57 protein-coding genes (2 of these 57 only partly in view) are annotated in these 56,025 nt (G+C 72.1%); 8 read left to right on the top strand and 49 right to left on the bottom strand.

Annotated elements, in window-relative coordinates:
• The 18 genes from LZG04_RS35265 to eccCa form a co-directional block, all read right to left on the bottom strand.
• Window positions 1-295, bottom strand: the 5' portion of a protein-coding gene (locus tag LZG04_RS35265; RefSeq protein ID WP_233825415.1) for a hypothetical protein. 152 nt of this gene lie to the left of the window's left edge; only the first 295 of its 447 coding nucleotides appear in the window; it begins with the start codon at window positions 293-295; its stop codon lies beyond the left edge, outside the window.
• Window positions 292-3,108, bottom strand: coding sequence for a WXG100 family type VII secretion target (locus LZG04_RS35270; protein ID WP_233825416.1), 2,817 nt, complete (start codon window positions 3,106-3,108; stop codon window positions 292-294). Before LZG04_RS35270 ends, LZG04_RS35265 begins: the two co-directional genes overlap by 4 nt.
• The gene (locus LZG04_RS35275; RefSeq protein WP_233825417.1) at window positions 3,108-3,410 is read right to left on the bottom strand and encodes a hypothetical protein; all 303 of its coding nucleotides are present in this window, start codon (window positions 3,408-3,410) and stop codon (window positions 3,108-3,110) included. The genes LZG04_RS35270 and LZG04_RS35275 overlap by 1 nt, the downstream gene beginning before the upstream one ends.
• Window positions 3,411-3,573: 163 nt before the next feature.
• The gene (locus LZG04_RS35280; protein ID WP_233825601.1) at window positions 3,574-3,933 is read right to left on the bottom strand and encodes a hypothetical protein; all 360 of its coding nucleotides are present in this window, start codon (window positions 3,931-3,933) and stop codon (window positions 3,574-3,576) included.
• Window positions 3,934-3,959: 26 nt separating this feature from the next.
• Window positions 3,960-5,294 (bottom strand): phosphoglucosamine mutase, encoded by a 1,335-nt coding sequence (glmM, locus tag LZG04_RS35285; protein WP_233825418.1) that lies wholly within the window; start codon window positions 5,292-5,294, stop codon window positions 3,960-3,962.
• Window positions 5,295-5,414: 120 nt separating this feature from the next.
• A complete protein-coding gene (rpsI, locus tag LZG04_RS35290; protein WP_374202960.1) occupies window positions 5,415-5,963 on the bottom strand; it encodes a 30S ribosomal protein S9 in 549 nt (182 codons plus the stop codon).
• A 26-nt stretch (window positions 5,964-5,989) separates the two neighbouring features.
• Entirely contained in the window at window positions 5,990-6,433 is a 444-nt protein-coding gene (gene rplM, locus LZG04_RS35295) for a 50S ribosomal protein L13 (protein ID WP_033436749.1), read from the bottom strand.
• 252 nt (window positions 6,434-6,685) lie between these two features.
• Complete coding sequence (locus tag LZG04_RS35300) at window positions 6,686-6,976, bottom strand: WXG100 family type VII secretion target (RefSeq protein ID WP_233825420.1); 291 nt, start codon at window positions 6,974-6,976, stop codon at window positions 6,686-6,688.
• A gap of 75 nt (window positions 6,977-7,051) precedes the next feature.
• Window positions 7,052-7,363: a WXG100 family type VII secretion target gene (locus tag LZG04_RS35305; RefSeq protein WP_267938703.1), complete on the bottom strand. Its 312-nt coding sequence runs from the start codon at window positions 7,361-7,363 to the stop codon at window positions 7,052-7,054.
• A 147-nt stretch (window positions 7,364-7,510) separates the two neighbouring features.
• Window positions 7,511-7,933, bottom strand: coding sequence for a hypothetical protein (locus tag LZG04_RS35310; RefSeq protein WP_233825422.1), 423 nt, complete (start codon window positions 7,931-7,933; stop codon window positions 7,511-7,513).
• 15 nt (window positions 7,934-7,948) lie between these two features.
• Window positions 7,949-9,748 (bottom strand): type VII secretion-associated protein, encoded by a 1,800-nt coding sequence (locus LZG04_RS35315; protein WP_233825423.1) that lies wholly within the window; start codon window positions 9,746-9,748, stop codon window positions 7,949-7,951.
• A 74-nt stretch (window positions 9,749-9,822) separates the two neighbouring features.
• Window positions 9,823-12,573, bottom strand: a complete 2,751-nt coding sequence (locus LZG04_RS35320; RefSeq protein ID WP_233825424.1) for a BTAD domain-containing putative transcriptional regulator — start codon at window positions 12,571-12,573, stop codon at window positions 9,823-9,825.
• Window positions 12,570-13,070 (bottom strand): hypothetical protein, encoded by a 501-nt coding sequence (locus LZG04_RS35325; RefSeq protein WP_233825425.1) that lies wholly within the window; start codon window positions 13,068-13,070, stop codon window positions 12,570-12,572. Before LZG04_RS35325 ends, LZG04_RS35320 begins: the two co-directional genes overlap by 4 nt.
• A 116-nt stretch (window positions 13,071-13,186) precedes the next feature.
• Window positions 13,187-15,103: an AfsR/SARP family transcriptional regulator gene (locus LZG04_RS35330; RefSeq protein ID WP_233825426.1), complete on the bottom strand. Its 1,917-nt coding sequence runs from the start codon at window positions 15,101-15,103 to the stop codon at window positions 13,187-13,189.
• 51 nt (window positions 15,104-15,154) lie between these two features.
• Window positions 15,155-17,866, bottom strand: a complete 2,712-nt coding sequence (locus tag LZG04_RS35335) for a BTAD domain-containing putative transcriptional regulator (RefSeq protein ID WP_233825427.1) — start codon at window positions 17,864-17,866, stop codon at window positions 15,155-15,157.
• 320 nt (window positions 17,867-18,186) lie between these two features.
• Entirely contained in the window at window positions 18,187-20,910 is a 2,724-nt protein-coding gene (locus tag LZG04_RS35340; RefSeq protein WP_233825428.1) for a BTAD domain-containing putative transcriptional regulator, read from the bottom strand.
• Complete coding sequence (locus tag LZG04_RS35345; protein WP_233825430.1) at window positions 20,907-23,666, bottom strand: AfsR/SARP family transcriptional regulator; 2,760 nt, start codon at window positions 23,664-23,666, stop codon at window positions 20,907-20,909. Before LZG04_RS35345 ends, LZG04_RS35340 begins: the two co-directional genes overlap by 4 nt.
• A gap of 281 nt (window positions 23,667-23,947) precedes the next feature.
• The gene (eccCa, locus tag LZG04_RS35350; RefSeq protein ID WP_233825432.1) at window positions 23,948-27,952 is read right to left on the bottom strand and encodes a type VII secretion protein EccCa; all 4,005 of its coding nucleotides are present in this window, start codon (window positions 27,950-27,952) and stop codon (window positions 23,948-23,950) included.
• Between the two features lie 285 nt (window positions 27,953-28,237).
• Here eccCa and eccD point away from each other — a divergent pair, with 285 nt between their 5' ends.
• Together eccD and mycP are read left to right on the top strand one after the other, a co-directional pair.
• Window positions 28,238-29,632, top strand: coding sequence for a type VII secretion integral membrane protein EccD (eccD, locus tag LZG04_RS35355; protein WP_233825435.1), 1,395 nt, complete (start codon window positions 28,238-28,240; stop codon window positions 29,630-29,632).
• 7 nt (window positions 29,633-29,639) lie between these two features.
• Window positions 29,640-31,064, top strand: coding sequence for a type VII secretion-associated serine protease mycosin (gene mycP, locus LZG04_RS35360; RefSeq protein ID WP_233825437.1), 1,425 nt, complete (start codon window positions 29,640-29,642; stop codon window positions 31,062-31,064).
• Between the two features lie 77 nt (window positions 31,065-31,141).
• Here the strand turns inward: mycP and LZG04_RS35365 are convergent, their stop codons facing one another.
• The 3 genes from LZG04_RS35365 to eccB all read right to left on the bottom strand — a co-directional run bounded on the left by LZG04_RS35365 (window position 31,142) and on the right by eccB (window position 34,285).
• Window positions 31,142-32,215 carry a WXG100 family type VII secretion target gene (locus LZG04_RS35365; RefSeq protein ID WP_233825439.1) on the bottom strand — a complete coding sequence of 358 codons (1,074 nt, stop codon included), beginning with the start codon at window positions 32,213-32,215 and terminating at the stop codon, window positions 31,142-31,144.
• Entirely contained in the window at window positions 32,215-32,571 is a 357-nt protein-coding gene (locus LZG04_RS35370; RefSeq protein WP_233825441.1) for a hypothetical protein, read from the bottom strand. The genes LZG04_RS35365 and LZG04_RS35370 overlap by 1 nt, the downstream gene beginning before the upstream one ends.
• Window positions 32,572-32,644: 73 nt before the next feature.
• Entirely contained in the window at window positions 32,645-34,285 is a 1,641-nt protein-coding gene (gene eccB / locus LZG04_RS35375) for a type VII secretion protein EccB (protein WP_233825443.1), read from the bottom strand.
• Between the two features lie 129 nt (window positions 34,286-34,414).
• On the opposite strand from eccB, the gene eccE reads away from it, so the two are divergent.
• The 4 genes from eccE to LZG04_RS35395 all read left to right on the top strand — a co-directional run bounded on the left by eccE (window position 34,415) and on the right by LZG04_RS35395 (window position 39,009).
• A complete protein-coding gene (gene eccE, locus LZG04_RS35380) occupies window positions 34,415-35,752 on the top strand; it encodes a type VII secretion protein EccE (protein WP_233825445.1) in 1,338 nt (445 codons plus the stop codon).
• Between the two features lie 14 nt (window positions 35,753-35,766).
• Window positions 35,767-36,471: a hypothetical protein gene (locus LZG04_RS35385; RefSeq protein ID WP_233825591.1), complete on the top strand. Its 705-nt coding sequence runs from the start codon at window positions 35,767-35,769 to the stop codon at window positions 36,469-36,471.
• Window positions 36,472-36,719: 248 nt separating this feature from the next.
• Window positions 36,720-38,282 carry a S8 family peptidase gene (locus tag LZG04_RS35390; protein WP_233825447.1) on the top strand — a complete coding sequence of 521 codons (1,563 nt, stop codon included), beginning with the start codon at window positions 36,720-36,722 and terminating at the stop codon, window positions 38,280-38,282.
• 148 nt (window positions 38,283-38,430) lie between these two features.
• Window positions 38,431-39,009: a Uma2 family endonuclease gene (locus LZG04_RS35395; protein ID WP_233825449.1), complete on the top strand. Its 579-nt coding sequence runs from the start codon at window positions 38,431-38,433 to the stop codon at window positions 39,007-39,009.
• Between the two features lie 4 nt (window positions 39,010-39,013).
• Here LZG04_RS35395 and LZG04_RS35400 read toward each other — a convergent pair whose 3' ends face one another.
• A complete protein-coding gene (locus LZG04_RS35400; RefSeq protein WP_233825451.1) occupies window positions 39,014-40,081 on the bottom strand; it encodes a glycosyltransferase family 4 protein in 1,068 nt (355 codons plus the stop codon).
• A 49-nt stretch (window positions 40,082-40,130) separates the two neighbouring features.
• Between LZG04_RS35400 and LZG04_RS35405 the strand changes: the two genes are divergently transcribed.
• Window positions 40,131-40,868: a PIG-L deacetylase family protein gene (locus LZG04_RS35405; protein WP_233825453.1), complete on the top strand. Its 738-nt coding sequence runs from the start codon at window positions 40,131-40,133 to the stop codon at window positions 40,866-40,868.
• Window positions 40,865-41,803 carry a lysylphosphatidylglycerol synthase domain-containing protein gene (locus LZG04_RS35410; protein WP_233825455.1) on the top strand — a complete coding sequence of 313 codons (939 nt, stop codon included), beginning with the start codon at window positions 40,865-40,867 and terminating at the stop codon, window positions 41,801-41,803. The genes LZG04_RS35405 and LZG04_RS35410 overlap by 4 nt, the downstream gene beginning before the upstream one ends.
• On the opposite strand, the gene truA is transcribed toward LZG04_RS35410, so the two are convergent.
• From truA to rplP, 27 genes are all read right to left on the bottom strand, one after another.
• Complete coding sequence (truA, locus tag LZG04_RS35415) at window positions 41,769-42,560, bottom strand: tRNA pseudouridine(38-40) synthase TruA (RefSeq protein WP_233825457.1); 792 nt, start codon at window positions 42,558-42,560, stop codon at window positions 41,769-41,771. The two genes, LZG04_RS35410 and truA, sit on opposite strands and share 35 nt — an antisense overlap.
• A gap of 59 nt (window positions 42,561-42,619) precedes the next feature.
• Entirely contained in the window at window positions 42,620-43,201 is a 582-nt protein-coding gene (gene rplQ, locus LZG04_RS35420; protein ID WP_233825459.1) for a 50S ribosomal protein L17, read from the bottom strand.
• Window positions 43,202-43,259: 58 nt separating this feature from the next.
• Window positions 43,260-44,312, bottom strand: a complete 1,053-nt coding sequence (locus LZG04_RS35425) for a DNA-directed RNA polymerase subunit alpha (RefSeq protein WP_233825461.1) — start codon at window positions 44,310-44,312, stop codon at window positions 43,260-43,262.
• Between the two features lie 145 nt (window positions 44,313-44,457).
• On the bottom strand, window positions 44,458-45,063 hold the full coding sequence (gene rpsD, locus LZG04_RS35430) for a 30S ribosomal protein S4 (RefSeq protein ID WP_233825463.1): 606 nt from the start codon (window positions 45,061-45,063) through the stop codon (window positions 44,458-44,460).
• A 23-nt stretch (window positions 45,064-45,086) separates the two neighbouring features.
• The gene (gene rpsK / locus LZG04_RS35435; protein WP_015105236.1) at window positions 45,087-45,494 is read right to left on the bottom strand and encodes a 30S ribosomal protein S11; all 408 of its coding nucleotides are present in this window, start codon (window positions 45,492-45,494) and stop codon (window positions 45,087-45,089) included.
• A 34-nt stretch (window positions 45,495-45,528) separates the two neighbouring features.
• On the bottom strand, window positions 45,529-45,909 hold the full coding sequence (gene rpsM, locus LZG04_RS35440; RefSeq protein WP_233825465.1) for a 30S ribosomal protein S13: 381 nt from the start codon (window positions 45,907-45,909) through the stop codon (window positions 45,529-45,531).
• A 216-nt stretch (window positions 45,910-46,125) separates the two neighbouring features.
• Window positions 46,126-46,239 carry a 50S ribosomal protein L36 gene (gene rpmJ / locus LZG04_RS35445; RefSeq protein ID WP_010148647.1) on the bottom strand — a complete coding sequence of 38 codons (114 nt, stop codon included), beginning with the start codon at window positions 46,237-46,239 and terminating at the stop codon, window positions 46,126-46,128.
• 53 nt (window positions 46,240-46,292) lie between these two features.
• Window positions 46,293-46,514, bottom strand: coding sequence for a translation initiation factor IF-1 (gene infA / locus LZG04_RS35450; RefSeq protein ID WP_005166804.1), 222 nt, complete (start codon window positions 46,512-46,514; stop codon window positions 46,293-46,295).
• A gap of 398 nt (window positions 46,515-46,912) precedes the next feature.
• Complete coding sequence (locus LZG04_RS35455) at window positions 46,913-47,053, bottom strand: DUF1707 domain-containing protein (RefSeq protein WP_233825467.1); 141 nt, start codon at window positions 47,051-47,053, stop codon at window positions 46,913-46,915.
• Window positions 47,054-47,081: 28 nt separating this feature from the next.
• Entirely contained in the window at window positions 47,082-47,240 is a 159-nt protein-coding gene (locus LZG04_RS35460) for a DUF1707 domain-containing protein (RefSeq protein WP_233825469.1), read from the bottom strand.
• Between the two features lie 115 nt (window positions 47,241-47,355).
• Window positions 47,356-48,132 (bottom strand): type I methionyl aminopeptidase, encoded by a 777-nt coding sequence (gene map, locus LZG04_RS35465; RefSeq protein WP_233825471.1) that lies wholly within the window; start codon window positions 48,130-48,132, stop codon window positions 47,356-47,358.
• A gap of 59 nt (window positions 48,133-48,191) precedes the next feature.
• Complete coding sequence (locus tag LZG04_RS35470) at window positions 48,192-48,743, bottom strand: adenylate kinase (protein WP_123745283.1); 552 nt, start codon at window positions 48,741-48,743, stop codon at window positions 48,192-48,194.
• Complete coding sequence (gene secY, locus LZG04_RS35475; protein WP_233825473.1) at window positions 48,743-50,053, bottom strand: preprotein translocase subunit SecY; 1,311 nt, start codon at window positions 50,051-50,053, stop codon at window positions 48,743-48,745. The genes LZG04_RS35470 and secY overlap by 1 nt, the downstream gene beginning before the upstream one ends.
• A 253-nt stretch (window positions 50,054-50,306) precedes the next feature.
• On the bottom strand, window positions 50,307-50,903 hold the full coding sequence (locus LZG04_RS35480; RefSeq protein WP_233825475.1) for a LysE family translocator: 597 nt from the start codon (window positions 50,901-50,903) through the stop codon (window positions 50,307-50,309).
• 247 nt (window positions 50,904-51,150) lie between these two features.
• The gene (gene rplO, locus LZG04_RS35485) at window positions 51,151-51,594 is read right to left on the bottom strand and encodes a 50S ribosomal protein L15 (protein WP_233825477.1); all 444 of its coding nucleotides are present in this window, start codon (window positions 51,592-51,594) and stop codon (window positions 51,151-51,153) included.
• Window positions 51,591-51,776 (bottom strand): 50S ribosomal protein L30, encoded by a 186-nt coding sequence (gene rpmD / locus LZG04_RS35490; RefSeq protein ID WP_033428588.1) that lies wholly within the window; start codon window positions 51,774-51,776, stop codon window positions 51,591-51,593. The genes rplO and rpmD overlap by 4 nt, the downstream gene beginning before the upstream one ends.
• A gap of 2 nt (window positions 51,777-51,778) precedes the next feature.
• Window positions 51,779-52,384 (bottom strand): 30S ribosomal protein S5, encoded by a 606-nt coding sequence (gene rpsE / locus LZG04_RS35495; protein WP_015105247.1) that lies wholly within the window; start codon window positions 52,382-52,384, stop codon window positions 51,779-51,781.
• 34 nt (window positions 52,385-52,418) lie between these two features.
• Window positions 52,419-52,817 (bottom strand): 50S ribosomal protein L18, encoded by a 399-nt coding sequence (gene rplR / locus LZG04_RS35500; RefSeq protein ID WP_053715224.1) that lies wholly within the window; start codon window positions 52,815-52,817, stop codon window positions 52,419-52,421.
• Window position 52,818: 1 nt separating this feature from the next.
• Window positions 52,819-53,358: a 50S ribosomal protein L6 gene (gene rplF / locus LZG04_RS35505; protein ID WP_233825479.1), complete on the bottom strand. Its 540-nt coding sequence runs from the start codon at window positions 53,356-53,358 to the stop codon at window positions 52,819-52,821.
• A gap of 17 nt (window positions 53,359-53,375) precedes the next feature.
• A complete protein-coding gene (rpsH, locus tag LZG04_RS35510) occupies window positions 53,376-53,774 on the bottom strand; it encodes a 30S ribosomal protein S8 (protein ID WP_233825481.1) in 399 nt (132 codons plus the stop codon).
• A gap of 125 nt (window positions 53,775-53,899) precedes the next feature.
• Entirely contained in the window at window positions 53,900-54,085 is a 186-nt protein-coding gene (locus LZG04_RS35515; RefSeq protein ID WP_033436724.1) for a type Z 30S ribosomal protein S14, read from the bottom strand.
• Window positions 54,086-54,087: 2 nt separating this feature from the next.
• Window positions 54,088-54,651, bottom strand: coding sequence for a 50S ribosomal protein L5 (rplE, locus tag LZG04_RS35520; protein ID WP_233825483.1), 564 nt, complete (start codon window positions 54,649-54,651; stop codon window positions 54,088-54,090).
• The gene (rplX, locus tag LZG04_RS35525; protein ID WP_073885913.1) at window positions 54,651-54,965 is read right to left on the bottom strand and encodes a 50S ribosomal protein L24; all 315 of its coding nucleotides are present in this window, start codon (window positions 54,963-54,965) and stop codon (window positions 54,651-54,653) included. Before rplX ends, rplE begins: the two co-directional genes overlap by 1 nt.
• 2 nt (window positions 54,966-54,967) lie before the next feature.
• The gene (rplN, locus tag LZG04_RS35530) at window positions 54,968-55,336 is read right to left on the bottom strand and encodes a 50S ribosomal protein L14 (protein ID WP_033436721.1); all 369 of its coding nucleotides are present in this window, start codon (window positions 55,334-55,336) and stop codon (window positions 54,968-54,970) included.
• Between the two features lie 78 nt (window positions 55,337-55,414).
• Complete coding sequence (gene rpsQ / locus LZG04_RS35535; RefSeq protein WP_233825485.1) at window positions 55,415-55,696, bottom strand: 30S ribosomal protein S17; 282 nt, start codon at window positions 55,694-55,696, stop codon at window positions 55,415-55,417.
• On the bottom strand, window positions 55,693-55,941 hold the full coding sequence (gene rpmC / locus LZG04_RS35540; protein WP_233825487.1) for a 50S ribosomal protein L29: 249 nt from the start codon (window positions 55,939-55,941) through the stop codon (window positions 55,693-55,695). Before rpmC ends, rpsQ begins: the two co-directional genes overlap by 4 nt.
• On the bottom strand, window positions 55,941-56,025 hold the end of the coding sequence (rplP, locus tag LZG04_RS35545; RefSeq protein ID WP_233825489.1) for a 50S ribosomal protein L16. It continues 335 nt past the right edge of the window; only the last 85 of its 420 coding nucleotides appear in the window; its start codon lies off the right edge, out of view; it ends in the stop codon at window positions 55,941-55,943. The genes rpmC and rplP overlap by 1 nt, the downstream gene beginning before the upstream one ends.

Below are 56,025 nucleotides of genomic sequence, written 5' to 3' on the forward strand. Positions count from 1 at the left end.
GTGGGGTTTCGTAGGTCGGGTCGTCGTCCTCGGCGCCGAACTTGTACTCGCCGCTCTTCTTCTCCGTCGCCGCCTTGGTGTTCCAGCCGCCGGCGGCCTTCTGGGCCTTCTCGGCCTCCTCCAGCCGCTCGACGATCTTCTGCGCCACCTGGCCCTGCTTGGCGAAGCTGTCGCTCGCCTGCTCCTTGGCCTCACGGGTACGACGTTCCCGCAGCTCACGCCGATCGGCGTGTTCCCGCGCGATCTGGTCCAAGCGGCTCATCGCCACGGCCAGCCTGTCCGACGCGACGCTCATCGGCCCTCCTCACCCAGCACGCCCTGGACGCGGCTGAGGCTGGCGTCATCGTCGAACAGCGACCCGGTCGTGCGCCACTGCCCGGGGCTGTTGCGCTCGCTGTCGCCGCCACCGCCCTGCTGACCACCGCCGGGCATGCCGCCGCCCATCATCCCGCCGCCCATCATGCCGCCACCGACCGCCGAACCGCCGGGCTGCCCGGCCGCCTGGGCATCACCCATGGACGGCAGGGTCGCCGAACCGGCCTGGCCCGCCTGCGACGCGTTCGTGTCGGCCGCGAGGCCCTGGTCGGCGGAGTGGGCGGGCGGGCTGCTCCACGTGTTGTCCGAACCCGACGACGGCGAACCGCCCAGCACGGAGTCCGCGCCGTTGAAGCCCGAGCCGCCGCCGAGGATGGAAGCGCCGGACGTCGACGTGGTGCCCTCGGTGTTGTACTGGGTGAAACCGCCGTCGAACGCGGCCGCAGGCGCGGCGAAGCCCTGGAACGGCGGCGCGGCCGGGGGTTGGAAGGCCGAGGGCTCGGTGAAGCCGCCGCTGATCGGGGCCGCGGCGACGCTGCCCGGGAAGCCCGAGTTGTCCGGCGCGGGCATCGTGGCGACCTGCGGTTCGGTGAAACCGCCGGCGGCGAAGCCCTGGTCGGGGGCCACTTGCGGCTCGGTGAAGCCGGCCGCGAAGCCCTGGTCGGGGGCGGCCTGCGGTTCCGTGAAACCGCCGCTGAAGCCCTGGTCGGCGAGCCGCGGCTCGGTGAAGCCACCGACCGCCGCGCCCGCGGGTTCCGGTTGGCCGATCAGGGGTTCGGCCGGGGCGGGCATGGTGGTGACGTCGGCCGGCAGCGGCACGGCGTTGTCCAGGCCCGGGATGCCCGGCGTCGCGCCCGAGCCGGGGTCGTCCTCGCCGAACTCCACCCCGTACTGCTCGGGCGTGCCGTCGCCGTTGTCGACGGTGAGGTTGATCTCACCGGTCAGCGGGTCGACCTCGGCGGTGATGGCCAGGCCGTCCAGCTCGATCAACGCCTTGCCGTCCGCACCCGCCTCGACCGGGATCGCGCCGTTCGCGCCGCCCTCGCCCGGAGCACCGACCGCGACGCCGGGCGAGCCGGGGGTGCCGCCGGTCGCGCCGGGCACCGCGCCCGTGGTCGACGTCGCACCCGCCACCGCACCCGCGAGCGCCGCCGCGCCGTTCTGGCCCATCAGGGCCTTCAGCGCGTCGGGGTTGTTGCTGAAGTCGACGTCGTAGGTCTTCGGCTCGCTCTGCGGCGTGTCGACGGTGATCTGCACGTGGCCGTTCTCGTCCGGCTCGGTGATCTTGATCTCGTTGTCGCCGCTCTTGATGGTGACGGTCTCCGGCGCTTCCTCCTCGCCCTTCAACCCGTCGGGCTTGCCCGCCTGGTCGTCCGGCTTGCCGTCGCCGTCGAGGTCGTCGATCTTGCCGTCGCCGTCGGTGTCGCCGGGCAGCTTGACGTCGTCCGGCTTGCCGTCGCCGTCCTTGTCCAGGGGGTTCTCGGGCTTGGGCATCTCCGGCACGGACGGCGTGCCGCCGCCACCGCCGGAACCGCTGCCGCCGCCCGTGCCACCACCGGTGCCGCCACCGCCCCCGGTGCCACCGCCGGTGTCGCCGCCCTTGCCGTCGCCGCCCTTGTCGTCGCCGCCCTTGTCGTCGCCGCCCTTGTCACTGGCGGGCGCGGGGAACGGGTTCTCGAACTCCGCCATGTAGTTGGCGAGGGTCTCCCACTGGGCGTCGACGGAGGACTTGGTCTCCGTGCAGCAGGTCTTGAACTGCTCGTAGAGCTGCCAGAACTCGCGGTTGAACGAGTCGCGGATCCACTTCTTGCACTGGTTGATCGCGTAGTCGCGGTTCTCGTCGTTCAGGCTGCAGTCGTCGGAGTGGATCCGATCGGCGATGTTGCTGCCGGTCTTCGAGTCGACCCAGCCGGCGATCTCCAGCACGCGGTCCTTGGAGTAGTCGCCCTCGCCGCGCGCGAACGAGACGACCTTCTCCGCCATGAACGTGTCGGCCTGGCCGATCTGCTCCCGGTACATGCCCAGGACCTCGTCGGCCTTGCTCTTGCACAGCTCGTACACGCCCCGGACCGCGGTGCGGGTCAGCTTGGCCGCGCCGTCGAACGCGTCGGACAGCTCGGTGATCTTCGGCGACAGCTCACCGGTGTAGTGCTCGTGGGACTTGGTGGCCGCCTGGCCCTCCCACTCGCCGTAGAGGGCCTTGAGCTGACCGTCGACGTCCGACTTCATCTCGTCGATCTTGGTCTTGGCGGTGCTGAACTCGTCGGCTTCCATCAGCAGCTTGTGGAAGTTGATCCCGCGCTGCTCGTCGTAGGGCTTCTGGATCTGCTCGGCGTAGTTGATCGACGTGGTGTTGCCGATGCAGTCGCCCGGCCGGTTGTTCCAGATGCCCTCGAACTTCTCGAACACCTTCAGCCCGGCCTTGCCCGCGTCGAACAGCTCGTCGGACAGCTTCACGCCCGAGCCGGACGAGGTCGGCGGCTGCTTGGCGTCCAGGTCCTGGCGGCCGTCCTCGACGGCCTTGGTCTGCTCGCGGCTGTTGTAGCTGTTGGACTCGCCCTCGGCCTTGGCCTCGTCGTAGCGGTTCTGCAGGCCGTTGTCGGCGCCGGCGTTGTCACCCCAGTCCCACAGGCTGGAGGTGTCGTAGCGGTCCTTGTAGGTGTTCGCCTCGTCGGGGATGTTCCACGGCGCGGTCGAGGACACGTAGGCGTGCATGAGCTCCGCCTTCTTGTCCTCCGACACGTTCGGGTCGTCGAGAACGGCCTTGACGTCGTTCCAGCTCGGCTCGGCCATCAGTACTGGCTCCCCAAGTCGGCGGCGTTCGTGGATTCCACGTCACCGTAGGTGGTGGCGCCGGAAGCGATCTTCCCGGCGAATGCGCCGAGCACGCTCGTCATGTTCGCGATGCCTTTGCCGAAGTTGTCGATGCCCGCTTTGTAGCTCGTGAAGTGCTGCTGGTGCGCTTCACCGAAATCACGGGCGATCGTCTGGGTCTGACCGACGTCCTTCAACCCGTCGGCCGTCTCCTTCGCCGCATCGGAAATGCCCTTCGAGGCTTTTTGCATCGCCTCGGTGCTGGTGCCGTAACCGGCCACGGCGCTCCACTCCCCTCCGTGGCGCGACGGCCACGACCCAACTCGACGACTCGCCCCTTTTCGACGCGACGCTTCGGTGTGCGGTTCCCATCGTGGCACCCCGGCGGGCCGCCCGGCGGCGATTTCGCGCCGTTCCTTGCAGGTGTGAACGCCGGGGCGCGCGCTACCGCGGTGGCTGCTGCGGACCGGGCGGCGGCTGGGGCGGCTGGTGGCCGTGGGGAGGCTGCGGGCCGCCCTGCGGCGGCTGGCCGGGGTAGGGCCCGCCCGGCTGCGGCTGACCGGGGTAGGGCCCACCCGGCTGCGGCTGACCGGGGAACTGCTGACCTGGGTAGGGCTGGCCGGGGTGCGGCTGGCCCGGGTAAGGCTGGCCCGGGTAGGGCTGACCGGGGTACGCCTGGCCGGGGTGGTGGGGCTGGGCGGCGCGCTTGCCGCCGCTCTTCTTCACCAGCACCACGATGCCCACGACGACGGCGATCACCACCAGCGCGATGATCGCCATCTCGAAGTAGCCGATGTTGCCCATCCCCGAACCCCCGAACGACTCGCGCGTCAGTGCACCGAGGAAACCACACCGGCGAGGCGCTGCGCGGCGGACTCCGCCAGTTCGTGCGTGGGCGCCTCGACCATGACCCGCACCAGCTGCTCGGTCCCGGACGGGCGCAGCAGCACCCGGCCGGTGTCGCCCAGCTCGGCCTCCACGGCGGCGACGGCCTCGCTGACCGCGGCGTCCTTGGCCACCGCCGCCTTGTCACCGACGACGACGTTGATCAGCACCTGCGGCAGCCGGTGCATCACGCTCGCCAGCTCGGCCAGCGGCTTGCCCGTCTCGGCCATCCGCGCCATCAGCCGCAACGCGGTCAGCAGGCCGTCGCCGGTGGTGGCGTGCGCCGGGAGGATCACGTGCCCGGACTGCTCGCCGCCCAGCGCGAACCCGCCCGCGCGCAGCTCCTCCAGCACGTAGCGGTCACCGACCGCGGTGGTCCTGAGGTCGATGCCGTGCTCGCGCATCGCCAGGTGCAGGCCGAGGTTGCTCATCACGGTCGCGACCAGCGTGTTGTCGGTCAGCTCGCCGGCTTCCTTCATGCCCAGCGCGAGCACCGCCATGACCTGGTCGCCGTCGAGGTCGTTGCCGTCGGCGTCGACCGCGACGCAGCGGTCGGCGTCACCGTCGTGCGCGATGCCCAGGTCCGCGCCGTGCTCGACCACCGCGGCACGCAGCTTCGCCACGTGGTTGGAGCCGCAGTCGTCGTTGATGTTGAGCCCGTCGGGGTCGGCGTGGATCTCCACGACCTCGGCGCCCGCGCGGCGGTAGGCGTCCGGCGCGGCCACGGACGCGGCCCCGTTCGCGCAGTCCACCACGACCTTCAGGCCGTCCAGGCGGTGCGGCGTCACCTTCAGCAGGTGCTGCACGTACTGGCCCTCGGCGTCCTCGATGTCGCGGACGCGGCCGATGCCCGCGCCGGTCGGGCGGTGGTCGCGCTCGCCCAGCTTCTGCTCGATCTCGTCCTCGACCGCGTCGGGCAGCTTGTGCCCGCCCGCGGCGAACAGCTTGATGCCGTTGTCGGGCATCGGGTTGTGCGAGGCGGAGATCATCACGCCGACGTCCGCGCCCAGCGCCGACACCAGGTAGGCGACCGCCGGGGTGGGCAGCACGCCCGCGCGCAGCACGTCCGCGCCCGCCGAGGTGAGGCCGGCCACCACGGCGGCCTCCAACATCTCGCCGCTGGCCCGCGGGTCGCGGCCGACCACCGCGACCGGCCGGTGCGAGCGGTCGTGCTCGGCCAGCACCCGTGCCGCCGAGGCGGCGATGGACAGCGCGAGTTCCGGGGTCAGGTCCGCGTTGGCGAGACCGCGTACGCCGTCAGTGCCGAACAGCCGAGCCATGATCGCCGTGTCCTCCATGTACGCAGAACAAAAAGGGGGAGAAAACACTGCGGGAGCAGCAGTTCGACGAAGAACTGGCTGCTCCCGCAGGATGGTGCTCGCTGAAACCCCGGAAGGAGGTCAGCGCTTGCTGTACTGAGGCGCCTTGCGGGCCTTCTTGAGGCCGTACTTCTTCCGCTCCTTGACCCGCGGGTCACGGGTGAGGAAGCCGGCCTTCTTCAGCACCGGGCGGTCCTCGGAGTCGACGGCGATCAGCGCACGCGCGATCGCGAGGCGCAGCGCACCGGCCTGGCCGGTGGTGCCGCCGCCGCGCAGGTTCGCGATGACGTCGAACGTCTCCGGCTTCTCGGTCGTCACCAGGGGCTCGCGGATGAGCTGCTGGTGCACCTTGTTCGGGAAGTAGTCCTCGAGGGACTTCCCGTTCAGGGTGAACTTGCCGGAGCCGGGGAGGAGCCGCACGCGGACGATGGCCTGCTTGCGCCGGCCGACGGTCTGCGCGAGGTGGTGCGCACCCGCGTTCAGGGTGTGCCGCACGACGGGCGCGGCCTCGACCTCGGTGTCCTCGACCTCGGCGTCCAAGGTGTCGGCTTCGGTGGCCTCCGCCTCCGTGGCCTCCGCCTCGACGGCTTCGGTCTCGACGGCGTCGAACTCGGCCTCAGGGGTCGTCACGTCGATGTCCTCGGTCTGCTGCTCGGTCACTGGGCGACCTTCTTGATCTCGAACGGCTGCGGCTGCTGCGCAGCGTGCGGGTGGTTCGGGCCCGTGTAGACCTTGAGCTTGCCCGCGATCGCGCGGCCGAGGCGGTTCTTGGGCAGCATGCCCTTGATCGCCTTCTCGACCAGCCGGTCGGCGCGGGTGTCGAGCACCTCGCCGAACGAGCGCTGGCTCAGGCCGCCCGGAAAACCGGAGTGCCGGTACACGAACTCCTGATCACGCTTCTTGCCGGTCAACGCCACCTTGTCCGCGTTGATGACGATGACGAAGTCACCGGTGTCAACGTGGGGGGCGTAAGTCGGCTTGTGCTTGCCGCGCAGCAGCGTCGCGGCCTGGGTGGCGAGCCGACCGAGCACCACGTCCTGGGCGTCGATCACGTGCCAGGTTCGGGTCACCTCGCCGGGCTTCGGGCTGTACGTGCGCACGGGTCTACCTCGTCGTCACTTGCGTCTGGGGTCATTGCGGCGGTTGCTCAGGCCAGAGACCCCAGGTGGGCAGAGGACCAGAACACGCGGCACGCATACTGCGCACCAGTTACCGCACAACAACGTAGGAAGATACCGGGTGGGGTCGGCGTGGGTCAAAACGGGGCCCCCGAACCGGCTCTGAACACGCACGTGGCCCCGGAACCTCGAGGTTCCCGGGGCCACGCGGGGGTCACGCGGAAGTGACCGGAGTCACCAGCGAGCGGCGTTCTTCGACTCCGCGGCCTGGTAGGCGTCGGTCGCCGACTGCACGGCCGTACCGATCTGGGCCAGCACCTGCTGGAGGCCGGCGGCGGACTCGTCCCACGCGCGCTGGGCGGCCTGGTAGTTCTCCGACGCGCCACCGCCCCACTGGGCGATGACGGGCGCGAGGCGCTGCTTCAGGTTGTCCAGCTCGGACTGGATCTTGCCGGCCTGGTTGGTGATGTCACCGGCGGCGCTGCTCAGCGAGCCGAAGTCGACCTTGATCTGGTTGGTGTCCATGGTCTCCCCTTGGAGGTGAAGTCAGAAAGAGAAGGAAAAGCGAAAGGAACGGAAACGAGGCGCGAATGCGAAGCGTCAGCCACCGAGGCGGTTGGTGATCGCCGACATCTCCTGCGCCTGCTCCTCTTCCTGCTGGACGTAGGTCTGCGCGCTGCCGTCCATCTGGTCGGCGATGTCGAGCAGGGCCTTCTGCAGCTTGTCGGCGTCCTCGCGGAAGCGCTCCATCAGCTTCTGGAACGCGAGGGCGGCGCCACCGCTCCACGCGCTGGACAGGCCGTCGATCGTGTTGCCGAGCTGACCCAGGACGCCCTGCACGTTGTTGTTGGTGCTCACGATGTCCTTGGCGGCATCGAAGAGCTCCTGTGATCCAGTCTCGTAACCGGCCATTTGGGTGCGACCCCCTTGGTAGATGAGATCAGGCGTTCTCGCTTGGTACGCCCCTTACGACGCAGACCTTGCCATGTCCGGTTCCACGCTGTCCCGACTTCTTCGGAAGTCGTTGCGGGTGTAAACGCAGCCGGTGCCCAACCGCGCTCAGTAGAGGATTCGCGCTTGCGAAAAGTCCTCGTCATCGCCCCTTTCGGGGGGAAGTTGACCGCTCGGGCCAGCCACCGCGCGGGAACCGAGCACGGGAGGCGGCGGAACCGAATTTGCATTCGCGTCCGTTTGCTCTCGCGATTTCTCCGGCGCGAGCAGTTCGGCGCTCGGCGGCAACTCCTCCACGGGCAGGCCGCGGTGCTGCCGGAACCCGGTGGCGACCCGCTGCACGTCCGGCGACGTGGGCGCGTGCGCGTCGGGCCGGACCTGCCGGGCCCTGGCCCGCTCGGCGAGCTGCCGGTTGCGCTCGCGCTGGGCCGCGCCCTTCTCGCCCGCGGCGGCCGCCGCGCGCCTGCCCCTGGTCACCGCCGCGTCGAGGTCGGCGCGGAACCGGGCGAAGACCTCCGGGATGCCGGTCATCACAGTCCCCACTGCTCACTTGGTCACGGTCAGCGTGCCGACCACCTGCTCGCACGCGGGACGGACCCGCTCGCGCCCGTCCTGCGGGTACTGGCACCCGACGCTGACCTGGACGTCGTCCTGGAACAGCACGTACCAGTCGATGACGGCCGACCCCGCCTGTTCCCGGTAGTAAACGACATCCTTGGCGGCGAAGTCCGCGGAAGGGTCGAAATCGGACACGTTCTCGCGCTGGTCGTACTGGCCGCGCAGCTCGCCCTCGGCCCGTCCCCGGTCCTGCGTGGCGTTGTAGTTGAGCAGCCGCTCCTCCACCGCGATGACGTCCAGCTCGGAGCCGGGCGACTCCGGTTTGAGCAGCACCTTGCGGGTCTCGACCTGGCCGCCGGTCTGCTGCCAGCCGCTCGGCGCGACGAAGCTGTAGTCGTACTGCGCGATGGTCTTGCCCTCCGCGGCGGACGAGCTCGTGGCGGGCGTGGTCGGCCCGCCGTCGATGTCGTCGTCCCTGCTCAACGCGTACGCCACGGACGCGCCGATGACGGCGACCACCACGACGACGGCCGTCACGAGCAGCGGCACGCGGCTGCGGCGCGGCGGCACGGGCGGGGGCACGGGCGGCGGGTAGTAGGACGGCTGCGGGAAACCGGTGGGCGGCGAGGGTGGCGTGATCCGCCGGGTGATCTTGCGGGTCTGGTTGTCGGTGATCTTCCGGGTGACGTCGCCCTGGCCGGCGGGCAGCGCGCCGGTGCGCAACGGGTCCACGCTGACCGCCCGCAACGCGCCCCGCGCCACCACGGTCTCCGGCTGGTCGATGCTCGTGGGCACCACGCCCGACTGCTCCAGCACCAGGCGCGCCACCAGCGGGATGCGGCTGGACCCGCCGACCAGGAACACGCCGGCGAGGCCCCGCGGGTCCAGGCCCGCGTCGGCCACCGCGCCCGCCACCAGCGCGGCGGCCCGGGTGAGCGGGGTGCTGATCAGCCGTTCCAGGTCGGTCCGGGTGACGTGGGCGTCCGGGAACGGCGGCGGCATGGGCACGTCGGTGTAGGCGTGCCGGGACAGCGTCTCCTTCGCGCCGCGCACGTCCTGGCGCAGCACCCGGCGCTTGCGGCGGTCGGCCAGCTCCCGGCCCTCCACGAGCTGCCGCCACGCCTGCGGTTCGCCGGGCGAGACCAGCGAGCCGATGTGCTCCAGCAGCGCCTGGTCGACGTCCGCGCCGCCGAAGCCCGGGTCGCCCTTGGTGGCCAGCACCCGGAACGTGCCGCCCTGGCGGGCCACCACGCTGGCGTCGACCGTGCCGCCGCCGAGGTCGAGCACGGCCAGCGCCGCGCCGTCCGGGATGGCGTGGGTCGCCGAGTGGAACACCGCCGCCGCGACCGGCTCCGGGACCAGCCGGACCTCCTGGCCCAGGCCCCGTGCGGCCCGCAACAGCACCCTGGTGCGGATCGCACCCCAGTCGGCCGGGTGGGTGAGCACGAGCAGGTCGACCCGAGCGCCGCCGGCCACGCGCCGCGCCTCGTCCACGGCCCTGGTCAGCACGGCGCGCACCACGTCGACGACCGGCAGCACGCTCGTGCCGAGCAGCAGCTCGCCCTCGTCGATGCGGCGCTTGGGGTGCGGCTCGTAGCGGGACGGGTCCACCGCCGCCTGGCGCTCGGCCTCCTGCCCGACGAACAGCGTGCCGTCGGCCGCCGCGAACACCGCGGAGGGCACGATCGGCTGGCCGTCGACCACGACGACCTGCGGTTCCCCGCCGTGCCGCGACAGGGCGACGCAAGTGCTGGACGTGCCGAAGTCCACCGCCACGTGCAAGCTCATCCGTCATCCCCTCGTCGGCCGGGGCGGGCCTGCATATGCATACCCCACCGGACCGACGGTGCGCCGCCGCCCCGTCACGGCAGCTCCACCGCCTTGGCCCGGACGCGGTCGGCGGCGGCGTGGCCGAGGTCGTCCAGCACGGACACCGCCTCCGACCACACCCGCAGCGCCGCGTCGCGGTCGCCCGAGGCGGTGAGGGTGTCGCCCAGCCGGTCCAGCGTCAGGGCCTCCTCGTAGCGGTCGCCGATGGACCGGTACATCGTCAGGGCGATGTCGTAGCTGCGCACCGCGTCGGCGAGGTTGCCGAGGTGGTGGTGGATGTAGCCCAGGCTGTCCCAGATGACCGCCTCGCCCGACACGTCGCCGGTGTCGCGGTGCAGCGCCAACGCCCGCAGGCAGTGGTCCAGCGCGGTGCGGTGGTCGCCCAGCAGGGCGTGCAGCCAGCCGACCGCGTTGAGCGTGCGGCGGTACAGCACGGCGTCACCCAGCTCGTCGGCGATCTCCAACGCCTGCCGCGCGTGGCTGAGCGCCTCGACGTGCTTGCCGTCGTCCTCGTGCAGGACGCCGAGGTCGCCGTGGAGGTTGGCCTGGCCGCGCCGGTCGCCGGTGGCACGCGCCGAGGCCAGCGCCCGCTCGAAGTGCGACTCCGCCTCCTCGAAGTCCCCCAGCACGACGTGGATGCGGCCCAGCCCCCGGTGCGCGGTCATCAGCGCCACCTCGTCGCCGAGCCGGCGCGCCGAGTCGAGGGCCGCCCGGTGGCACCGCAACGCCTCCTGCCAGTACCCGCGCCGACCGCAGAACGACGTCAGCCACGCGGTGAGCCGCCAGGTGTGGCCGTCGAAGCCGTGCCGGGACGCGTGCTCCACCATGCCGAACACCGTGGCCTTCTCCAGCTCCAGCCAGGCCAGCGCGTCGTCGCGGTCGGCGGCCCCGGCGACGACCACGTCCGGCAGGCGTGGGTCGAGCGGTACCTCGGTGTCGCGGTAGGGGGCGCGCACGGACTCGACCTCCCGCACCGAGTGCAGGTAGTGGTCGAGCAGGCGGTGGACGGCGGCGCGGCGGGCGGGTCCGTCGACGCGCTCGACGACGACCTCGCGGGCGTAGGCGTGCACGAGGTCGTGCAGGGAGAAGCGGCTCGGTCGGTGCTCGACCAGCAGGTTCACCGCGCTCAGCTCGCGCAGGCAGGCCCGCGCCTCGCGCACCGCGACGCCCGCCAGGCTCGCCGCGGCCGGCACCGTCACCTCGGGGCCGGGGTGCAGGCCCAGCAGCTCGAACAGCCGGCGGGCGGCCGGGGTGAGCCGCTCGCACGACCACGAGATGACGGCCTTGACGCTGGCCGCCTCGTCACCGGTGTCGAGCGCGTCCAGCCGGGTGCGCTCGTTGGCGAGTTCGGCGGCCAGCGCGCCCAGCGGGAACTCCGGGTGCGCCGCGGCCCGCGCGGCGACCACCGCCAACGCCAGCGGCAGGCCGGCGCAGTGCGCCACCACGTCCCGCGCGGCCCCCGGCTCGGCCGCGACCCGGTCCGCGCCGAGCTGCCGCTCCAGCAGCGCGAACGCGTCGGCGTCGGCCAGCACGCCCAGCGCCAGCGGCCGGGCACCTTCGCGCACGATCAGCCCGTCCAGCCGGCGGCGGCTGGTCACCACCGCGACGCAGCCCGGACCGCTGGGCAGCAGCGGCCGGACCTGCTCGCTGTCGCCCGCGTTGTCCAGCACCACGAGCACCCGCCGGTCCGCGGTCGAGCTGCGGTACAGGCCGATCAGCTCGTCCTGCGTCGACGGCATCCGCTCCCGCGCCACGCCCAGCGCGCCGAGGAAACCCCGCAACGCCTCACCGGGGTCCACCGGCGCGCCGCTCGGGTCGAACCCGCGCAGGTCGACGTAGAGCTGCCCGTCCGGGAACCGGTCGCCGTGCCGGGCCGCCCAGTGCAACGCCAACGCCGTCTTGCCGATGCCGGCCGCGCCGTCGACCGCGGAGATCACCACGGCCCCGCCGCCACCGCTCCCCGACGCCGAGTCGACCAGCTCCGCCAACGCGGCCAGCTCGCGGCCCCGGCCCACGAAGAACCGGGTGCGCACGGGCAGTTGCCGCGGCACGGGCACGGTGGACCCGGCCGACGCGGTCTGCTCGGAGGTCAGGATCCGCTGGTACAGCTCCTGCAACCGCGGCGCCGGGTCGACGCCCAGCTCCTCGACCAGCCTGGTGCGCAACGCGTGGTAGGTCGCCAGCGCCTCGGCCCGCTGGTCGGAGCGGGCCAGCGCCAGCATGAGCTGACCTGAGAACCTCTCCCGCAACGGGTGCCGCGCGGTCAACGCGCGCAGCTCGACGACCAGCTCACCCGCGCGGCCCGCGTCCAGGTCGGCGTCGATCCGCCGTTCCAGCGCGGTCAGCCGCTCCTCCAGCAGCGGCGCCACGTCCTCGGCGTGCAGCACGTCCGACCGCACGTCGGACAACGGGTCGCCGCGCCACAGCGCCAACGCCTCGGCGAAGCGCCCCTCGGCCACCAGCTCGCGGAACCGGTCCACGTCCAGCGCGCCCGGCGCGACCTCGGCCAGGTAGCCGTTCGTGGTCGTGCGCACCACGTTCGCCTCGCCCAACGCCTGCCTCAGCCGCCGCACCACCATGTGCAACGTGGCCCTGGCGCGATCCCGGTTCGGCGCGTCGCCGTCCCACAACCGGTCCACCAGCTCGTCCACCGGCACCGGCCGGTTCGCGCGCAACAACAGCAGCGCCAACAACAACCTGGCCCGACCGGCGGGTACCGGCACGGCCACGTCCCCGTGCCACACCTCCAGCGGACCGAGGACGGCGAACCGCGGCACCGTCACGCCCACCCACCCCTCACGCGCACCAGAGCAGCTCCCGTGCCACGTCGGCCGTCGGCGAGCCGGCCGAGCACCGGCAACGTCCTGGCCTCGTCGGACCGGTAGCCGTGCCGCCGCACCGCCAACGCCGCCTCGGCCGCCGACCGCGCCGCCGCCTCGTCACCGTGCACCCGGCGCACCTCGGCCGACACCGCCAGTGCTCGCGCGCCGACCATCCGCGCGCCCATGGTCGAGACCGGCTCCACGGCGCGGTCGACGGTCCACGGCGCCGCCGCGTCGCCAGGGTCCGCCGCGGCCACGCCGACCAGCGCGTGCACCTCGCCGAGCCGGCAACCGCTCTCGGCGGCGGCACGCAGCGCGAACCAGCTCGTCGGCCGGCACCGGGCGGATGGCGTGCGGCGGCAGGATCGCCGGCGACAGGCGGGCCCGGCCGGCACCGCGATCCGCTCGCCGCCGTGCCACACCTCGAGCGGGCCGGGGACGTCGAGCCTGGTCGTCATGGCCCTCCTTGCCGCGCCAGCTTACCGAGACGAGCGGCTCGCCCCACCGGTCCGCCGACGCGGGGCAGCCCGACCGCCGCACCCCCGGCGGCCGTCCGGACGTCGTCGCCGGGCGGCTATCGCGTCGCGGCGCGGACCAGCCGGGCGAAACCGTCCCACTCGGACTCCAGCCACGCGGACGCCTCCGCGGCCGAGGCGAACTCGTCCGGCCGCACGCAGTCCCGCGCGGGCAGGTCCTCGGCGACCTGGTCGGGCAGCCACCGCACGGCGTTGGCCGCGGTGTGGGCGTACCAGGTGAGGGCCCGCGCGACGGCGTGGTCGGCGTCGTCGTCCTCGGTCGCGGACAGCTCCGCCGCGTAACGCCGCAGCAGCGGGTGGGCCGAGTACCGGCCGGGCGCGTGCTCGGCCAGCAGGTGCGCGTCGACCAGCTCCGCGATCGCGGCCGCCGCGTCGGGCACCGGCAGCCCCGCCACCGCCGCCGCGGCCGACACCGACGCGGTCGGCACCGGGTGGCGACCCAGCAGCCGGAACACCCGCGCCGCCGCCGGACCCAGCAGCCGGTAGGACCACGAGAACACCGTCCACAGGCGAGCGTCCTCCTCGCCCGCACCCAAGTGCCCCAACAGGTCCTGCTCGTCGGCCAGCTCGTCGGCGACGTGCGCCAACGTGAAGTGCGGGTTGACCGCGGCCCGCGCCGCCACCACCGCCAGCGCCAGCGGCAGCCCCGCGCACAGCTCCACCAGCGCCGCGGTCGCGGCCCCCTGCCCCGCCACCCGCTCCGGCCCGAGCCTGCGGTCCAGCAGCTCGCGCGACCGCGCGTCGTCGAGCGGGTCCAGCGTGATCGACCGGGCGGCCAGGCCGGTGAGCCGGTGGCGGCTGGTGACCACCACGAACGCGCCCTCGGGCACCAGGGGCCGCACCTGCTCGGCGTCACGGGCGTTGTCCAGCACGACCAGCAGCTTGCGGCCCGCCACCGTGCGGCGGAACAACGCCACCTGCGCCCGCGACGTCGGCGGCACCCGTGCCGGCGGCACCTCGAACGCGTCCAGGAAACCCCGGACCACCTCGTCCGGCTCCACCGGCTCGGCCGACGCGTCGAACCCGCGCAGGTTCACGTACAGCCGACCGCCGGTGAACGCCTCCGCGGCCAGGTTCGCCCAGTGCACGGCCAGCGCCGTCTTCCCGATGCCCGCCATGCCGTCGACCACCACGACGCCCGGCCCGGCCCGCGCGCACGCCGACAGCTCGGCCAACGCCGCCTCACGGCCCACGAAGTGCGGGCCGCGCGAGGGCAGCAGGTGCGGCACGACCGACCGCGCCGGCGCCAGGCCCGGCGGTGCCACGAGGATCCGCTCGTGCAGCTCCCGCAACTCCCGGCCCGGCTCGACGCCCAGCTCGGCGGCGAGCACCTCCCGTGCCGCGCGGTAGGCGGCCAACGCCTCCGCCTGCCGATCGGACCGGTACAGCGCCAGCATCAACTGCACCAAGAACCGTTCCCGCAACGGGTGCGCGCGGGTCAGCGAGCGCAGCTCCGCGACCAGCTCGTGCGCCGCGCCGGCGGCCAGGTCGGCGTCGACCCGCCGGGCCAGCACCGACAGCCGCTCCTCCTCCAGCGGCACGACCTCCAGCCGGTGCAGCGCGTCCGACCGCACGTCCGACAGCGGCGCACCGCGCCACAGCGCCAGCGCCTCCGCGTAACGGCCCGCGTCGGCGAGGGCGCGGAACCGGCTCAGGTCCAGCGCCTCGGCGCGCACGTCGGCGAGGTAGCCGCCACCGGCGGTGCGGACCGCGTTCGCGGGTCCGAGCGCGCGCCGCAACCTGGTCACGGTCATCTGCAACGTGGCGCGGGCACGGGCCGGGTCGGGCGCGCCGCCGTCCCACAGCCGCTCGACCAGCTCGTCGGCGGTGACGACCTCACCCACCCGCAGCAGCAACGCGGCCAGCAGGACCCGCGCCTTGCCCGCCGGGACGGCGACCGGGCGGCCCGCGTGCCTGACTTCGAGCGGCCCGAGCACGCCGAACTCCGTCGTCACCGGCCCGCCTCGCACGGTGAGCAGTCTACCGAACGATCACGGGCCGTGACCTCACGACGACAGTCGGCTGATCTCGCCACGCAGCGACTCGGCCTCCGGCGGGTCCAGCTCGCTGAAGATCGCCAACGCCTCGTGGGCCGCCGCCACCGCGTCGGCGACCGCGCCGCGGTCCCGTTCGGCCTGCGCCAACCGGCGCAGCGTGTTGGCCTCCTCGTCGCGCGAGCCGGTGTCGCGCCACAGCTCGACCGCCGCCCGGAACCGCTCGACCGCCTCGGCCGGCCGCCCCGAGTGGTGCAGGGCGTGCCCGAGGCTGTCCAGCGCGTTGGCCTGGCCGAACCGGTCGCCCACCGCCCGGAACACCTCCAGCGCCTCGCCGCAGTGCCGCAGCGCGGCGTCGTGGTCGCCCAGCAGGCTGTGGAACCAGCCGACCGCGTTCAACGCGCCCGCCACCGTGGCCGGGTCGCCGGTTTCGCGGAACAGCTCCAACGCGCTGCGGCACTCCCGCAACGAGTCGGCGTAGCGGCCCTGCCGCTCGAACACCGCCGCCAGGCCGCGGTGCGCGCGGGCCCGGCCGAACGCGTCGCCCAGCTCGGCGGCCAGCTCCAGCGCACGGCGGTAGTGCTCGGCGGCCACGTCCAGCTCGCCGAGCTTGACCCGCATCAGGCCGATGTTGCGGTGCGCCCGGACCTGCGCGTCGAGGTCGCCGAGCCGTTCACCGCACGCGAGCGCTATCAACTGCGTGGCCAACTGGTCGCGCCAGTGGCCGCGCCGCTGGAAGTAGGTGGCGCAGGTCCACGCGAGCCGCCACGCGTGCGCGGGGAAACCCTGTTCGTGGGCCCGCTCCACGAGCGCCACCAGCACCTGGTGCTCGATCTCGAACCAGGCCAGCGCCTCCCGGTGGTCGGCGAGCGGGGTCAGCACCACCGCGTCGTCGGCCGGGTCGAGGTCGAGCGGGTCGCGCTGCGGGTAGAGCAGCCGGTCGGCCCGGTCGGCGGTGTGCAGGTAGTGGTCGAGCAGGCGGCGCAGCACGGCGCGCCGCTCGGCCTCGGTGTGGTGCTCGCGCGCCTGGTCGGACGCGTACAGGCAGACCAGGTCGTGCGAGAGGACCCGTCCCGGCGAGGGCTGCGACAGCAGCCGCGACCGCACCAGCTCGCGCAACGCCTCCCGGGTCCGCGCCACCGGCAGGGCGGCCATGCTCGCGATCGCCTCCGTGGTCCGGTTCGAGCCGGGGTGCAGCCCCAGCATCCGGAACACCAGCGCGGCCGTCGGGCTCAACTGGCCGTGCGACCAGGACAGCACGGCACGCAGGTCGGTCGTCGGTCCGCCCGCGTCCAGCGCCGCGAGCCTCGTGCGCGCGTCGGCGAGCTCGGCCGCCAGTGCGCTCAGCGGCAGCGAGGCGTCCGCCGCGGCACGGGCGGCGAGGATGGACAGCGCGAGCGGCAGCCCGCCGCAGTGCGCCAGCAGCGCGGCGACCGCCTCCGGCTCGGCCTGCGCCCGACGCGCGCCGACCTGCCGCTCCAGCAACGCCCGCGCGTCCGCCTCGGCGAGCAGGCCCAGCGGCAGCGGCACCGCGCCCTCGCGCACGACCAGGCCGCTCAGGTCGTGACGGCTGGTGACCAGCACCAGCGACAGCGCGCCGCCGGGCAGCAGCGGCCGCACCTGGTCGCTGTCGCGCGCGTTGTCCAGCAGCACCAGCACCCGGCGGTCGGCCAGCACGGTCCGGTAGAGCGCCGCGCGGGCGTCCAGGTCGACCGGCACCCGGTCCGCGGGCACGCCCAGCGCCTCCAGGAAGCCGAAGATCGCCTCGTCCGGCGGCACCGGCTCGGCCACCGGGTGGAACCCGCGCAGGTCCACGTACAGCTGCCCGTCGGGGAACCGGTCGGCCACCCGGTTCGCCCAGTGCAGCGCGAGCGTCGTCTTGCCGATGCCCGCCGTGCCGCCGATCGCGGAGATCACCACCGTGCCCGCGTCGGCGCCCAGCAGGCCGTCCAGCTCGCGCAGCTCCGCGTCCCGGCCCACGAACATCCCGGCGCGCCGGGGCAACTGCCGCGGCACGGGCCGCGCGCCCACCAGGTCGCGGTGCAGCCGCCGCAGGTTCGGCCCCGGGTCCACGCCCAGCTCGTCGGCGAGCCGTGCCCGCAGCTCCTCGTAGGCGGCCAGCGCCTCGTCCCGCCGCCCCAGCCGGGACAGCGCCAGCACCAGCTGACCCCAGAACCGCTCCCGCAACGGGTGCGCGCGGGTCAGCGACCGCAGCGGCGCGACCACCTCCCGCGCCGCACCCGCCGCCAGGTCGGCCTCGATCCGCCGTTCCAGCACCACCAGGTGCTCCTCCAGCAGAGGCGCGACGTCCTCGGCGTGCAGCAGCGGCGACGGCACGTCCGACAGCGGCTCGCCGCGCCACAGGTCCAGCGCCGCCGCGTACTCGCCCGCCGCCGCCAGCTCGCGGAACCGGTGCAGGTCCAGCGCGCCGGGCGGCACGTCGGCCAGGTAGCCGTTCGCGGCCGTGCGCACCACGTTCGCCTCGCCCAACGCCTGCCGCAGCCGCGTCACCGCCATCTGCAGGGTCGCCCTGGCCCGCCGCGGGTTCGGCGCCGAGCCGTCCCACAGCCGCTCGACCAGCTCGTCCACGGCCACCGGCCGGTTCGCGCGCAGCAGCAACGTCGCCAGCAGCACGCGGGCGCGACCCGCCGGCACCGGCACGGGCCGTTCGCCCAACCGCACGTCCAGCGGTCCGAGCACGTTGAACCGGACGTTCGCCGTCATCCGGGCACCCCTCCGCTCCAGCTCACCCCCGACGCCGCATGTGTACCGGACTCGCCGTCCGCCGTCGCCGGAGATTCGCGCGCGTGGTGAGCAGGCCGTGAGCCGACTGTGAGGCCCTTCGCGCACAGTGGTCCCGTGCACCGCCGCGACCCCCAGTGGGCGCGGGACCGGAGGTCCGACCGAGGGGGGAGCCGGTCCCGGTGGTGGGCGGGTCGTCGGGGGGCGACACGCCCACCTGCCCTCGCCGCGGTGACGACCGGACCGCGGGGCCACCGACCCCTCCCCGTCGGGGCCCCGCGGTGGCGGTCCGGGCGACGCGCTCAGCCCAGGTCCGCGAGCCGGGCGCGGATCTCGGCCTCCTGCGGGAAACCCGCCTCCACGCACAGCTCCAACGCGTGGGTCAGGTGCACCCGGGCGGTGTCCGGTTCGCCCAGGCGCAGCAGCAGCTCGGCGTAGTTCAGGTGGGTCCGCATGGCGGACAGGCTGTTCATGTCGTCCACACCGCGCGCGAAGATCCGCTCGTAGGTCGCGGCGGCGTCGGTGGACCGACCGAGGCCGATCAGCACCTGCGCCAACGTCTCCTCCACCACGCCGAGCGCCGACCGGCCGGGCATCCGCCGGTACAGCTCCACGGCCCGCAGCCACACCTCCAGCGCCTGCTCGTGGCGGCCGGCCGCGCTCAACGTCCCGGCGTGGTTGTTCAACGCGATCGCCAACGCGGGCAGGTCGCCCGACCCGGCCCACAGCTCGACCGCCCGCTCGCCGTACTCGACGGCCTCCTCGTACCGGCCGAACGACTCGTAGGCGCCCGCCAGCTCCAGGGAGCTGGCCGCCATGCCGTGCACGTGACCGATCTCCTCCCGGATGGCCAACGCCCGGTGCAGGTGGTCCAGCGCCTCCTCCGGGCGCATGTTGCGGGTGATGCCGCCGAGCGTGTGCAGGGCCACCGCCTCGGCGAACCGGTTGCCCAGCCGGCGCGCGGACGCCAGCGCGATCTCGGTGAACTGCCGCCACTCGGTCCAGACGTAGTGGCGGTAGAGGTAGCCCCACAGCGCGGTCGGGATCTGCCACGCGTGCTCGTCGTGGCCGTGCTCGCCCGCGTGCGGGATCACCAGCCGCAGGTTCGGCATCTCGGCGTCGATCCAGGCCACCGCCGCGGCCCCGTCGGCGAACGGCAGCAGGGGCACGGTGTCCGCCACCGGGGTCAGCGGCAGCTCGGTGCGGGTCGACCGGATCGCCCGGTCCGCGCGGTCGACGTTGTGCAGGTAGAAGTCCAACAACCGGACGACCGCGCGCTCCCTCTCCCCCTCGGGTTCCTCGGCCCGCACGGAGGACTCCGCGTGCAGCCGCAGCAGGTCGTGCAGCACGAACCGGCCGGTCCGGGGCTGCTCCAGCAGGTGCGCGCGCCGCAGCTCGCCCAGCGCCGCACGGGCCTCGTCCGGGCCGATCCCGGCCAGCGCGGCCGTGCTCTCGACCGTGAAGTCGCGGCACGGCGCCACGCCGAACAGCCGGAACACCCGCTGCGCGGCCGGCGTCAACGCCCGGTACGACAGGCGGAACGTGCTGCCGACCGCGGAGGCGGGGTCGCCGGGGATCGCCAGCTCGGCGAGCGGGTCGCCGGCCCGCAACGCGGCCACGTAGTCCGCCACGCCGCCCGGCTCGCCCGCCAGCGTCGCGGCGGCCACCCGCAGCGCCAGCGGCAGCCCCGCGCACACCTCCACCAGCTCGGCCACCGCGTCGGGCTCGGCGTCCACCCGGTCCGCGCCCAGGACGCGGCGCAGCAGGTCCGTCGCCTCGGCGGGCGCGAGCCCGGCCAGCCGGACCAGCACCGCGTCGTCCAGCGCGACCAGGCCGCGCAGGTCGTTGCGGCCGGTCAGCACGGCGAAGTTGGCCGCGCCGGGCGGCAGCAGCGGGCGCACCTGCGCCACGTCGGCGACGTCGTCCAGCACGACCAGCACCCGCCGGTCGGCCAGCGTCGACCGGTACAGCGCGACCTGCTCGTCCAGCGCCGCCGGGATCCGCTCCGCGGGCACGCCCAGCGCGCCCAGCAACTGCGTCAGCGCCTGCTCCGGCGTCAGCGGCGGGAACTCCGGGTCGTAGCCGCGCAGGTTGACCAGCAGCTGCCCGTCCGGGAAGTCCGCCGCCACCCGGTGCGCCCAGTGCACCGCCAGCGCGGTCTTGCCCAACCCGCCCATGCCGGTGATCGCGACCGCGGTGGCCGCCCGCGCCTGCGCCGCCAACCGGTCCAGCGCGGCCACCTCGTCCCGCCGCCCGGTGAAGCTGCGCACGTCGGCGGGCAACTGGCGGGGCGCGCGCACCCCGCCGGGCGGCTCCGGTCCCGCGCCCAGGGCCAGCAGGTGCGCCTCGCGCAGCCGCTCGCCCGGTTCCACGCCCAGCTCCTCGGCCAGCAGCGTGCGCACCTCCTGGTAGGCCGCCAACGCCTCGGCCGTGCGGCCCGCCCGGTGCAGGGCGAGCACCAGCGCGGCCCAGAACCGCTCCCGCAACGGGTGCTCGCGGGTCAGCGAGCGCAGCTCCGGCACCAGCTCGGCGGCCCGGCCCGCGTCCAGGTCGGCCGAGATCCGCTGCTCCAGCACCGCCAGCCGCTCCTCCAGCAGCGGCGCGACCTCCAACCGGTGCAGCGCGTCCGACCGCACGTCCGACAGCGGCGCACCGCGCCACAGCGCCAGCGCCTCGGCGAACCGGCCCCGCGCGGCCAGGTCGCGGAACTCGTGCAGGTCCAGCGCGCCGGGCGCGACCTCGGCCAGGTAGCCGTGCGTCGCCGTGCGCACGACGGTCGGGTCGCCCAGGGCCTGCCGCAGCCGCGCCACCACCATGTGCAACGTCGCCCGGGTCCGCTGCGGGTTGGGCTGCTCGCCGTCCCACAGCCGCTCCACCAGCTCGTCGACCGTCACCACCTGGCCCGCCCGGAGCAGCAGCGCGGCCAGCAGCGCGCGGCTGCGCCCGGCGGGCACCACCACCGGCTCGTCGCCGCGCCACACCTCCAGCGGCCCGAGGACGGCGAAGCGGGTCACCGGACCGGTCACGGCAGACCGGCCGCTTTCGCCCGCAACGCCCCGGTGTCGCCGTGCCCCAGCTCGTCCAGGATGTCCAGCGCCGCCCGCCACGCCCCGCGCGCCGCGTCGTGCTCGCCCGCCAGCGCGTGGGTGTCGCCCAGCCGTTGCAACGTCGCCGCCTCCTCGTAGCGGTCGCCGCTCTCCCGGTACCGCGGCAGCGCCTCCCGGTAGCAGCGCACGGCCTCGTCCAGCTCGTGCAGGCGGTGGTGCACGTAGCCGAGGCTGTCCCAGGTCGCCGCCTCCGCCAGCACGTCGTTGACCTCGCGGGCCAGCACCAGCGCCCGGCGGCAGTCGGCCAACGCGCGGTGCAGGTCCTCGCCGAGCATCGCGCGGGCCCAGCCGACCGCGTTGAGCGCGCGCGCCGTGCCCGCCCGGTCGCCCAGCCGCTCGAACACCGCCAACGCCTGCTCGGCGTGGTGCAGGGCCTCGGGCAGCCGCCCCCACGCCTCGTACAGCCCGCCGAGGTGGCGGTGGATGTGCGCCTGGCTCTGCCGGTCGCCCAGCTCGCGCACCAGGTCCAGCGCGGCGGTGAGGTGGACCTCGGACTCGCCGAACCGCCGCAGCACGACCAGGATCCGGCCCAACCCGCGGTGGGTCGAGGCGAGCGCGACCCGGTCGCCCAGCCGCCGCGCCGCGGCCAGCGCGACCTCCAGGCACCTGGCCTGCTCGGTCCAGAACGACCGCAGCCGGGCGAACGCCGTGGTCGTCCACGCCAACTGCCAGGCGTGCGCGTCGAACCCGTGCGCGGCGGCGTGCCCGACCGCGGCGAACAGCGACGCGTGCTCCAGGCCGAACCACGCCAGCGCGTCGGGCCGCGACGACAGCGGCGTCACCACCACGCCCGGCGCGGGCTCGACGAGCGCCACCTCCTCCCGCTGCGAGTACAGCAGCCGGTCGGCCGTGTCCGCGGTGCGCAGGTAGTGGTCGAGCACCCGCCGCAACGCCGCCCTCGTGCCGGCCCGGTCGGGGTCGGCGTCGGCCAGGTCGCGGGCGCACGCGTGCACCAGGTCGTGCAGCGTGAAGCGGCCGGGCACCGGCTCGGCGATCAGGTGCATCCGGCTCAGCTCGCCCAGCGCCTGCCGGGCCGCGCGCACCGGCACGGCCGCCAGGCTCGCCGCCGCGGGCACCGACACCTCCGGGCCCGCGTGCACGCCCAGCAGCAGGAACATCCGGGCCGCGGCCGGGCTCAACCGCTCGTAGGACCAGGAGAACACCGTCTTGACGCTGGTCGTCGCCTCACCCGTGTCCAGCGCCTCCAGCCGGGTCCGCTCGTCGGCCAGCTCGCCCGCCAACTCCCGCAGCGCGAAGTCCGGGTGCGCCGCCGCCCGTGCCGCGACCACCGACAGCGCCAGCGGCAGCCCCGCGCAGCAGCAGACCAGGTCGCGCACCGCGTCGGGCTCGGCCTCGACCCGCCGCTCGCCCAGCTGCCGCACCAGCAGCGCGGTCGCCTCCTCGTCGGACAGCACGCCCAGCGGCAACGGCCGCGCGCCCTCGCGCACCACCAGCCCGTCGAGCTGGTTGCGGCTGGTCACCAGTGCCAGGCAGCCCGAACCGCTGGGCAGCAGCGGCCGGACCTGCTCGCTGTCGGCGGCGTTGTCCAGCACCACCAGCACCCGGCGGCCGGCCAGCAGGCTGCGGTACAGCCCCACCTGCTCGTCCAGCCCGGACGGGATCCGCTCCGGCGCCACGCCCAGCGCCCCGAGGAAGCCGCGCAACGCCTCGTCCGGGCTCACCGGCACGCCCGTCGGGTCGAACCCGCGCAGGTTCACGTAGAGCTGCCCGTCCCCGAAGCGGTGCGCGTTGCCGTTGGCCCAGCGCAGCGCCAGGGCCGTCTTGCCGACGCCCGCCGTGCCGTTGATCACCGAGATCACCACCGCGCCCGCGCCGCCCCCGGCGACCGGGTCCAGCAGCGCCGTCAACGCGGCCAGCTCCCGCTCCCGGCCGACGAAGTACCGGGTGTGCACCGGCAACTGCCTGGGCGCGAACGCGTGCTGAGGGGTGCTCGACGGGCGCACCGCGACCTCCGGCGCGGCGGTGAGGATCCGCTGGTGCAGCTCCTGCAACCGCGGTCCCGGGTCCACGCCGAGCTGCTCGGCCAGCAGCCCGCTCACCGACCGGTAGGCGGCCAGCGCCTCGGCCTGCCGGTCCGACCGCGACAGCGCCTCCATCAGCTGACCCCAGAACCGCTCCCGCAACGGGTGCTCGCGGGTCAGCGACCGCAGCTCGGGCACCACCTCCGCGGCCCGGCCCGCCGCCAGGTCCGCGTCCAGCCGCCGTTCCAGCGCGTCGAGGCGCTCCTCCAGCAGCGGCGCGACGTCCTCGCCGTGCAGCACGTCGGAGGACACGTCCGACAGCGGCGCGCCGCGCCACAGCTCCAGCGCCTCGGCGACCCGGTCACGGCCCACCAGCTCGCGGAACCGGTGCAGGTCGAGCGCCTCGGGCGGCACGTCCGCCGCGTACCCGCCGGTGGCGGTGCGCACCACGTTCACCGCGCCCAGCGACTGGCGCAGCCGGGTCACCACCATGTGCAGCGTCGCCCTGGCGCGGGCCGGGTCGGCCTGCCTGCCGTCCCACAGCCGGTCCACCAGCTGGTCCGTCGGCACCACGTCACCCGCGCGGAGCAGCAGGCTCGCCAGCAGCACGCGCGCCTTGCCGGTCGGCAGCGCCACCTGCCTGCCGCCGTGCCAGACCTCGAGGGGCCCGAGCACCTTGAACTCGGTCTCCACGCGCCACCCCCTAACGTGCGCGCCGAGCATAGGGCAGCGCACCGACAGCCCCGGGACGACGTGAGTCGAGTGTGAGCGCCGTCCGGCAGAGTCCTCCCCGTCCACCGCACCGCCCGCACGGCGGTCGGCGACACCGGGGGGTGCCGCCGTTCGGGCAGGTCGAACGGCCGCGGTGGGACGACGGCCCGCGCCCGACCCGACACCACGTCGAGTCGGGCGCGGTCCTCGGCACGCGGAAGGCCCCGCCGCGGCGGGGCCTTCCGGTCGTCGGGCGGACCCGGTCAGTCCGGGTCGATCCACGCCACCTGGATGCGCTGCTGACCCAGCTTGCGGGTGACCAGCGTGCCCCGGCCGGGAGGCTGCGGTGACGCCTTGAGGTTGCCCACGATCGCGCCCTCCTCCTTCGAGCCGGAACCCACCATGATCGGCGCGGAGATCTCCTTGAGCTTGCCCAGGATCGGGTCGTACATGGCCCGCGACGCGCCACCCATGCGCCGCACCGCCACGATGTGCAGGCCCACGTCCTTCGCCTGCGGGATGAACTCCGCCAGCGGCTGCAACGGGTTCTGCGCGCCCTGCGGCGCCACCAGGTCGTAGTCGTCCACGACCACGAACAGCTCCGGGCCCTTCCACCACGAGCGGTTCTTCAACTGCTCCTGCGTGACGTCCGGGCCGGGCAGGCGGTTGGCCATCGAGCCGCGCACGTCCTTGATCATGTCCGTGAGCTGCGCCGAGGACACCGCGTAGGACAGCAGGTGGTCGGTCTCGATGTAGCCGAGCATGGTGCGCCGGTAGTCGACCAGCATGATCAGCGCCTCGGTCGAGGTGTAGCTGGTCATGATGCCGCGCACGATCGTGCGGAGCAGGTTGGTCTTGCCGGACTCGCCGTCGGCCAGCGCCATGAAGTGCGGGTCGGCGTCGAAGTCCAGGTACACCGGCGCGAGCTCGTCCTCGTTGACGCCGATCGGCACCAGGTGGCCCCGGTTCGGCCGCTGCTGCTGCACCTGCGCCATGAACTCCGGGTAGGGCAGCAGGTCGGGCAGCAGCCGGACCTGCGGCGCACGCCGGCCGCGCCACGCGCCGCCGACCTTGGCGATCATGTCCTGCACGCCCGCGGCCACGTTCTCGGCGTCCGACGAGGCGTCGATGCGCGGCAGCGCGGTCAGGAAGTGCAGCTTCTGCGGCGACAGACCGCGACCCGGCCTGCCCGGCGGCACGTTGACCGCGACCTTGCGGTCCACCTCGGACTCGCTGACGTCACCGAGGCGCAGCTCGAACCGCGTGCCGAGCAGGTCCTTCATCGCGGGCCGGATCTCCGCCCACCGGTTCGCCGCCAGGACCACGTGCACGCCGTAGGACAGGCCCTGCGCGGCCAGCGCCTGGACCATCGGCTCCAGCACCTCGAACTCCTGCCGGAAGTTCATCCAGCCGTCCACGATCAGGAACGCGTCACCGAAGTCGTCGTCGCGGATCTCGCCGCGCCGCCTGCGGTTGCGGAACTCGACCATCGAGTCGATGCCCTGCGCGCGGAACCGCTGCTCGCGCTCGGAGATCAGGCCCGTCAGCTCGGCCACCATCCGGCGCGCCTTGTCCACGTCCAAGCGGCTGGCGAAGCCACCGACGTGCGGCAGGTTCTCCAGCGACGCCAGCGTGCCGCCACCGAGGTCGAGGCAGTAGAACTGCACTTCCTCGGGCGTGTGCGTCAACGCCATGGAGGTGATCAGGGTGCGCAGCATCATCGACTTGCCCGACTGGGGACCGCCGACGATCGCGCCGTGGCCCGCGGCGCCGGAGAAGTCCGCCCACAGCAGGTCGCGCCGCTGCTCGAACGGCTTGTCGACCACGCCCAGCGGCACTTGGAGCTTGCCGTTGGAGAAGAAGCCGGGCGCGGTCAGGCCGCGGTCCTCGGTCGCCTGCAACGGCGGCAGCAGCGTGTCCAGCGACGGCGGCTCGTTCAGCGGCGGCAGCCACACCTCGTGCGCCGGCGGGCCCTGGCCCACCAGCCGCTCGACGATGACCTCGAGCTCGGAGGGCTCGTTGGAGTCCTCTTCCTTCTTCGCCTGCACGACCGGCTCGACCGGCCGGACCGGCTCCTTGGGGATCTCGATGTAGTCCGGCACGAAGTAGCGCGGCCGCTTGTCGCTGGTCACGGGCGCGGACGGGCCCGCGACCTGCAACCCGGCGGGCCGGTACGGGCCCGACACGTACAACGCCTTGAACCGGGTCAGCGGCGAGCCCTGCACGCCCAGGTACCCCGAGCCGGGGATCGGCGGCAGCTCGTAGGCGTCCGGCACGCCGATCGCGGCGCGCGACTCGGCCGCGGAGAACGTCTTCAGACCGATCCGGTAGGACAGGAACGTGTCCAGACCGCGCAGCTTGCCCTCTTCGAGGCGCTGCGAGGCCAGCAGCATGTGCATCTGCAGCGACCGGCCGACGCGGCCGATCTGCAGGAAGATGTCGATGAAGTCCGGCTTGGCCGTCAGCATCTCGGAGAACTCGTCGATGCAGATGAACAGCGCGGGCAGCGGGTCGAGGTCGGCGCCGTTCTCACGCGCCTTCTCGTAGTCCCACACGTTCTTGTAGTTGCCCTTGGCCAGCACTTCCTGCCGCCGCGACACCTCACCCGCGATGGCGTCCTTCATGCGGTCGACCAGGGTGAGGTCGCCCGCCAGGTTGGTGATCGTCGCGGCGACGTGCGGCGCCTTGTCCAAACCGAGGAACGTCGCGCCACCCTTGAAGTCGACCAGGATCATGTTGAGCGTGGTCGAGGAGTGCGTGGCCAGCATGCCCAGCACCAGCGTGCGCAGGAACTCGGACTTGCCGGAACCGGTCGCGCCGATGCACAGGCCGTGCGGGCCCATGCCCTCCATGGCCGCTTCCTTGATGTCCAGCTCGACCTGCTGGCCGAACTCGCCGATGCCGAACGGCACCCGGTAGCGGTCGCGCACCGGCCGCGGCCGCCAGGCCGCCTGCACGTCGAAGGTCATCGGGTCGCCGGGGATGCCCAGGAACTCCAGCAGCGGTGGGTTGTTGCTCATCGACAGCGGGTCCTCGTCGCTGCCGCCCGCGTCCACGCCGCCGATCCGGTACGGCGACAGCCGCCGGGCCAGCGCCTCGGCCTCGACCACGCTGAGCCAGTCCGGCGAGCCGAACCACTCGACGCCGCTGGCGCTGCGCGCGCCGAGCTTGTCGTCCTCGATCACCAGCCGCAGGCCGCGGCGGGCGGTGAGGTTGCCCAGCGACTCGGACAGGTCGAGCAGGGTGACGCCGACCAGGCCCTCTTCCAGGATGATCTGCTCTTCGCGGGTGACGTCGCCGTCGTCGATCAGGATCACCACGTGCGGCTGGTCGGCGGGCGGCGGCGCGTTGCGGGTGAACCGCTGCCGGTCGCGCAGCTGCTCGTCCAGCATCTGCTCGACCTCGGCCAGCGAGCTCGCCATCATCCGCATCTGGCCGATGCCGTCGACGATCGTCGGGTGCTGCACGTGCGGCAGCCACTTCATCCACTCCCACTCGGCCTTGGTGCGACCGGTGGTGACGACGGCGATGAGCAGGTCGTCCGGGGAGTGGAAGGTCACCATCTGGGCCAGCAGGGCGCGGGCCAGGCCGCGCTTGCGGTCGATGTCGCCGAGCAGGCCGACGGCGGCGAAGCCGCGCAGCGCGATGGAGATCGGCAGGTCGGGCACCAGCGAGTGGGCGCGCACGAAGCGGCGCAGCGCCAGCGTCGCGATCGGCTCCAGCTCCTCGACCGGACCGGTCTGCGGCGGCACGAGCCGGGTGGCCAGCCGCTGCGAGCCGCGGCCCGCGCGCAGGTGGCAGAAGTCGGGGTCGTTCTGCCGGCGCTCCCACATGCGCCGGGTGGTGGCCAGGGACCACAGCATCTGCGGGTCGGGGTGCACCCACTCGCGCTCGGCGCGCTGCTCGTTGGCGGCTTCGCGGGCGCGGTCGCGCATCTGGCCGAGGTAGCGCAGGTAGTCCTTGCGGTCCTCGTTCATCTCGGCCTTCTTCTGGCCCTTGCCGCTGCCCATGCCGCCGGCCATCATGCCGATGGTCGAGACCAGCATCATGCCGGGCATGATCATCGCAGCGGGGCTGCGCCCGCTGTAGCTGAACATCAGCACCATCATGCCGACGGACGACACGATCATGACGACGGGCATCGCCTTCATCATGATGTTGCCGGGGATGACCCTGGGCACCTCGGGTGGCGGTTCGAGGTGGACCTCACCTCCCGGGGGGCGGGGGGCGGCGAGGCGTGCCGTGCGCTTGAACTGCAGCGTGCTCACCTAACAGGCACCTCTTCAGGTCGATCCAGAACCAACACCGGCGACCGCGCGCCAACCAGCCCGGGCCCACCACAGTCGCCACGACACTATGGCGCATCGGGTCACCGCACGACGGGGGGTCGGTGAAATCCGCGGCCAACGTGTTGCGCGGAACGGCCGTGCCACGGCCGCCGATGGCCCCATACTGGGTCCGCTCCTCGTGGGGCGGGCCGAAGCGCGTCCGACCGGACCAATAGGGTCGGGGGCGGACCACAGCACAGACTCATCAGGACTTAGGGGGCGCTGGTGGCGACCGGTACGACGGTGTTCAGCCGGGTGACGGTGGTTGCGCCGCGAACGCGTATCGACGTCGCGCTGCCCGCCGACGTCGCGGTGGCCGACCTGCTGCCGATGCTGCTGGACATGGCCAAGGAGGCCACTCCGGACGGTGGCGTGCGACACGGTGGCTGGGCGTTGGCCAAGCTGGGCGACGGCCCGCTGGACCCCAGCCGCACGCTGGCCTCCCTCGGCGTGGTCGACGGCGAGCTCCTCCAGCTCCGCAAGCGCAACGAGAACCCGCCGCCCCCGCTGTACGACGACGTGGTCGACGCGATCGCGGAGTCCGACCCGGACAGCTTCCGCCCGTGGACCAAGGACACCGCGCGGCGCTACGGCCACCTCGCGGGCGCGCTCGCCCTCATCACGGCCGCGATCGCGGTGCTGATGGCCGGTCCGCTCGTGGGCGGCGGCAACCTCGCGCCGGCCATCTGCGCGGGCGTGGTCGCCGTCGTGGCGATGGCGGCGGGCGCGGTCGTGGCCCGGTCCTACGGCGCGACCGGCACGGGCGTGCTGATCGCCGCGGCGGGCGGGCTGCCCATGGCCTACGTCGCGGGCCTGTACATCGTGCCGGGCCCGATCGGCCGGCCGAGCCTGCTGCTGGCCAGCGTGCTGGTGCTGATCTTCGCCTCGGCCGCGATCATGCTGATCGGCCGGGGCATCACGGTGTTCATCGCCGCCGCCACGGCGGGCGCGCTGAGCGCCCTGGCGTTCCTGGTCGGCATCTTCGTCGACCACCCGGTGCAGGGCATCGCGGCGGCCACCGCGGCGGTGTCGCTGGCGGCGCTGTCGGTGCTGCCCCGGTTGACCATCCAGCTGGCCAAGCTGCCGCTGCCGACCGTGCCGGGCAGCGCCGAGGACCTCAAGGAGGACACCGGGTTCCCGGAGTACTCCGTGATCGAGCGGCGCACCGCGAACGCGCACGAGTACCTCACCGGCATGATCATCGGCTGCGGCGGCACGGCCGCGCTGTTCGCCGTGATCGCGGCGGGTGACGGTTCCATCTGGGGCCCGCTGCTGGCGATCGTGGTGACGCTGGTGCTGCTGCTGCGCGGCCGGGCCTACGCCAACGGCGCGCAGGCCGTGGCACTGCTGGCCAGCGGCATGGTGGCGGGCGCGGGCGTGCTGCTGGGGTGGCTGGTGCAGTCCTCGCCCGGCGACCGGCTGCTGTACGTGTTCGGCGCGCTGGTCGTCGTCGGCGCGGCCGCGCTGGTGCTCGGCGTGATCTTCCCCAACCAGAAGTTCTCCCCGGTGCTGCGGCGCACGGTCGACGTGCTGGAGGCCATCCTGATCGCCGCGGTGCTGCCGCTGGCGCTGGCGGTGATGGACCTCTACGTGGCCATGCGCCAGCTCATCCCCGCGTGAGGCAGTGATGCGCATCCGCAAGCTCGCCGCGTTGACCGCGGTGGCGGCCACCCTGGTGACCGCGCCCGGCGCGTACGCCCAACCGTCCACGACGACCGCGAACGCCCGCCCGAACTCGCAGCCGCCGCCGGTGGACCGGTCCTTCCTGCGCGCGCCCGAGCCGCCCAAGGAAGACGTCGACTACCAGCCCAAGACCAGGTGCATCACCTCGGGCACGGGCAACCGCCCGATCCCGAACAAGCCGTGGGGCCAGATGCAGCTGCGGCTGGAGGAGGCGCACCGCTTCGCCACCGGCAAGGGCATCAAGCTCGCCATCATCGACACCGGAGTCAACACCCACCCGCGGCTGGCGGGCCGCGTCATCCCGGCCGGCGACTACGTCGAGACCGAGAAGAAGGGCAACGACGACTGCGACGGCCACGGCACCGAGGTGGCGGGCGTCGCGGCGGCGAGCCGGGACGACCAGACCGGCTTCGTCGGCGCCGCGCCGGAGGCGACCGTGCTGGCGTTCCGGCAGACCAGCAACCACTTCAAGTTCGACGACCCGGCCAAGAAGGACAACCGGGACTCGGCGGGCAAGGTGGCGACGCTGGCGAAGGCGATCGTCTCCGCCGTGGACCAGGGCGCGCGGGTCATCAACATCTCGCTGACCGCGTGCGCCGCGCCGAGCGCGCCCAGCGACCAGGAACGCGAGTTGCAGGCCGCGATCGACTGGGCGGTGAACGACAAGGACGTCGTCATCGTGACCGCCGCGGGCAACATCGACTCCAAGGGCGGCTGCCAGGGCCAGAACGACAACCAGGACCCGAACACGGTCAACGTGGTCGCGTCGCCGCCCTGGTACGCCGACAACGTGCTGTCGGTGGCGTCGATGAACGTGGAGGGCGAGGTGTCGTCGTTCTCCGTGTGGGGCCCGTGGATCAGCGTGGCCGCGCCGGGCGAGAACATCGTCACGCTCGACCCGAAGGGCCAGGGCCTGACCGACGCCAACTCCGACGAGAGCGGGCGGCTCACCGCGATCCAGGGCACGAGCTTCGCCTCGCCGTACGTGGCCGGCGTGGTCGCGCTGGTGCGCGAGCGGTTCCCGGACCTCAAGGCGCGGCAGGTGATGGACCGGATCAAGGCGACCGCCCAGCACCCGGGCAACCCGACGGGACGCGACCACAAGGTGGGCTACGGGATGATCAACCCGGTGGCCGCGCTGACCGCCGAGCTGCCGTCCGAGCGGCCGGGCGCGAAGCCCGCCACGCCGGAGCAGCTGATCACCAACCTGGGTCCGCTGAACCCGCCGAGCAGCACGCCGATGATCGTGGCGCTGTCCGGCACGGGCGCGGGCGTCGGCCTGCTCCTGCTGACGATGTTCATCGTCCACACCGTCAACCGCAACCGCGCCCGCCGCGCCCTGACCCCACCAAAGCGCTCGGTGATCTGACCCCACGCGAGAGTCCTACGTTCAGAACGCGAGAGTCCTACGTTCAGGACCCCCGAATTCAACGCTCAGAACGCCGGTCAGTCCTCGCCCAGCACCGGCGGGGCGGACTTCTTGGGCTTGCCGAACACCTGCTCGGTCGAGCCGGCCAGCTGGACCTTCGCCTTGTGGTCCTTGTCGCCGCCCTGCTGGGCGCCCGCGCCCATGCCGCCCATCATCCCCGCGCCCATCATCCCCGCACCGCCCGCCGGCGGACCGGACGGACCCGCCGCGGCAGCCGCCGCCGGGCGCGGCGCGGACTCCGCGGGACTCGGCCCGGACACACCCGTCGACCCGCCCTGCTGCAACCGCTCCGCGGGCTGACCACCGGGAATCCCGCCACCGGGCACACCACCGCCGGGCACACCACCGCCACCACCACCGGGCACACCGCCACCGCCCGGCACGCCACCACCACCCCCACCGGACGCGGCGGGCTTCGCCTCGGCCGGCGGCGCGGTGGACGGCGGCTCCGGCGCGGACGGCTGCACGGGCGCGGTGAACGCCCAGTTCCGCTCCGGGTAGCGGTGCTCCATCGTCACGTCCGCGAAGCCGTCCGAACCGGACACCCCGTCGCACAGCCGCAGGAACGCCTCCAGCACGTCCCGCACCGACTCGTGCAGCTCCTTCGCCGGGTCGTGCAGCTCGTCCAGCACCTCCACCACGCGCCGGTCGCCGTCCAACGGCAACGCCGCCGCACCGGACACCGCGTCGGCCGCTTCGGCGAACACCCGGGCCATGTCCTCCACGATCCCGCGGATGCCCTCGGCGGTCTGGTCCAGCGCCTCGCCCATCGCGTGCATCGCGTCGGACATGTCGTGCCCGGCCAGCCCGACCGTCCGCATGTGCTCGACGAACGAGTCCGCGTCCTTGCCCTGCCACGCCGAGTCGAGCTTGCCCAGCGGCTTGGTCAGGTCACGCGTCACGTGCTCGGCGACGAGCCCGGCCTTGCGCCAGCGCTGCGCCTCCTCGTGCAGGTCGTTCCAGTCGCCCAGGACGGGCGCGAAGTAGTCGGCCACGAGGTCGCGCACGCCGAGCCGCCTGCTGATCCCGGACAGGTAGTCCAGCTCCGGCCCCACCTCGGCGGCGAGCTGCCTGCCGTCCTTGCCGCGCATCAGCCCAACCCCGCCCGCCGGTCGACCGCCTTGATCAACGCCACCGCGTCTTCGTCCTGGGCGCCGTAGTGGTCGGCCACCTCGTGCAGGCCCTTGGCCGCGGACGTCAGCACCTCGCACGCCCGGTCGAGCTGCTGGTGCAGCAGCCCGGCGGCCCGGCCGTACGCCTCGGCGTTGCGCAGCGTGCGCCCCAGCTCGCCGAAGCTCTGGGGCCGCACCGGCGCTTCCCGCAGCTCCGACCGCGCGCGGGTCAGCTCCTCGGCCGCCTCCTCGACGCGCCGCGCGTACAGCTCGAGCCAGCGCGGGTCCACCGAAACCCGCCTGCCGCCCGCGGGCGGGCGTGTGACCTCGTTCACCCGGACACCTCCTGCACCCTCTGACGCGGAACCGACCCGCCTCGGTTCCGCCGAAGGGCCCGGCGAACCCGGCTCAGCCGCCCTGCTTCTTGGCCTTCTCCTCGGGCAGCACGCCGTTGTTCTTCGGCACCGGGATCGAGTCCCAGCTGCGGGAGGCGTCGTTGCGGTTGAGCTGCGGCCCGTTGGGCAGCAGCCGCAGGATCGACTCCGGTCCGGGCGCGAACCCGTCCGCGCCGAGCCCGAGCGCCGCGCTGGTGGTCACGTCCGGGATGCCGTACTTCACGCCGCGGCCGGTGACCAGGTGGATGGGGCCGCTGTCGAAGTCCTGGGTGGACGTCGCGCTGCGCACCACGGCCGACTTGCCCGGCGCCATCACGAACTGGCTGACGACCTCGCCGGTCGCGCCGACCTGGTTGATCTCCACCGGCACCACGTTCGACGGGATCGGCAGCGACGGCGCGATGGTCACCTTGGTGTGCTGCGACTTGTTGTCCGACGTCACGTTCTGCGCCTGCCAGCCCAGGCAGATGACCCGGTTGTTCTGGTTCGGCTCCAGCACCTCGGGCACGTCCGGCGGGTAGTCGGCGAAGTCGAGCTGGTCCACCGTCGGCGCGTCGTTCGTGCGCGCGATGTCGACGAGCTTCGGCTCGGCGCCCTGCGCGTAGGCCGCGCGCAGCAGGTCGGCCGCGGCCCGGCTGATCTTCTGCAGGCCGTCCTTGAGCACCACGTGGAACTCGGAGTCCGCGCCGGCGCGGCGGACCTCGATCACCGCGCCGATCTTGAGGTTCTCGCCCTGGACGTAGTTGACGTTCTGGCCGCGGCCGGGGATCTCGGGCGCCACCAGCGGCTTGGCCTCGGGGATCGCGTTGAGCAGGCCCGAGCTGATCGCGCGCGGCTTCTTCTGGCTGAGGTTCAGCGCGGTGCGCACCTCGGCGTTGGTCAGGTCGACCTTGGCGCGCACGGTGGACGTCGAGGTGATCTTCGAGTTCACCGGCGCCTTGTAGATCAGGTACGCCTGCTTGTCGTCGGTGCCCGCGCGCACCAGCAGGGCGCGGTTGCCGTCGAGCAGCTCGCCGCCGCCGCTGAAGCCCGCCAGGACGGTGGTGGTGAACTTGCCCGGCGCGGCCGGGTCGTTGAGCGTGTCGTCCAACGTCAGCGTGTCGCACACCGACCAGTCCGAGCCGATCCGGTCGGCGGGCTGGGGCAGCACGTCCGGCCCGTCGGGGATGCCGGTCAGCCGGCCCTTGGGCAGCTTCGCCAACGCCTTCTCGCTGACCAGCTTCGGGTCGCCGCCCGCGACCTGCGGCCCCGCGTTCACCTGGCCCGCCGCCGCGTCACCGCCCGCGACCGACGCCTGGCCCTTGTCCGGGTTGGACCGCTGGAGCAGCAGCAGCCGGGCCGACGCGAGGTTGGTCATCGGGATCAACGTCTTCGTCGCGCCCACCACGTGCACGACGTAGACCTGCCCGGTCTCCTTGGAGATGGCGATCTGGGTCTGGTCGTCGACCTGGGGGTCCGGTGAGAAGAAGCCGAAGATGAGGAACCCGAGCAGCCCGATCACGCCCAGCAGGACGCCCACCGCGGTGGCACGCGAGTGCGTGCGCATCGGGTCGTGCAGCATCACCGCGTCTCTGCGCACCAAGGCGGACTGCATCCTGCGCAGCACGAAGCGGTAGGCCTGGACCTGTGACTTGGTGGTGGGTGTTGATGCCATTCTCGGCTCGCTGCTCTCCCAGTCGCGGTACGGTCTGCACGATAGCCGGACGGCGGGTGGTCCGTGTGCGGGTTGGTCAGACCCGGTCGGTCCGCCCGGCGCACGCCGACGGAAAGAGAACCAGAGCGGATGTCCGTGACCACCCCACATCCGGGCCAGCCCAACCCCGCCATGGCGCGCGCGCAGGCGGCAGGTGGCGCCGTGCGCGCCGCGCTGCTCCGGGCGCGGCGTCGCACCGCAGGCGCGAGCCTGGGCGCGCTGCCGGTCGCCAACCTGGTTGTCCTCGAGGTCGGCGTCGCCATCGCCCTGGTCCTGCTCGCGGTCGGCGCCACCGGTGACAAGGTCGCGCCCGTGCCCATGTACGTCGCGGGCGGCATCGTGCTGATCGCGTTGATCCTCGCCTTCACCCGGTCCCGCGGTCGCTGGCTGACCCAGTGGATCGGCCTGGTGGTGCGCTACAGCTTCCGCTCGCACAGCCGCACGGCCAAGCGCACCGGCCCGGTGGAGATGAGGCCGCCGTCGGAGGAGGAGTCCTCGGTCATCGGCCCGGACGACCCGCGGGTGGCGTTGCTGCGCCTGGCCGTGCCGGACCTGGTGGTGGCACGGGGCGTCGACCACGAGCGCCGCCCGCTGGGCATGGCCTGGCACCAGGGCGCGTGGACGGCCGTGCTGCTGGTCGACCCCGCGCCGGGGCTGATCACCGCGGTGGGCAGCGCGCCGTCGCTGCCGCTGGGCGCGCTCGCGCCGACGCTGGAGGACCGCGGCGTGGTGCTCGACGCGATCTCGGTGATCTGGCACTGCTACCCGGGCAGCGCGGCGCTGCCCGCGAACTCGCCCGCGCTCAACTCCTACCTGGAGGTGCTCGGCCCGCTGCCCGCGGCCGCGCGGCGGACCACGTGGATCGCGGTGCGGCTGGACCCGCGGCGGTGCGCGGCGGCGATCCGGGAACGCGGCGGCGGCGTGGTCGGCGCGCACCGGGCGTTGATCGGCGCGCTGTCGCGCGTGCGCAACGCGTTGGAGTCGACGGGTGTGTCGATCCGGCCGCTCGACCCCGACGAGCTGATCCGGGCGGGCATCTCGGCGGCCGAGCTGACCTCGGTGGCCGGGTCGAACAACTCGGTGTCGTTGCGGGAGAAGTGGTCCGGTGTGACGGCGGGCGGCGTCGGGCACGCCAGCTACGCGATCACCGGCTGGCCGTCCAAGGGCATGCGCAACAACCTCAACGCGTTGACCGGCGTGCGGGCGCTGTCCTCGACGCTGTCGATGACGATCTCGCCGAGCAGCGAGCAGGGCCAGGTGGGCCTGCGCGGCATGGTGCGGGTGAGCGCCCGGACGCCGTCCGAGCTCGACCGCGCCGACGACCGGCTCAAGGCGCTGGCCGACAAGCTCGACATCACGCTGACCCCGTTGAACGGCTTGCAGGTCGCCGGGCTGGCCGCGACGCTGCCGCTGGGAGGTGTGGCGTGAGCAACTCCCGGTTGATGGACTCGCACGGCCGGGGCGTGGCGCCGGAGTTCCTGGTGTCGCCGCAGATGCTGGACGTGGTGAGCCCGTCGGGCGACCGCGGCGGCATGGTGCTCGGCTCCGGCTTGCAGGGCGAGCCGCTGACGATCTCCGTGCTGCGGTCCGCGCCGACCCGCATGGTCGTGGTCGGCGGGCTGTACCTGGCCAGGCAGATCGCGTTGCGGGCGATGGCGACCGGCGCGTGGATCACCATCGCGACGGGCCGCCCGGCGGCCTGGCAGCCGGTGGTGCGCGCGGCGGGCGCGGGCCCGGACGGCAGGCCGTCGCCGCTGGTGCAGTTGCGCCGGCTCAGCCCGGTGGAGCTGCCGCGCCCCTCGGAGGACACCCCGCTGCTGGTCGTGCACGACGGCGGGCACGTGCCGCAGGAACTGTTCCCGCCGCGGTCGCCGTGGCAGACCACGATGTACGTCTTGCCCTATTTGCACCCCCAGGCGGCCACCACCGCGAATTCCGCGGACCTCGTGCTGCTCCAACGGCTGCCGGTCGGGCAGGCGCAGTTGGCGAGCCAGATCTGGCGGCTCCCACCGCAGATGGCGCACCAGCTCACCACGCTCAAGGACGACCAGGTGATCGCGCTCGGCACGAACCTGTGGCGGCCGTTGCGACTGGTCACCACCCCCGGTGAGCAGCAGATCCTGGGTGCGGTCCGCCGCGGCGACTGATCACCCGCACGACGTCGACGTGCCCTCGGACCATTGTCCGGGGGCACGTTTTTCGATCTCGGTCCAGTCGCTCTCCGCACCTTTTCGTTCACAGCACGAATAAAACTGTGGAGGAGTCGTTCGTCGGTTGTTGCCACCAAATTCTTGCGCCTCACCCGCAGGGCGAACTAGGAACTACTCACCGTGTCCGGTCGGTTTCGGGGGCGACACCGACCGGGCGCACACCCTGCGAAGAGGAGACCCCTGCCATGGGAGACGTTCGCACGTCCTGGACGAGACGGCTGGCCGGTGTCGGGCTGGCCACCGGCACGGCGTTCGCGGTCACGGCCGCGTTGACCACCTTCACCTCCACCGCCGCCGAGGGCGACATCCGCGGGCTGGGCGCGCCCAACGCGGTCAAGGACAGCTACATCGTCGTGCTCAAGGACGCGAGCACGAGCAGCGTCAGCGCGTTGAGCGGCAAGTACCAGGCGAACGTCAAGCACACGTACACCAGCGCGCTGCGCGGCTTCTCGGCCACGATGACCGAGGCGCAGGCCCGCAAGCTGGCCGCCGACCCGTCGGTGTCGTACGTGCAGCAGGACGGGGAGGTGAAGATCTCCGGCACGCAGGCGCCGACCCCGTCGTGGGGCCTGGACCGCATCGACCAGGGCGCGCTGCCGCTGGACAACTCCTACACCTACCCGAACGAGGGTGAGGGCGTCACCGCCTACATCATCGACACGGGCATCCGGTTCTCGCACAGCGACTTCGGCGGCCGCGCGGTCAGCGGTCGCGACACGGTCGACAACGACAACGACGCCACCGACTGCAACGGCCACGGCACGCACGTCGCCGGCACGGTCGCCGGTTCGACCTACGGCGTGGCGAAGAAGGCCAAGCTCGTCGGCGTGCGCGTGCTGAACTGCGCGGGCTCCGGCACGTACGCGGGCGTCATCGCGGGCATCGACTGGGTGACGGCCAACGCGGCCAAGCCGGCGGTGGCCAACATGTCGCTCGGCGGCGGCGCGGACGCCACGGTCGACCAGGCCGTGCGCAACTCCATCGCGTCGGGCGTGACCTACGGCCTCGCGGCGGGCAACGACAGCGGCGCCAACGCCTGCAACACGTCCCCGGCGCGCACGGCGGAGGCGATCACGGTCGGCTCCACCACCAACACCGACGCCCGGTCGTCGTTCTCCAACATCGGCACCTGCCTGGACATCTTCGCGCCGGGCTCCAGCATCACCTCGGCCTGGTACACCAACGACACCGCCACCAACACGATCAGCGGCACCTCGATGGCGACGCCGCACGTGGTCGGCGCGGCGGCCGTCTACCTGGCCGCGAACCCCACCGCCACGCCGCAGCAGGTGCGTGACGCCCTGGTCAACGGCGCGACGAACGGCGTGGTCGGCAACGCGGGCACCGGTTCGCCGAACAAGCTGCTGCGCGTGATCGGCTCGTCCACCCCGCAGCCCGGCAACTGCGCGGCCAAGACCAACGCGACCGACGTGGCCGTGCCGGACCTGGGCACCGCCACCAGCCCGATCTCGGTGACCGACTGCACCGGCAAGGCCGGCACCGCGGCCACCGTCGAGGTGCACGTCAAGCACACCTACCGGGGTGACCTGGCGATCGACCTGATCACGCCGAGCGGCGCGGTCAAGCAGCTGAAGGTGACGTCCGGCTCGGACAGCGCGGACAACGTCGACGCCACGTACACGCTGAACCTGTCGGCGGAGAACGCCAACGGCACCTGGCAGCTGCGCGTGCGTGACGCGTACAGCCAGGACACGGGCTACATCGACAGCTGGACCCTCGACCTGTAAAGCGGGTCATCCGATCCAGTCGCACGACAGCGGCCCCTCACCACTTCCGCCGGTGAGGGGCCGCTCCGCGTTTCACCTGATCAGGCACTGCTTCGCCCCGGTGGGACTGTGGCACGGTCATAATCAAGTCGATCCCGGAGGTGGAGTCGTGTCCGCAGCTCTGCAGCACCCGATCGGCCCGCACACGGTCGAAGACTGGCTGGCCCTGCCTCCCTCGGAGGACGGGTCGCGCACCGAGCTGATCCAGGGACATCTCCACGTGTCACCCGCACCCTCCTACTGGCACCAACTGGTCGCGTTCGAGCTGGGAGTGCAGATCCGCAACGCGATCCGCGCCACCGGGAGCCCCGACCTGCGCGCCGTCCCGGCGGTGAACGTGAAGATCTCCTCGACCTTGCGCACGGGGTTGATACCCGATGTCGCGATCGTCGACAGACCGACGGGCGTGGTCTTCCCTGCCGAGGCGCTGATGCTGGCGGTGGAGGTCTGGTCACCGGGCAACTCGCGCGCCGAGCGGGAGGCGAAGATGACCGGGTACGCCGCCGCCGGTGTGCCGTTCGTGTGGACGGTCGACCAGAAGACCGACCTGCACGAGGTCAAGCTGACCGCACACCGACTCGACGGCGACCGCTACGTGGTGGCGCAGACGGTGCGGGTTCCGGGGCCGGTGACCATCACGGCCGCCCCGCTCCCGATCACCGTGGACCTGGGCGACCTCGGCCTCTGACCTCTCACACCCGCGCCGCGCACGAGCGCAACGCCTCCAGCACCCGCGGCCAGGTGCAGGCGGTCGGTTCGGTGGTCCGGTTGTGCGCCGCGATCCGCAGGCGTTCCTCCCGGTCGTTCGCCAGGCGCGTGATCCCGGCCGCCAGGTCGTGCGTCAGCAGCCCTTCCACGCCGTCGCGCACGAAGTCCGCCACGCCCGTACCGGGCCGCGCGATCACCGGCACCCCGGCCGTGCGCGCCTCCAACGCCGCCAGCCCGAACGCCTCCTGCGCCGCCGGGTTCACGAACACGTCCGCCCCGGCCAGCAGGCGCGCCACCCCGTGGCGGTCCAGTCGTCCCGGCAGGTGCACCCACCCCAGGCCGTGCCGCTCGACGTACCGCCGCAGGACACCCATCTCCGGGCCCGCGCCGGCCAGCGTCGCCCGCAGCGGCACGTCCGCCGACACCGCCCGCAACGCCCGCAGCAACGACATCGGCTCCTTGCGCACCGCGAGCCGGCCCACCGACACCACGTGCACCGCGTCGTCCGGCCGCTGCGTCGGGATGCCGCGCCACGCCGACGGCACGATCCCGTTCGGCACCACGCCCACCGGCAGCCCCGGTGCCACCGCGCGCACCCGGTCCGCCGCCGCACGGCTCACCGCGGCCACCGCCACCCCCGCCGTGCTCCACGCCGCCAGCCGGTCCAGCACCCGGTAGCACCGCTGCACCACCGGGTCCCACATGCTGTGCACCACGACCACCGCGGGCAGGCCCAGCCGCAACGCCGACCGCACCCCCGACCAGGCGAACGGCGAGATCGCGCCGACGTGCACGTACACCACCGACGGCCACAGCGAGGCGAGCACCCGGTCGAGGTGCGTGCCGGCCCGCGGGTGCACGGGCAGGTCCCACGGCAGCTTCACCGCGATCCCGTGCACCGCGTACCCCTCGCCCGGGTCCGCGTTCCTGGTCGCGGTCACCACGTGCACGTCCTCACCGGAGCACGCCTGCTCCCGGGCCAGGCCGGCGACCTGCACCTCGATCCCGCCCAGGCGCGGCAGGAAGCAGTCGGTGACGTGGACGATGGTCAAGTGCACTCCCGTCAAGCCGCCGAACGGACCAACTGACACTCTTGCACCCGTGAGCCGAACGTGCGTCTTCTTCCACGCCCACCCCGACGACGAAGCCCTGTTGACCGGCGGCACGATGGCGCGCCTGGCGCGGGAGGGCCACCGGGTCGTGCTCGTCGTCGCGACCGCCGGCGAACAGGGGCTCAGCTCGCGCCGGACCGACCTCGGGGCCGTCCGCACGCGGGAGGCGCACGCGTCGGCCCGCCTGCTGGGCTGCGCCCGGGTGGAGTTCCTCGGCTACCCCGACTCGGGCTTGGACGGGCGGCACGGCTTCGCCCGCGCCGACGTGGGCGAAGCCGCCGAACGGCTGGCCGAGCTGCTGCACGAGGAACGCGCCGACCTGCTCACCACCTACGACCCGCACGGTGGTTACGGTCACCCCGACCACGTGCAGGTGCACCGGGTGGGCACGCTGGCCGCCGAGCTCGCCGGCACACCGCGCGTGTGGGAGGCGACGGTCGACCGCACGTGGCTGCTGCGCGGCTTGCGGCTGGCCCGCCTCGTCCGCGAGTTCGACCTGGCCCCGTTCGAGCGCGCCTACACGGCCCGCGCCGAGATCACCCACTCGGTGGACGTCCGGCGGTACGCGCGGGCGAAGCGGCAGGCCATGGCGGCGCACGCGACCCAGACCACCGGCGGCACGTCGACCCGCACGCTCGCCGCGCTGCTCAAGCTGCCGCCGCCGCTGTTCCGGTTCATCCTGGGCACGGAGTGGTACGTGGAGCGCAAACGATTGCGAGCACGATGAGGCCGTGGCTGCGCGTCACCGCGTCGCTGGCGTCACTGGGCCTGGCGGCGTGGCTGGTGCTCGCCCTGGTGCCGGCCGTGGGCGGCGTGGCGTGGGCGGCGGTGGGCGCACAACTGCGCGCCATCGGACCGGGCACGGCGCTGTGGCTGACCGCGCTGTGGCTGACCGGGCTGTGGGCCTACACCTACGTGCTCACCGGCTCGCTGCCCGGCCTGCGCAACACCCAGGCGTTCACCCTGAACGCGGCGGGCAGCGCGATCAGCAACGTGCTGCCGCTCGGCGGCGCGGCCGGGGTGGCGGTGACCGCGGTGATGGCGTCGAGCTGGGGTCACTCGGCGCGGGCGATCACCACGTCCGCCCTGGTCAGCGGCCTGTGGAACGCCGTGTCCCGGGCAGCGCTGCCGCTGCTCGCACTGGCCGTGCAAGGTGCGGTCGTCGTGGGCGACGGCGTGCTGGTCGCGGCGGGCGCGTCGGCGGCGGTGCTGCTGCTGACCGTGGCCGCGCTGCTGCGCCTGCGGTGGCTGTGCCGGGCCCTCGGCGGCCGGGCCGCGCGGTTCCTGCTGCGGCTGCGCCGGCAGACCGGCCGGGTCGTGCGGGACGGCTGGCGGCGGATGACCGCGGGGATGCTCGCCTACCTGCTGCTCCAAGGCGTGCTGCTGTGGTGCTGCCTGGCCGCGGCGGGCGTGCACCTGGCGCTCGGGCCGGCGGTGGCGGCGTTCGCGGTGAGCAGGCTGCTCACGCTCGCGGTGGTCACGCCCGGCGGCGTCGGCGTCACCGAGAACGGCACGATCGCGCTGCTGGTCGGCCTGGGCACGCCCGCCGCGCCGGCCGTGGCGGGCGTGCTCCTGTTCGCCTGCTTCACCTACCTGGCGGAGATCCCGCTGGGCGGCGCGGCCTGGCTCAGCTGGTCGGCGCGGCGCGCACGTTCCGCGTGACGGCGGCCCGCGCGGCCAGCTCGTCGTCGGCCGGGTAGTCGACCCGGACCAGCGACAACCCGTGCGGCGGCGCGACGGTGACCTCGCTGGACCGCGCGGTCAGCGACAGCAGCGACGCGGGCCAGCCCACCGGCTTGCGCCCCTCGCCCACGGCCAGCAGCGCGCCGACCAGGCTGCGCACCATCGAGTGGCAGAACGCGTCGGCGGACACGTGCGCGGTCAGCACGTCCCCGTCGCGCACCCACTCCAGGCGTTGCAGCTCGCGGATCGTGGTCGCGCCCTCGCGCCGCTTGCAGAACGCGCAGAAGTCCCGTTCGCCCAACAACAGCCGCGAGGCCGCGTTCAACGCGTCCAGGTCCAGCGGGCGCGGCCAGGCCAGCGTGTCCAGCCGCCGCAGCGGGTGCGCCCCGAACGCGGCGTCGGTGACCCGGTACTCGTAGTGGCGGCGCAACGCGGCGAACCGCGCGTCGAACTCGGCGGGCACCACCCGCGCCGAGAACACCCGCACGTCGGCCGGCAGCGCGCGGGCCAGCCGCCTGGGCAGCCCGGCCACGTCGACCGCGGCCGGCAGGTCGACGTGCGCCACCTGCCCGGACGCGTGCACGCCCGCGTCCGTGCGACCCGCCACGGTGAGCTGCACGTCCTCGCGCAGCACCGTCGACAGGGTGTCCTCCAGGACGCCGCACACCGTGCGGCGGTCGGGCTGCCGCGCCCACCCGGAGAACTCCGTGCCGTCGTAGGCCAGGTCCAGTCGCACACGAACGAGCCCGTCGTCCCCAGCGGGAACGACGGGCTCGTCGGTGAAGATCGCGTCCGTCAGGACTCGTCCTTCTTGTCCTCGGCCTTCGGGGCCTCGGCGGAGGCGTCGTCGGCGCCCTCGGCGGGCTCCTCCGACGCGTCCTTCGTGGCGGACTCGGGCGCCTCGGCGTCCTGGTCCTGCACGTCCTCGGACTTGGTCTCCTCGGCCTCGACCGCCTTGGGGGCGGCCTGGTCCTTGGCGAACTTCGTCTTGCGGGCGCGCTCCGCCTCGGAGGTGACGGTGGACTCCGCGACCAGCTCGATCACGGCCATGGGGGCGTTGTCGCCCTTGCGCGGCAGCGTCTTGGTGATGCGGGTGTAGCCACCGGGGCGGTCGGCGAACTGCGGGCCGATCTCGGCGAACAGCTTGTGCACGATGTCCTTGTCGCGGATCACCTTGAGGATCTCGCGACGGTTGTGCAGGTCACCGACCTTCGCCTTGCTGATCAGCTTCTCGGCGTACGGGCGCAGCCGCTTCGCCTTGGCCTCGGTGGTCGTGATCCGACCGTGGGTGAACAGGGACGTGGCCAGGTTGGCCAGCATCAGCCGCTCGTGGGCCGGCGAGCCCCCGAGACGGGGTCCCTTGGTGGGGGTGGGCATCGAATTGCTCCTCGGATTTCTTTCTGATCCTCTGCTCCGGCCCGGCCGCTAAGCGACCTCAGAGCTGCTCGGTCTCCGCGTAGTCCTGGCCGTCGTCGTGGGAGTCCACGACGGTGTCCGTGCCCCAGCCTTCGGCCGGGTAGTCGGACGCGGCGGCCGACGGGTCGAACCCAGGAGGGCTGTCCTTCAGCGCGAGGCCGAGGCCGACGAGCTTCATCTTGACCTCGTCGATCGACTTGGCGCCGAAGTTGCGGATGTCCAGCAGGTCCGCCTCGCTGCGCGAGACCAGCTCGCCCACGGTGTGGATGCCCTCGCGCTTGAGGCAGTTGTAGGACCGGACGGTGAGGTCCAGGTCCTCGATCGGCATCGCGAACGCCGCGATGGTGTCCGCCTCGGCGGGCGAGGGGCCGATCTCGATGCCCTCGGCGTCGACGTTCAGCTCGCGAGCGAGGCCGAACAGCTCGACCAGCGTCTTGCCCGCGGACGCGACGGCGTCGCGGGGCGTGATGGACGGCTTGGTCTCGACGTCGAGGATCAGCTTGTCGAAGTCGGTCCGCTGCTCGACACGGGTGGCCTCGACCTTGTAGGTCACCTTCATGACGGGCGAGTAGATCGAGTCGACCGGAATGCGGCCGATCTCGGCGCCGGCCTGCTTGTTCTGCACGGCGGGGACGTAGCCGCGACCGCGCTCGACCACGAGCTCGATCTCCAGCTTGCCCTTGCCGTTCAGGGTGGCGATGTGCAGGTCGGGGTTGTGCACGGTGACACCGGCCGGGGGCACGATGTCGCCGGCGGTCACCGCACCCGGCCCCTGCTTGCGCAGGTACATGGTCACCGGCTCGTCCTCCTCGGAGCTGACGACCAGCTCCTTGAGGTTGAGGATGATGTCGGTGACGTCTTCCTTCACACCGGGGACGGTCGTGAACTCGTGCAGCACGCCGTCGATGCGGATGCTGGTCACGGCCGCGCCGGGGATGGACGACAGCAGGGTGCGGCGAATCGAGTTGCCGAGGGTGTAGCCGAAGCCCGGCTCCAGCGGCTCGATGACGAACCGGGAACGGGTCTCGTTGACCGCTTCCTCGCTGAGCGAGGGGCGCTGGGAAATCAGCACTGGGTTCTTCCTCTCTGACCCCGACGCCCGCTATTTGACGTCGTGGGAACCGGTCGCGGAGACCGGCAAACGCATGCGGCACACCATTCCGTGCCGCCGCGGGACCCGACTGGTGGGACGGCACGGGGCCGTCCCACCAGGAGGATCACTTCGAGTAGAGCTCGACGATGAGCTGCTCGGTGACGGGCGTGTCGATCTGCGCCCGCTCCGGCAGCTGGTGGACCAGGATGCGCAGGTTGGACTGCACGACCTGGAGCCACGCCGGGATCGGCCGGTCGCCGAAGGAAGCGCGCGCGGCCTCGAAGGGCAGCGTGGGCAGCGACTTCGGCTTCACGTCGATGATGTCGAACTTCGACACCCGGAAGCTCGGGATGTTCACCTTGTGGCCGTTCACGATGAAGTGACCGTGGCTGACCAACTGGCGGGCCTGACGGCGGGTGCGCGCGAGACCCGCGCGGTACACCACGTTGTCGAGCCGGGACTCCAGGATCTGCAGCAGGTTCTCACCGGTCTTGCCGGGGCGGCGAACCGCTTCCTCGTAGTAGCGCCGGAACTGCTTCTCCAGGACGCCGTACGTGTAGCGGGCCTTCTGCTTCTCCTGCAACTGCAGCAGGTACTCGGACTCCTTGATCCGACCGCGGCCGTGCTGGCCGGGCGGGTAAGGACGACGCTCGAACGCCTGGTCCCCGCCGACGAGGTCGACCTTGAGACGGCGCGAGATGCGAGTGGCCGGTCCGGTATAGCGAGCCATGTTGTCTTACTCCTCCCCGTGCCTCAGACCCGGCGCCGCTTGGGCGGGCGGCAGCCGTTGTGGGGCTGCGGGGTCACGTCCTGGATGGTGCCGACCTCGAGACCGGCGGCCTGCAGCGAACGGATCGCGGTCTCACGGCCGGAGCCGGGACCCTTCACGAACACGTCCACCTTGCGCATGCCGTGCTCGGCGGCCTTGCGGGCGGCGTTCTCGGCGGCCATCTGCGCGGCGAACGGCGTGGACTTGCGGGAGCCCTTGAAGCCGACGTGGCCGGCGGACGCCCAGCTGATCACGTTGCCCAGCGGGTCCGTGATGGACACGATGGTGTTGTTGAACGTGCTCTTGATGTGCGCCTGGCCGTGCGAGACGTTCTTCTTTTCCTTGCGCCGGACCTTCTTGACCCCGGCGCCCGTGCGGGACTTGGGTGGCATTTCTGGGTGAACTCCTACTTGCTAGACGCGAGGTTTACTTCTTGCCGGCCTTCTTCTTGCCCGCCACGGTCTTCTTCGGACCCTTGCGGGTGCGCGCGTTCGTCTTGGTGCGCTGCCCGCGGACGGGCAGGTTGCGACGGTGGCGCAGCCCCTGGTAGGTGCCGATTTCCATCTTGCGGCGGATGTCGGCCTGAACCTCGCGGCGGAGGTCACCCTCGACCTTGAAGTTGTTCTCGATGTAGTCCCGCAGCTTCGCCAGGTCGGTGTCGCCGAGGTCCTTGACCCGCAGGTCGGGGGACAGCTCGGTGGCGGTCAGCACTTCCTTGGACCGCGTGCGCCCGATGCCGAAGATGTAGGTCAGCGCGATCTCCAACCGCTTCTCGCGGGGGAGGTCGACGCCAGCGAGTCGTGCCATACGGCGCTTGCTCCTAACAGTGGTGTCGCTCCAGGTCTGCTCCTCGCCCGATCCCGGGACTGACTCGCTGCGTCAGTCCGATCGCTCTCACGACCGGTGTCCCGGCCCCGGCCTGGAGTCCGGGGGTGTGCCGCACGTGGTGCGTGCGACAGGTGCGAAGAGGCTTACTCGGTGTCGCGTCCGGTGAAGACTCGACTCGTGCTGGTCGTGCTCCGCTCAGCCCTGGCGCTGCTTGTGGCGCAGGTTCTCGCAGATCACCATGACCCGGCCGTGACGGCGGATCACCTTGCACTTGTCGCAGATCTTCTTGACGCTCGGCTGGACCTTCACGCCTGAGCTTCTCCTGCGTCAGCCGACGCGCCCGTGCTGGGGCGCGCCGGAGGTCACTTGTAGCGGTAGACGATGCGCCCGCGGGACAGGTCGTAGGGCGAGAGCTCCACGACAACCCGGTCCTCAGGGAGGATGCGGATGTAGTGCTGACGCATCTTGCCGCTGATGTGTGCCAGGACCTTGTGACCGTTCTCCAACTCGACGCGGAACATCGCGTTGGGGAGCGGCTCGACTACGCGGCCCTCGACCTCAATGGCCCCGTCCTTCTTGCCCATGTCCTCCGCGTTTCGTGACGGTGGGTGTTACTTCCGGAGTGCGGGCACGCGGCACCCCGACTCCTCCAGGCCCTTGCGAACCCTTGCCAGCCGGCGGGGACAGATCCCCGGGCATGACGGAACCGGCGCGACGTATGCGCCACCGCTCCATACTACGCGGGCCGGCTCGAACCCCCAAATCGAGCCGGCAGGAGGACGGCCCAGGGCCCGGCGACCCAGAGCCACCAGGGGTGGAGGACCTAGCCGAGGGAGAGGCCGATGATGCCCCAAAGGAGGAAGTTGATCACAGTCGCCAAGAACAAGGCCCAGGTCAACGCCCTCGCCAACGTCCCGGACCGCCTCCCGACCGCCACGGGCGCATCCCGGGGCAGGTCCGCCGTCAGGGCGCTGAGCTCGGCCTACGTGCGCGCCCGGCGGACCGCACGACTCCGCTCGTCGTACTCGGCCAGGGTCGACCCGCCCTCGGCGTGGGCCCGGCCCGACTCCTGCGCGACCAACGCCCGATCGTTGTCAGCCGCACGGGTGAAGGAATCGCGCACGTCACACCTCCCCGCGACTGTAACAGCGTTACCGTGGCGGCCTGACGCTCAACCAGACCACCACCCGCGCGTCGAACTCGGCGAGGTCGAGGCCGCCCTCCGCGTGCGCGCGGTGCGGCCACTGCCGGACCAGTTCACGTTCGGCGTCGGAGGCCCTCACGTCCTCGGGCCGCACAGGCTGCGTCACCGCCGCCACCGACCACCGACCAGGGGGCCGACCCCCGCTTCCGAGCCTCGGAACGGCCCGCATCACCGGGCCGGCGGAGTCGAACTGCTGACCTGCACGTCCGGCGAGGACCGTCTTACTCGTCTTCCAACGCCGTGAGCACCCAGGGCCCGTCGTCCGTGATCGCCACCGAGTGCTCCCAGTGCGCCGCCCGCGACCCGTCCGCCGTGACGACCGTCCACCCGTCGTCCAGCTCGACCGTGCGCTCGGTCCCCAACGTCAGCATCGGCTCGATCGCGATCGCCATGCCGACCTTCAACCGGGGCCCCTTGCCGGGCTTGCCGTGGTTGGGCAGGAACGGGTCCATGTGCATCTTCGTGCCGATGCCGTGCCCGCCGTAGCCCTCGACGATGCCGTACTCGATCCCGTGCTCGTCACCCATCCGCACGGTCGCCGACTCGATCGCGAACGAGATGTCGCTCAACCGCCCACCGGGCACGGCCGCCTCGATGCCCGCGAGCATCGACACGCGCGTGGCCTCGGACAGCTTCAGCTCCGCGTCGGTCACCGACCCCACCGGCAGGGTGATCGCCGAGTCGCCGTGCCACCCGTCCAGGATCGCGCCGCAGTCGATCGAGATCAGGTCACCCTCGGCCAGCACCTGCGTGCGGCTGGGGATGCCGTGGACCACCTGCTCGTTCACCGACGCGCAGATCGACGCCGGGAACCCGTGGTAGCCCTTGAACGACGGGATCGCGCCCGCGTCGCGGATGTTCTGCTCGGCCAGCTCGTCCAGCTCGCCCGTGCTGACGCCCGCCTTCGCGTGCGACGCCAGCAGGGCGAGCGTGCGCGCCACGACCAGCCCGGCAGCCCTCATGGCTTCGAGCTGGCCGCGGCTCTTGATCTCGATCATGCGATCCCGACCGGGAACGACCTGGACGACCCGACGCAGCGCATCGACAAGTCCACCGCTCACTTCAGGTCGCGCAACGCGCGGAGGGCGCGCTCGCTGATCTCGTCGACCTCGCCGACCGCGTCGATGCTCACGACGATGTCGGCGTAGTAGTCGAGCAGCGGCGCGGTCTCCGTCCGGTACACCTGCTGGCGGTGCCGGATCACGTCTTCCTTGTCGTCCGTGCGACCCCGGGCGAGCAGGCGCTCGACCACGACGTCCTCGTCGATCCGGAACTCCAGCACCGCGTCCAGCTTCTGGCCCTCGGCCGCCAGCATCTCGCCCAGCACGCCCGCCTGGGCCGTGTTGCGCGGGAAGCCGTCGAGGAGGAAGCCGTTGGCGGCGTCCGGCTGGGAGAGCCGGACGCGCACCATCTCGTTGGTCACCTCGTCCGGCACCAACTCGCCCGAGTCCAGGTACTCCTGGACTTCCTTGCCCAGATCGGTCTGCTCGCTGATGTGGGCGCGGAACAGGTCCCCGGTGGAGATGTGCGGCACGCCGAGCTCACGGCTGAGCGTTTTGGCCTGGGTGCCCTTGCCCGCACCGGGCGGGCCGACGAGAACGAGTCGCACTAGCGGAGGAACCCTTCGTAGTTGCGCTGCATGAGCTGGCTCTCGATCTGCTTCACGGTGTCGAGGCCGACACCGACCATGATCAGCACCGCCGTGCCGCCGAACGGGAAGTTCTGGTTCTGGCCCTGACCGGTGAGGTCGAGGAACAGGTTCGGCAGGATGGCGACGATGCCCAGGTAGAGCGAGCCCGGCAGCGTGATCCGCCCCAAGACGAAGCGGAGGTACTCGGCGGTGGGACGTCCCGGCCGGATGCCCGGGATGAACCCGCCGAACTTCTTCATCTCGTCGGCGCGCTCGTCCGGGTTGAACGTGATGCCGACGTAGAAGTAGGTGAAGAAGACGATCAGCAGGAAGTAGAGCGCGATGTGGACCGGGCTCGACTGGCTGACCAGGTGGGTGGCGACGAAGCTCTCCCACCAGTTGGGGGCGGAACCGTCGGTGGAGGCGGTCAGCCTGGAGATGAGGTCCGGCAGGTACAGCAGCGACGAGGCGAAGATGACCGGGATGACACCGGCCTGGTTCACCTTCAGCGGCAGGTAGGTCGACGTGCCGCCGTACATCCGGCGGCCGATCATGCGCTTGGCGTACTGGACCGGGATGCGGCGCTGGGCCTGCTCCACGTAGATGACGCTCGCGATGATCAGCAGGGCCGCGACGCAGACCAGGAAGAAGGTCAGGCCACCGCGGTCGAGGATGATCTTGCCCTCGATCGGGATGCGGGCCGCGATGCCGGTGAAGATCAGCAGCGACATGCCGTTGCCGATCCCCTTCTCGGTGATGATCTCACCGAGCCACATGATCACGCTCGTGCCGGCGGTCATGGTGACCACGAGGACGATCAGGTTGAAGATGCTCTCGTCGGGGATGACGGGCACGTCGCAGTTCTGGAACAGCTGGTCGCGCACGGCCAGGGCGATGATGCCCGTGGACTGCAGGACCGCCAGCGCGATGGTCAGGTAGCGGGTGTACTGGGTCAGCTTGCCCTGACCCGCCTGCCCTTCCTTCTTCAGCTGCTCGAACCGCGGGATCACGACGGTGAGCAACTGGATGATGATGCTCGCCGTGATGTACGGCATGATGCCGAGCGCGAAGATCGACAAGTTCAGCAACGCGCCGCCGCTGAACAGGTTGATCAGGGAGTAGATCCCCTGCTGGTCCACCTGCTCGACGCACTGTTTGACGTTCTTGAAGGAGACGCCCGGCGCGGGCATGGTGGCGCCCAACCGGTACACCACGACGATCCCGAGTGTGAACAGGATCTTCTTGCGTAGGTCCGGCGTCGCGAGAGCCGAGCGGAATGCGCCGAGCACGCGAACCTCCATCAGCGTTGCCGCCCCACTGGGGTCGGCATCCTGCGGTGCCGGCTGTGTTGCCGGCACAGTCTTGCGGACATGCCGTCGACCATCGCCGACGGTGGCGGAAGCGACGGATAGCCGCGACCGACCCGGAGGGCATCCGGGTTCAGCCCGCGACTTTAACAGTCGCCTGGCCGATCGCCGTAGTCAGTCTTCCCTCACACTTCGTACCCGATCGGCTACGGCCGCCGGCAAGCCCCCGAATGGATCAAGTTCGACTGGTGGCCAGCAGGCCCGCCATGCCCAGCAGGACGGCCGCGGTGCCCCGGTCCAGCCTGGCCTTGGCCCGCCGGGTGAGCCCGGCCTTGCGGATGCCCGCGCCGAGCACCACGTACACGGTGCCGGCCAGCGCCTCGGCGGCCAGGTAGACCGCGCCGAGGGCGGCGAGCTGCAGCGGGATCGGGCCGCGGGCCGGGTCGACGAACTGCGGCACGAACGCGGTGAAGATCAGCAGCGCCTTGGGGTTGGTGATCGCCACCAGGAACTCCTTGCGCAGGGGCGTGCCCTTCCCGGCCGGGGTTTCGGCGCCGCCCCGCGCCACCAGGATCCGCACGGCCAGGTAGACCAGGTAGGCGACACCGGCCCACTTGATCACGGTGAGCGCGGTCTGGCTCGCGGCCAGGATCGGCCCCAACCCGGCGACCACGGCCCCGACCATCAGGGAGAAGGCCGCAAGGCGGCCCAGGAGCGCCGTGGCGGCCCGCAACGGCCCGTGGTGGACCCCGTGGTGCATCCCGAGCAGGTTGTTGGCGCCAGGCGTCAGTGCGACGAGCACCGACGCGCCGAAGAAGACCGCGAGCCACATGCGAGCACGCTAACCGGCCCGCCAACCGCTTTTACGCCCTGCGCGAACGGCCGTCCCACCAGCCGCCCCGGCCGGCGGGACAGGCCGGCAACCGTCAAAAAGAGACCGTCTCACGTGCACGTCGGACCTGCCCACGAACCCAGACCGGAACGTCCCATCCGTGCAAATCACCCAAACCACCGTCACCCGGCCACGCGAACGGCCCCGGAGCGGGAGGCTCCGGGGCCGTTCGGCAGTGCTTCGTGCGTCAGAGCACGGTGGTGGTGCCACCGGCGGCGGCGATCTTCTCGACCGCGCTGCCGGAGAACTTGTTCGCCACGACGTCGAGCTTGACGCCGTCCAGGTCACCCTCGCCGAGGACCTTCACGAGCTCGTTCTTGCGCACCAGGCCCGCGTGGACCAGCGCGTCCACGTCCACCCGACCACCCTCGGGGAACACCCGGGCGAGGTCGCCCACGTTCACCACCTGGTACTCGGTGCGGAACGGGTTGCGGAAGCCCTTCAGCTTCGGCAGGCGCATGTGCAGCGGCATCTGGCCACCCTCGAAGCGCGGCGAGACGTTCTTCCGCGCTCCGGTGCCCTTCGTGCCGCGACCGGCCGTCTTGCCCTTGGAGCCCTCACCGCGACCGACACGGGTCTTCGCGGTCTTGGCGCCGGGGGCCGGACGCAGGTCATGGATCTTGATGGTCACGACTGGACCTCCTCGACGACCACCAGGTGGCGCACGGCGTGGATGAGCCCGCGCACCTGCGGCGTGTCCTCCCGGACCACCGACTGGCGGATCTTGCGCAACCCCAGGGTCCGGAGGGACTCACGGTGGTTGTGCTTGGTACCGATGCTGCTCTTGACCTGGGTCACCTTGAGCTGCGCCATGGTCACACCGCCCCTGCACGGGCACGGAGCATGCCGGCGGGGGCCACGTCCTCCAGGGGCAGACCGCGGCGAGCGGCCACCTCCTCGGGACGCTGCAGGCCCTTCAGGGCCGCCACGGTCGCGTGCACGATGTTGATGGCGTTGTCCGAGCCCAGCGACTTGCTCAGCACGTCGTGGACGCCGGCGCACTCCAGCACCGCGCGGACCGCGCCACCGGCGATGACACCGGTACCGGCCGACGCCGGGCGCAGCAGCACGACACCGGCCGCCTTCTCGCCCTGCACCGGGTGAGGGATCGTGCCCGCGATGCGGGGGACGCGGAAGAAGTTCTTCTTCGCCTCCTCCACACCCTTGGCGATCGCCGCCGGGACTTCCTTGGCCTTGCCGTAGCCGACACCGACCATGCCGTCACCGTCGCCGACCACGACCAGCGCGGTGAAGCTGAAGCGACGACCACCCTTCACGACCTTGGAGACGCGGTTGATCGCAACCACGCGCTCCAGGTGCGGGGTCTTCTCCTGGGCCGCGCCGCCGCGGCCGCCGTCACGACGGTCGCGACGCTCTCCGCGCTCGCCCCCGCCGCCTTCGCGACGCGTGCGTCCTGGCATCAGGCGTCCCTCTCAATTCGGTTCATGTGCATTGTCAGAACTCCAGCCCCGCCTCACGGGCGGCATCGGCCAGAGCGGCGATCCGACCGTGGTAGGCGTTGCCGCCGCGGTCGAAGACCACCTTGGTGATCCCGGCGTCCTTGGCGCGGGCGGCGGCCAGCTGGCCGACCTTCGCCGCACGGGCCTTCTTGTCGCCGTCGATCGACCGGACGTCCGCCTCCACGGAGGACGCCGCCGCCAGGGTGTGGCCGGCGAGGTCGTCGATGATCTGCACGGTGATGTGCTTCGACGACCGGTGCACCACCAGGCGCGGGCGCTCCGCGGTGCCGCTGACCTTCTTGCGGAGGCGGAAGTGACGGCGGGTCTTGGCGATGCGGCGAGTGGTCGAGATGTCCTTGCCCACCGGCTTGCGCTTCGTTGCAGTCTCGCTCATGTCACTTACCCGTCTTTCCGACCTTGCGGCGGATCTTCTCGCCCGCGTACCGCACGCCCTTGCCCTTGTACGGGTCGGGCTTGCGGAGCTTGCGGATGTTGGCGGCGACCTCGCCCACGAGCTGCTTGTCGATGCCGGACACGGAGAACCGGGTCGGGGTCTCCACCGCGAAGGTGATGCCCGCGGGGGCCTCCACCTTCACCGGGTGGCTGTAGCCCAGCGCGAACTCCAGGTCGGAGCCCTTGAGCGCCACGCGGTAACCGACGCCGTGGATCTCCATCTTCTTCTCGTAGCCCTGGGTCACGCCCACGACCATGTTCTGCACCAGGGTGCGCGACAGGCCGTGCAGCGACCGGCTGCGACGCTCGTCGTTCGGGCGCTTCACCTCGAGGGTGCCGTCGTCGGCCTTCTCGATGATGATCGGCTCGGCGATGGTCAGCGACAGGGTGCCCTTGGGCCCCTTGACGCTCACAGCCTGGCCGTCGATGTTCACGTCGACCCCGGAGGGGACGGTGATCGGCAGTTTTCCGATGCGCGACATTGCCTAGTCCCCCTTCCTCACCAGACGTAGGCGAGGACTTCTCCGCCCACGCCCGACTTGTTGGCCTGGCGGTCGGTCATCAGACCGCCAGAGGTCGAAATGATCGCGACGCCCAGACCGCCCAGCACCTTCGGCAGGTTGGTCGACTTCGCGTACACACGCAGACCGGGCTTCGACACGCGACGGAGGCCGGCGATGCTGCGCTCCCGGTTCGGGCCGTACTTCAGCTCGATAACCAGGTTCTTGGCCACCTCGCCCTGCTCATCGCGGTAGCTCGCGATGTAGCCCTCGCGCTTGAGGATCTCGGCGATGTTGGCCTTCAACTTCGAGTGCGGCATCACGACCTTGTCGTGGTAAGCCGAGTTCGCGTTCCGCAGACGCGTCAACATGTCTGCGATCGGGTCGGTCATCGTCATGGTGACCTGGTCAACCTTTCTCGCTGCGGTTCCCCAGCCAGGGTCCGAGCCGGCCTCGCGGCCGGCTGGTCGTGGACGGGCCTACAGCGAAGTGATGAGTCAAAAAACCTGCCGCCGAGCCGGATCTACCAGCTGGACTTGTTCACACCGGGCAGCTCGCCCCGGTGCGCCATCTCGCGGAGGCAGATCCGGCACAGGCCGAACTTGCGGAACACCGAGTGCGGGCGACCGCAACGCTGGCAGCGGGTGTAACCCCGCACCTTGAACTTCGGCTTGGCCGCGGCCTTGTTGATCAGCGCCTTCTTGGCCATGATCAGTTCTCCTTGAACGGGAAGCCCAGGAGCTTCAGCAGCGCCCGGCCCTCTTCGTCGTTGGTCGCGGTCGTGACCACGGTGATGTCCATACCGCGGGGACGGTCGATGGCGTCCGGGTCGATCTCGTGGAACATCGACTGCTCGTTGAGGCCGAACGTGTAGTTGCCGTTGCCGTCGAACTGCTTGCCCGACAGGCCGCGGAAGTCGCGGATGCGCGGGAGCGCGATCGTCAGCAGGCGGTCCAGGAACTCCCACATGCGGTCGCCGCGCAGCGTGACGCGCGCGCCGATCGGCATGCCCTCGCGCAGCTTGAACTGCGCGATGGACTTGCGGGCCCGGCGGACCTCGGGACGCTGGCCGGTGATGATCGACAGGTCCTTGACGGCACCCTCGATCAGCTTGCCGTCGCGGGCGGCGTCACCGACACCCATGTTGACGACGACCTTCACCAGGCCCGGGATCTGCATGACGTTGGCGTACTCGAACTGCTCGCGCAGCGAGGCGACGATCTCCTCGCGGTAGCGGGTCTTCAGCCGCGGCATGGTCTTCTCAACGGTGGTCATCAGATGTCCTTCCCGTTACGACGGGAAATGCGGACCCGCTTGCCCTCGTCGTTCGTCCGGTAGCCCACACGGGTCGGCTTGCCGTCCGAGTCGACCACCATCACGTTGGACACGTGGATGGGAGCCTCCTGGGTCACGATGCCGCCCGACTGCGCGCCGCGCTCGGTCTGCGTGATCCGGGTGTGCTTCTTCATGCGGTTGACGCCCTCGACCAGGACGCGGTTCTCAGCGGGGTAGGCCTGGATGACCTTGCCGCGAGCACCCTTGTCCTTGCCGGCGATAACCACGACGGTGTCGCCCTTCTTCACCTTCATGGTCAGAGCACCTCCGGCGCCAACGAGATGATCTTCATGAACTTCTTGTCGCGCAGCTCACGACCGACCGGGCCGAAGATGCGGGTGCCCCGCGGCTCGTTGTCGTTCTTGATGAGCACCGCGGCGTTCTCGTCGAACCGGATGTAAGAGCCGTCGGGACGGCGCTTCTCCTTGACGGTGCGGACGATGACCGCCTTGACGACGTCGCCCTTCTTGACGCCGGCACCCGGGATGGCCTGCTTCACCGTCGCGACGATGATGTCCCCGATGCCCGCGTAGCGGCGGCCCGAGCCACCGAGAACACGGATGCAGAGGATTTCCTTCGCACCGGTGTTGTCGGCGACGCGCAGCCGCGACTCCTGCTGGATCACTTACCTGCTCCTTGACCATTCCTGGCCCGCCAGATTTCCGACCTGACGGGCTCGGTCGGCTGTGCCCGTTCTGTGGGCTTACTTGGCCTTCTCGAGGATCTCGACGAGGCGCCAGCGCTTGGTGGCCGACAGCGGCCGCGTCTCCATCAGCAGGACGCGGTCGCCGATGCCGGCGGTGTTCTGCTCGTCGTGCGCCTTCACCTTGGTGGTGGAGCGCATGACCTTCGAGTACCGGCGGTGCTTCGTGCGGTCCTCGACCGCCACCACGATCGTCTTGTCCATCTTGTCGGACACGACGTAGCCCTCGCGGACCTTGCGGTCGTTGCGAACCTCGGTAGTCACTTCGTTGTTCTCGCTCATGCCGCACCCTCACCAGTGGAAACCGCGTCGGGAGAGGCCGAGAGGCCCAGCTCCCGTTCCCGCATCACGGTGTAGATCCGGGCGATCTCGTGCCGGACCGTGCGCAGGCGGCGGTTGTTGTCGAGCTGCCCGGTGGCCATCTGGAAGCGGAGGTTGAACAGCTCCTCCTTCGCCTCCTTCAGGCGCAGCACGAGCTCTTCCTCGGTGAGCTCACGCAGCTCGGAAGCGGTGGTACCCGCTGCCATCAGAACTCACCACCCTCACGCGTAACGATGCGGCACTTCATCGGGAGCTTGTGGATCGCGCGACGCAGCGCCTCGCGGGCCACA

It is taken from the genome of Saccharothrix sp. S26, from assembly GCF_021390395.1.
Classification (GTDB): domain Bacteria; phylum Actinomycetota; class Actinomycetes; order Mycobacteriales; family Pseudonocardiaceae; genus Actinosynnema.

Excerpts from the sequence above, each read along its gene's own strand:
- LZG04_RS35270 (WP_233825416.1), bottom strand. The coding sequence starts at position 3,108 with ATGGCCGAGCCGAGCTGGAACGACGTCAAGGCCGTTCTCGACGACCCG.
- LZG04_RS35280 (WP_233825601.1), bottom strand. The coding sequence starts at position 3,933 with ATGGGCAACATCGGCTACTTCGAGATGGCGATCATCGCGCTGGTGGTG.
- glmM (WP_233825418.1), bottom strand. The coding sequence starts at position 5,294 with ATGGCTCGGCTGTTCGGCACTGACGGCGTACGCGGTCTCGCCAACGCG.
- LZG04_RS35300 (WP_233825420.1), bottom strand. The coding sequence starts at position 6,976 with ATGGACACCAACCAGATCAAGGTCGACTTCGGCTCGCTGAGCAGCGCC.
- LZG04_RS35305 (WP_267938703.1), bottom strand. The coding sequence starts at position 7,363 with ATGGCCGGTTACGAGACTGGATCACAGGAGCTCTTCGATGCCGCCAAG.
- LZG04_RS35310 (WP_233825422.1), bottom strand. The coding sequence starts at position 7,933 with ATGACCGGCATCCCGGAGGTCTTCGCCCGGTTCCGCGCCGACCTCGAC.
- LZG04_RS35315 (WP_233825423.1), bottom strand. The coding sequence starts at position 9,748 with ATGAGCTTGCACGTGGCGGTGGACTTCGGCACGTCCAGCACTTGCGTC.
- LZG04_RS35325 (WP_233825425.1), bottom strand. The coding sequence starts at position 13,070 with ATGACGACCAGGCTCGACGTCCCCGGCCCGCTCGAGGTGTGGCACGGC.
- LZG04_RS35335 (WP_233825427.1), bottom strand. The coding sequence starts at position 17,866 with ATGACGGCGAACGTCCGGTTCAACGTGCTCGGACCGCTGGACGTGCGG.
- mycP (WP_233825437.1), top strand. The coding sequence starts at position 29,640 with ATGCGCATCCGCAAGCTCGCCGCGTTGACCGCGGTGGCGGCCACCCTG.
- LZG04_RS35365 (WP_233825439.1), bottom strand. The coding sequence starts at position 32,215 with ATGCGCGGCAAGGACGGCAGGCAGCTCGCCGCCGAGGTGGGGCCGGAG.
- eccB (WP_233825443.1), bottom strand. The coding sequence starts at position 34,285 with ATGGCATCAACACCCACCACCAAGTCACAGGTCCAGGCCTACCGCTTC.
- eccE (WP_233825445.1), top strand. The coding sequence starts at position 34,415 with ATGTCCGTGACCACCCCACATCCGGGCCAGCCCAACCCCGCCATGGCG.
- LZG04_RS35385 (WP_233825591.1), top strand. The coding sequence starts at position 35,767 with ATGGACTCGCACGGCCGGGGCGTGGCGCCGGAGTTCCTGGTGTCGCCG.
- LZG04_RS35390 (WP_233825447.1), top strand. The coding sequence starts at position 36,720 with ATGGGAGACGTTCGCACGTCCTGGACGAGACGGCTGGCCGGTGTCGGG.
- LZG04_RS35410 (WP_233825455.1), top strand. The coding sequence starts at position 40,865 with ATGAGGCCGTGGCTGCGCGTCACCGCGTCGCTGGCGTCACTGGGCCTG.
- rplQ (WP_233825459.1), bottom strand. The coding sequence starts at position 43,201 with ATGCCCACCCCCACCAAGGGACCCCGTCTCGGGGGCTCGCCGGCCCAC.
- rpsD (WP_233825463.1), bottom strand. The coding sequence starts at position 45,063 with ATGGCTCGCTATACCGGACCGGCCACTCGCATCTCGCGCCGTCTCAAG.
- rpsK (WP_015105236.1), bottom strand. The coding sequence starts at position 45,494 with ATGCCACCCAAGTCCCGCACGGGCGCCGGGGTCAAGAAGGTCCGGCGC.
- rpsM (WP_233825465.1), bottom strand. The coding sequence starts at position 45,909 with ATGGCACGACTCGCTGGCGTCGACCTCCCCCGCGAGAAGCGGTTGGAG.
- infA (WP_005166804.1), bottom strand. The coding sequence starts at position 46,514 with ATGGGCAAGAAGGACGGGGCCATTGAGGTCGAGGGCCGCGTAGTCGAG.
- map (WP_233825471.1), bottom strand. The coding sequence starts at position 48,132 with ATGATCGAGATCAAGAGCCGCGGCCAGCTCGAAGCCATGAGGGCTGCC.
- LZG04_RS35480 (WP_233825475.1), bottom strand. The coding sequence starts at position 50,903 with ATGTGGCTCGCGGTCTTCTTCGGCGCGTCGGTGCTCGTCGCACTGACG.
- rpmD (WP_033428588.1), bottom strand. The coding sequence starts at position 51,776 with ATGGCGCAGCTCAAGGTGACCCAGGTCAAGAGCAGCATCGGTACCAAG.
- rpsE (WP_015105247.1), bottom strand. The coding sequence starts at position 52,384 with ATGCCAGGACGCACGCGTCGCGAAGGCGGCGGGGGCGAGCGCGGAGAG.
- rplR (WP_053715224.1), bottom strand. The coding sequence starts at position 52,817 with ATGAGCGAGACTGCAACGAAGCGCAAGCCGGTGGGCAAGGACATCTCG.
- rplF (WP_233825479.1), bottom strand. The coding sequence starts at position 53,358 with ATGTCGCGCATCGGAAAACTGCCGATCACCGTCCCCTCCGGGGTCGAC.
- rpsH (WP_233825481.1), bottom strand. The coding sequence starts at position 53,774 with ATGACGATGACCGACCCGATCGCAGACATGTTGACGCGTCTGCGGAAC.
- LZG04_RS35515 (WP_033436724.1), bottom strand. The coding sequence starts at position 54,085 with ATGGCCAAGAAGGCGCTGATCAACAAGGCCGCGGCCAAGCCGAAGTTC.
- rplE (WP_233825483.1), bottom strand. The coding sequence starts at position 54,651 with ATGACCACCGTTGAGAAGACCATGCCGCGGCTGAAGACCCGCTACCGC.
- rplX (WP_073885913.1), bottom strand. The coding sequence starts at position 54,965 with ATGAAGGTGAAGAAGGGCGACACCGTCGTGGTTATCGCCGGCAAGGAC.
- rpsQ (WP_233825485.1), bottom strand. The coding sequence starts at position 55,696 with ATGAGCGAGAACAACGAAGTGACTACCGAGGTTCGCAACGACCGCAAG.
- rpmC (WP_233825487.1), bottom strand. The coding sequence starts at position 55,941 with ATGGCAGCGGGTACCACCGCTTCCGAGCTGCGTGAGCTCACCGAGGAA.